Raw genomic sequence first — 57,260 nt, forward strand, 5'->3', positions numbered from 1 at the left:
CTGACGACCTCGGGGCTCGCCGTCAGCGAGTGACCCGGCGGCACCCGCCACCGTCGAACACGGCCTGGCCGAGGACTCAGTCCTCGTCCAGGCCGTGTTCGATCACGTAGCGGGTCAGTTCCACGCGGTTGCCGAGCTGGAGCTTGCGGAGGGTGGCCTGGACGTGGTTCTCGACGGTCCGGTGACTCAGGTCGAGGCGCCGCGCGATCTGCTTGGCGCTCAGTCCTTTTGCAACCAGACGCAGCACCTCGGTCTCACGCTCGGTGAGCGCGGGCGCGGCCGGTGCGGCGTCGGGTTGCTGGGACATGCGCCGGTACTCGCCCAGCACCAGCCCCGCGAGACCCGGGGTGAAGACCGCCTGGCCGTCGGCGGTCGCCCGGACCGCGTCCACCAGTTCTTCGCGTGACGACGATTTGACGAGATAGCCACTGGCCCCGGCCTTCACGGCCTCGAGAACGTCGTCGCGCTCACCCGATGCGGACAGCACGAGGATGCGGGTCTTCGGCGAGACCTCCAGGACCGCCGTCGTCGCCTCCGTACCGGTCCCGTCGGTCAGCTGCATGTCCATCAGGACCACATCGGGGGTGACGGCGGCCGCACGTCGACCGGCACTGCCCACGCCGTCCGCGGTGGCGACGACGTCGAATCCCTCGTCGGCGAGATCGCGGGCCACCGCCTCTCGCCAGATCGGGTGGTCGTCGACGACCATGATCCGCAGCGGCGCCCGCCCCTCGTCACTCCGGCCTGCACTCATACTTGATGCTCCCCTTCGCCGTTCAGCTCTCGTCCCGAGGGACGGTGAACTCCCATTCCGTACCCGCACCCGGTTCGGTGTCGACGCGCGCGGTGCCGCCGAGGGATTCGATCCGCCCGACGATGGACTTCGACACCCCGACGCGTCCCTGCGCAACCGCCTCGGCGAGCCGGCCGTCCGGGATGCCGATCCCGTCGTCCCGCACACTCACCACGACATCCCGCCCCAGATCCTCCACCAGGATGTACGCGCGCGCACCGGGACCGGCGTGGTTCACGACGTTGTCGAGCGCGTTGACCACCGCCGCGCGGATCTCCGCGCCCTTTTGCGCCGACACCATGACCGGGTCCGCGGGAGCACTCACCGACACCCGCGCGTCGGCGAAGACGCGCAGGGCGGCGGCGAGATCAACGCTGCAGTGCGCATCGGGATCGGCGGCGACGGGTTCGTCCGTGTCGGAGATCAGCCGACGCAGCGTACGCTCCTGCTCCGCCGCGAGGGTGGCGAGTTCACCTGTCGGGCCGCCGATCTCGCGTCCGCGACGCGCGATCAGCGCGAGCACCTGGAGTACCCCGTCGTGCACCTCACGGGAGAGCCGTTCGCGTTCCTCGGCAGCCGCGGCGATCCGCGCCGCCCGGGACAGCTGGTCCTGGACCCGACGCGCGTTCGCAGCCGCGAGCCCGACCGCCATGCCGGTCGCCACGATGACGATGATGGTGGCATTCCTACCGAAGTCGAGGTTCAGTTCGCCTTTCACGAAGGTGCTGGTGCCGCCGATGATCAGCCCCGACACGATCCCCCCGACCGGGCCGGTGAGGATCGCAACCGAGATGACCGCGTTGGTGGCCCACAGCGTCGTCGGCCAGGTCTGGTTGTTCCACGCCCACTCCGCGCCGGCGACATACGACGTCGACCACATCAGCGCGCAGACGACGAGCACCTCGGCACCGACCCACACCCGGTTGCGCGCGAACCCGACGAAGTAGCCGATCCCGCTGACCAGCGTCCACGCGGAGAGCAGGCCGAAGAGCACCCAGGCGACGCCGCCGCGGTCGAGGTCGGGGTTGACGGCGATGTGGAAGCCGAGTGCGTACAGATAGGACAGCAGCCGGAAGATCTGGGCGCCCCGCCACAGCGGACCGACCGGGTCGTCGTCGACGACACGTGCCAGACGATCCGGATCGGCGTTCCGGTCCGGCGGGCCGACCTCGAGCCCCGGCCACCGGCGCGTCACGTTCCCGCGCCCCGGCCGTCCCCGTCCCGGTCACTGCCACCGCGGTCGGTCTCGACCTCGCCCCGGCGACCATCCGCCGGGCGTTCGGATCCTGGGTTCCCGGCCTTCGAGGGGGTGCCAGGGGCCTCGTGTGCGAGCGTCTCGGCCGCGGCGTCGGGGTCGTCGGTGTCCCACGCCGGTGAATCCGGCTCGGCGACGACCCCCGGGCGCCCGTCCACGGGCTCGGTCGAGTCCCCCTTCAGGCGTCGGATCGCGGTGTTGAAGAACGCGATCAGGGGCACCGCGAGCAGACCACCGATGATGCCGGCCGACACCAGGCCGGCCGCGATCCCGAGCACCACCGCAACCGGATGCAGGCGCACCGACCGACCGAGCAGGAACGGTTGCAGCACATGGCTTTCGAGCTGCATGACACCGACGACGATGGCGAGGGCGACGACCGCGGCGATCCAGCCCTGGGTCACCAGGGCGACGAGCACCGCCAGCGTGCCGGTGACCAGGGCACCGACGATCGGGATGAAGGCGCCCAGGAAGACCAGCGAGGCCAGCGGAAGCGCCAGGGGCACTTGCAGGATGGCGAGTCCGATCCCGATACCGCAGGCGTCGACGAAGGCCACCGCGACGGTCGCCCGGACGTACCCGACGAGTGTGCCGAAACCGGCGATACCCGCCTCCCACACCCGATTCCGATTGGTTTCTGGGATGAGCTTGACCGAGAACTGCCAGATCTGACCACCGCCGTAGAGGAAGAAGATCAACAGGAACAACGTCAGCAGGGCGCCGGTGATGATCTCGCTGGCCGTGGTGGCGGTGGCCAGCGCACCGCTGGTGACACGGTCCTGGTTGTGCTGGATGAAGTCGAGGGTGTCGGTGCCGAAGTTGCGCACCTGGTCGCGATCGAGCCCGAGCGGCCCGTTGATGAGCCATTCCCTGGTCTTCTCGACGGTCACGGTGACCTGCTCGGCGAGTTCGGGAACACCGTCGATGAACTCGCGGACCACGAAGGTCATGACGGCGGCGAGCAACCCGATCGCGACGACGAGGTTGACGATCACCGCCAGCGAACGCGGCAGACCGCGCCGGTCGAGTGCGTCGACCCCGGGAACCAGCATCGCCGAGATCAGGATGGCGAGGGCGACCGGCACGAGGACTTCCTCGAACTCCCGGAACAGCCTGGTCGCGACGTAAGCGGCCGCGACCAGGAGCAGTAGCCGCCACGCCCACTCCGCCGCCGCGCGTACCTGCGGATGAACCTTCGCCCGGTCGATGGACGCGAGGTCCCGGACGTCGCGCGGCCGGTCGGCTCGTTCGGCTTCGGTCACGAGAGTCACACTAGTGCTGCGCCTCGGTGACAGGACGCCGTACACACCCCCGATTGCGCAGGTCGCCGACGGGGGTGGTCACCGACACCGGCCCCCCTACCCTAGGGTGGCACGTATGTCGTCGGAGGATGTTGGCTCGCCGGGGGGCGCGGCAGCCCCGGTGACCCGTCCTCGGTTCTGGTGGGTCCGGTGGGTCCTGCTCACCGTCGTCCTGGTCATCCTCGCCGTCGAAGTCGTTCTCATCTGGCCCGAACTGCGAGGCGCCTGGCTGCGCATCGGCGAGATCGAGTGGCACTGGGTCGCGGCGTGTCTCGTCGCCGCGATGCTGTCGATGGACAGTTTCGCCCAGGTCCAGCGTGCACTGTTGCGCTCGGCGGGCCTGCGGGTCACGCAGTGGAAGTCCCTGTCGGTCATCCTCGCGGCCAACTCGCTGAGCCAGACGATGCCGGGCGGCCAGGTCCTCGCCCCCGCGTTCACCTATCGGGAAACCCGCAAGTGGGGTGCGACACCGGTCATCGCGTCGTGGCAGGTCGTCATGTCGGGCCTGCTCGCCGGCATCGGTCTCGCGGTGCTCGGGTTCGGCGGCGCCCTCCTGGCCGGCGCGAAGACCAGCCCGTTCTCGGTCGTCTTCTCCGTTGCCGGGTTCCTCGCGGTCGCGGTGGTCCTGCAGTACCTGGCCAGTCATCCGGAATCGTTGAAGAGCACCGGGATTCGAGTCCTGGGTTGGGTGAACCAACTCCGGAACAAGCCGGAGGACCACGGCACCGAGAAGTTGTTCGAGACCCTCGAACAGCTCCGGGCGGTGCAACTCACCAAGCGCGACACCTCGGTCGCATTCGGCTGGAGCCTGTTCAACTGGGTCGCCGACGTCGGGTGCCTGATGTTCGCCTGCTGGGCGGTCGACGCCCACCCGAGCATCTCCGGACTGATGGTTGCCTACGCGGCTGGCAAGGCCGTCGGCTCGGCGATCCCCCTGCTGCCGGGCGGCATCGGCGTCGTCGACGCGGTGCTCGTCCCCGCGCTGACCAGCGCCGGGATGCCCGCCGCCGACGCCATCACCGCGGTCCTCATCTACCGGCTGATCAGCTATGTGATCGTGTCGGGCATCGGCTGGGTGGTCATCGGTCTCATGTTCCGTAACCGCATCAAGCGCGACGACACGTTCATCGACGAGGTCGAGCGGGACGCCGACGCCCTCGAACGCTCGGCCGACGACCCGTCGCCCACGACGCCCGACGGGCCGGCGCTCCCCATCCCGCCGCCGGATGGTGTCGAACCGCCGCACCCGGGGGTCCCGCCCGCGGACGGACCCGACAACCCGCATCGAGGGGACTCCGCACGAATGTCCGACACCGATCCGCCGTCGGACCCGGTACGGTAATCCACCATGTTGAGCTCGAAGACGGACCGGGGCTCCGACGCGACGGCGGAGACGGGTTCCTCGCCGGCGCGCGGAACGGCGACGGGTCCCGTCGCCGCCCTGTTCGACGCGGTGGCGATCACGGTCTTCGTCCTCATCGGCCGGGCCAGTCACGAAGAGGGCTATGCGCTGACGTCGGTGCTGCACACGCTGTGGCCGTTCCTGGCCGGCTGTGCGGCCGGGTGGTCGGTCACCTACGTCTACGCGCATGTGCGGTCGAGCGACTTCTTCGGTCACGACTTCCGGCCGGACCGGGTCGTCCCGGTCGGTCTCGTCATCTGGTTCTGCACGGTGACCGTCGCGATGATCCTGCGCTTCATCCTGAGCCAGGGAGTGGCGGTGAGCTTCGTGATCGTCGCAGCCGTGGTGCTCGCGCTCTTCCTGCTCGGCTGGCGAGCCGTCTTCGCCTACCTCGGTCGTCGCGCCGCCGCCTGACGACGAGAGTCGCGAGCGTTCGAGGACCTACTTGATCGTGAAGTACTTCTGCGCGACCTGGAGTGCGGCGGTCCCCGACTTGGGCCCCTCGGTGTAGATGACGACGACCTGACCGCCCTGGAGCCCCACGAACCAGCCGGGCCCCTCGGGGCCGTTGGTGCCGACGAGGGCACGCAGTCCCGGCGCGCGGGTGAGGTCACTGGCGTCGCCGGTGGCGGCAGTGGCGGTCATCGCCTGCAGCACCGGCCGGACGACGGCCGGATCGAGCCCGCCGAGCTCACCGCCCGCGATCTTCGTCGGCACGTTTTTCAGCACGAACGGCGGCACCGACGAGGCCTGCCCGGAGGCGCTGCGCGCCATGGCGACACCGAAGGCGGCCATGTTGGTCATCGACATCATGCTCGAGCCGGGACGGTAGTCGATGGTCGCGATCCCGGGACGGTCAGCGGTCGGAACGCTCGCACCGGGCACCGTGAACTGGACGCCGAGTCCGAGCCGGTCGAGCAGTTCGTCGCCACGCTGCTGCTCCGACCCGACGGCTCGCCCGATCGCGTCGAAGACGGGATTGAGGGTGGTGCCGACCGGATAGGGCTGGTCGAGGTCGACGCCGCTCTCGATCGCGTACGAGTTCTGCGCCATCCCGGTGATCGCACCGGTCTGCGCGTCGAGGGTCATGATCGTCGCGGGTTGACCGACCTCGACGGCCGCGTCGCCCAGGGACAGCTGGACGCCCTGGTCCATCGTGGTCGGGACGTCGGGTCCGGGAGGACCCTGCTCGCCGGCCAGCTTGCGGGGCGCGGCACCCGGACCGAGCATCTCGACCTGCCACCCGGCGGTGGCGTCGCGGATGGCCTGCCAGTAATTGGTCAGCCCGTCCTCGAGGGGGGAGGACAGGCGCCGGTCCGCCATCACCAATTGATCGGATCGGTTGACCACGACACCGGGGACCCGACGCGGGTCGCCGGCGAGCACCTCCATGTCGGAGTCACGCAGACCGACCGCGGTGATGGCCCGGCCCGGCGTGGCGTCGAGCTTCTCTCGGATGACCTGCCCGGTGATCAGCGGCGCGATGGGCGCGATCACCCGGGCCAGCGCCCGCACCGAGGCGTTGAGGTCCGGGGTTCGGGTGGGATCGAGCACGATCTCGTTGACCGGCTGGGCGTACATGAAGACCCGGCCGGTTCGGCTGCGGACGGTCGGGGCCGGCTTCGCGTCGGTGCGGATCTCGCGCAGGGTGCCGCCGGCGGTGAGGCCGGCGTGCAGGATCGCGGGGTCCCAGGTCACCTTCCAACCCGACGACAGCTTGCGCGCGGTACCGCCGCTGGTCGACTCGTACACGCGGCCCTTGTCCCAGTTCCAGGTGGTGGTGACCGAGAAGGTCGCCGTCCCGTCGCTGTATTCGACGGGGTTGTCGACGTCGACGTCGACGCGTTGGGCACCCATCTGTCTCAGAGTGGTGGTGAGACTGTCACCGGCTTGTCCCGGTGCGGTGGTGAACGTGGCGGCCCCGCCGGCGTCCTGGCGGCTGAGGGCGTCGGCGAATGCGTCGATGGCGGCAGCGGCGCCCGTGTCGGTCGAACCGGCGAACCCGCAGGAACTCACCATGACCGCGCACGTGACCGCGGCACAAGCGGCTGTCGTCGCGCGCTTGACCCAGATCTTCATGACGACAATTTTCACTCGTGTAACACTCGAAATCGACGCCGCCAGCTTCCATTCGGGGATCAAGCCGGTCACGAACTCATCTCGCCCACGGGACTTTTGACACTCCGCGGCGTGCGCGATCGCCGTCCGGGGACCGACGTCGACAGATCCCGGACCCGGCCGTCCCCGACCGCCCTCACCTTGCCGCACTGCGACAATGGGCGCATGGTTTTCACCGTCTTCCGTGGCGACGATCGTCCGGTCACCGCCACCGACTGGCTGACCTCACGGCACTGCTTCTCCTTCGGCGACCACTACGACCCGTCGAACACGCACTTCGGCGCGCTGCTCGCCGTCAACGATGAGGTCGTCGCACCCGGCGCGGGCTTCGATCTCCACACCCATCAGGAGAGCGAGATCGTGACATGGGTGGTCGCGGGGACGCTGGTCCACCGCGACTCGGCCGGGCACTCCGGTGTCCTCTACCCCGGCCTGGTACAGCGGATGAGCGCGGGCACCGGCGTCGAACACTCCGAGCGCAACGACTCATGGCCCGACCTGCCCGACGCCGGCACCGAGCCCGTCCGCTACGTCCAGATGTGGCTCATGCCCGACCGCCACGGCCTCGCGCCGTCGTACGCGCAGGCCGATGTCCGCGACCGACTCGCCGCGGGCGGACTCGTACCGATCGCGTCGGGCGTCGCCGATGTCGACGCCGCGGTCTCCGTCGCCAACTCGGGCGCCACCCTGTTCGCGGCGCGACTCCGCCCCGGCGAGACCGTCGAGGTACCCGCTTCCCGGTTCACCCACCTGTTCGTCGTGGACGGACAGGTCGAGGTCGACGGGGTCGGCGTCCGGGAGATCGGCGTTCTGGGCCCGGGTGACGCCCTCCGAGGCATCGACTCCGCGTCGTACCAGATCCGCGCCGGCGACGACTCCGACGCCGAGGTGCTGGTGTGGTCGATGGCCGCCGGGCTGGGTGGGTAGAGCTCTGGCCGCCACCGATCACCGTCGGCGCGTGGCCCAACCGTGCGGCGAGGCGTCGGCGCCGTCAGGGGTTGATGCTCTTGGCCGCGATGGCCACACCTATCCAGCGGTGCAGGAATTCCCGCAATTCAACCGGGGTGCGTGTGAGTTCGCGCGGATCCACGAGCAGTGACTGGACGAACCGCAACATCACCTCGACGAGCTCGTCCATGTCGTCCTCGACCCACCCGTGGGCAGCCCAGTCGACATCGAGATGTTCGACGATCACCCGACCCATCGCGATCGCCTGGGGTGACGTGACCTCGGCAGTGAAACGGCCGTGCTCTGCCTCGGCGAAGAGCAGGCCGAATCGCCGGTGTTGTCGCAGCCGTTCGAAGGTCAGGGCGATGGCTTCGACGATCGCATCCGCCGGGTCGGTCAACCCCTGTAGCGACCGAGCCAGATCCGCCAGGAATTCGTCGGTCGCGTGCTGCGCCGTCGCCGACAGCAGGGCTTTCGTGTCCGGGAAGTAGCGATAGACGGTCTGACGGGCCACCCCGAGCCGCTGAGCGACCTGACGGATGTTGACGCCACCGGCTCCGGCGTCCATCAGCTCGCCGGCCGCAACGACTATGCGCTTGCTCGCTTCGTCATCGTCGGTGGGAGGGGTGGCCCCGGCCCAGCCGTGGGTGCGCATCCACACATTGTGTCGTGCTGCGGGGATCCCCGCAGCCCCTCCCCTCGGGCCGGACGTCGCAACACGGCTGGACATAGAACGTGTTTCATGTATTGTCAGGCCCCAGCCGACTGAACGGACCCGAAAGGACAGCCCCCGTGACGATCGACATCCCCGAAACCACTCCCTCGACCGGCTCGTACGGTGCCGATCTCACTCGTCGAGCACTGGATCTCGCGATGTCCAGCAGCACCGACATGGCCGAGTCGACTCTCCGCGTACCGCTGGACTACTACCGCGACGACAAACTCGCCGAACTCGAACAGACTCGACTGCTGCGCGAGACGCCGCTGGCGCTGCTGGCCTCGGCGCAGATCCCGAACAACGATGACTACGTCGTACGGACGGTGCTCGACGACTCGTTGCTCATCACCCGTGATCGAGACGGGCAGACCCACGTCTTCCTGAACTACTGCCGTCATCGCGGTGCGATGCCGGCCTGTGGCGCGGGCAACGCCCGACGCTTCACGTGTCCGTATCACGCGTGGGTCTATGACAACACCGGCAAACTCCGCGGGGTCCCCGGCAAAGCCGGATTCGACGATCTCGACCGCTCCGACTACGGACTGGTCGAACTGCCGAGCGAGGAACGGCACGGATTCATCTGGGCCGTCCTCACCGCCGATGCGCCGCTCGACCTGGACGCCCACCTGGGCAGTTTCGACGACGAGCTCGCCCGTTGGAGGTATCAGGACTTCCAGTACCACGACGAGCGACATCTCGAATCGACGGTGAGCTGGAAAGGCGCCCTGGAGGCTTTCGCCGAGGGTTACCACTTCCCGTTCGTCCACGGCAACAGCGTGATCGGTCAGAACACGATCGCGAACACGCACGTCTACGACGAGTACGGGCCACACCATCGGATCGGGTTCCCGTTCAACTGGATTCGCGACCTCGCGGACAAAGAGCCCGACGCCACCTGGGACGATCCGAGCGCCTACATGGGCCTCATCTATTGGATCTACCCGAATCTCATCCTCGCCAACAGTCCGGTGGGGGTCGAGGTCATCGACATCCTCCCTGCCGGTTCGGCGACCCGCTGCACCGTGCGCCACAGCTGGATGGCCAAGTACCCGGCCGACACTCCGGAACAGACCGAGATGTATGCCGGCATCTTCGCCCAGGTACACGCGGCGGTCCGCGACGAGGATTTCGCGATGCTGCCACAGTGCGGCGAAGGTGTGCGACGCGGCCAGCACGAACACATGGTCATCGGGCGCAACGAGATCGGGGTGCAGCACATGGTCCGGGTGATGGCCGGACATCTCGGCATCGCGCTCGGATGACCCGACGGACCGTCGACCACGCGCACCGGCGACGCTCGAGATCCCGGTGATGGCGTACACCGGCGCCCGCGCCGAGATCTGGGACCGCTGATGGACATCGACTGGTGCTCACTCGAAGATCACCTGATCCGCTGCATCGAACTCGCGGTCGCCGAAGCCGCCGAGCAGCATCCGGCGAACACCGTCTACGCTGCCGCCCTGATCGATGTCCACGCTCGGGACATGCTCTTCCTGTGGCCGTCGATCCGGGTGGCGTGGCAGCCCCAGGGCTCCCCGGCCACCGAGCGCGGCGACCTCCGCAAGCGGGACGTCGACGACTGGGACCGGCTCGTCGACGCGCCCCCGACCGGGGATCTGTGGGCAGAGCGGCTCACCGCGTCCGTGGGTCGGCACGGCCATCCGTGGAATGTCGTTGCCGCGCAATTTCATCGGAGTCTCGGCAACGCCTGCCGTCGCGCGACGGCGACGCTTCCCGGGTCGGCCCACCTCGACGACGACTTCGTCGTACTCGTCCACGATCCCGAGTGCCGAGAGGCCGCGATCCGGGCATCGGTCGACGACGAGGTTCTGCGACGGCTCTTTCCCGAGCTCCACCGGACCTCGGCCATCGAAGCCCGCCTCGACCGTCTGTCCGAGCCCGACCGAATCGATGCGCTGGTCGAGATCCTGACCTCCGACACCGACACCGACGGCGAACTGCGCCCGGTCGCTCGCCGACTCCTGGCCGCGCAGGGCCCGATTGCCGCGCAGCGCGTGGTGGACGAGCTGCGCAGCACCCCGCTCGATCCATCGAACTCGCATCGGGTCGACCGCCTGTATGACGTCCTCATCGACACCGGGATCACCGATTCCCAGGTCGCGGACCGGTTGGCGGACACCGTCGAACGGGCAGGCAATCGGCCCGTCGACGTGGCGAAGGCGGCCACAGTACTGTGCATGCTCGGCCACGTCCATCGAGCCACGCACCTCGTGGCGGGCCTCCCCGACGACATGGCCGCCCAGGCCCTCAGCGCTCCTTTCCTGGCCGAGCACCGGCGAACGCCGCTCGACTATCGACTGCTGGCCGAGATCCTCGCCGCCCGTCCGGTTCTCGACGACCTCATGCTCGCCTCGTTGACGCCCACACGCATACACGACATCGCCCACGAGGACCTGCGCACCGCTTCCGACGCCCTGGCGTCCCCGTGGCAGTTCATCCGGCGCCACGCCGCGATCGTGCTGCTCTCCTCCCACCTGTGACCCGGCGCGCGACGCCAGCCGGTCACGCCGGCAACCCGGGAACTACACCGCAGGTCGACGCCGATCAGACCCGGCGTCGAGCTGACGTGCCATCTGCGCGTACCCCTCCCACACCGAGGCGTAGCGTGGTCGCCAGTCGGTGGCTGACCGAAACCGCCTGTTGGACACCCGAAGCGAACGTGTCAGCGACGTGGTGCGTTCGCCGAGCAGGAGGGCGGCCCGGTCACGTACGGGTGCTTGCCGACCGCACCCGCCAGGGCGGCCGTGTGGTGCATCTTGGTGACCGGTAGGTCGTCGACGATGTTGTAGGTGCCGGAACCGATTTCGAGTGCGGACACCACGGCGCCGGCGGCATCGGCGAGGTGGATCGAGGAGACGTAGGCGCCGGGTCGGCCGGCCCGGAAACCGATCCGTCGTCGGGCGAGCGCCATGAGCTGCTCGCTGTGGGCGGCGCCGACGCCGTAGAACAACCCGAACCGGAGCACCACGCCGACCCCACCCGAATCGGTGAACCGGCGGGCCGAGGCCTCGGCCGCGTGGTTGCCCACCGCGATCGGATAGTGGTCGACCGGCGACTCCTCGTCGATCCACCGGTCACCGGCGTCGGTGTACACCATGGCGACCGATTCCTGCACCACCCGCGGCACGCCGGTGGCGAGTGCGGCGTCGACCACCGCGGCCGAGCCCTCCCGCCGTATGCGCTGGCAGTCCGCCCAGGCCGACTTTCGGACGAACGATGCGGTCCCCGGAAGGGAGGACGCGAGATTGACGACCGCGCCGCAGCCGTCGAAGTGTTCGGCGAGTCCGTGTCGATCGAACAGCGACACCCGAATCGGGGCGGCGCCGTGGGCACGCAGCGCGGAAGCGGCGGCATCCGAGCGCGCCAGCGCACGCACGTCGTGTCCCGCGGCGACCATTGCGGGCACCGCGTATCCCCCGATGGCCCCCGTACCGCCGGTGACGAATACCCGCATGCGGGCGAGTATTCCGGATCGCGTTGCGGTTTGTCCCGATTACCGGGACGAACCGCACCGTCATGTGGTTCGCCGGTCAGTCCCCGGCTGCGACAGCGCGTGCAGATCCTTTGCGGTGGGTGACTTCTCGACCGTGTCGGGATCGGGATAGGTGTGCAGCAACCGGTCCGCGGTGCCCGCGGTGGTGACCGCGAACCAATAGTGCTCGTTGCGGTAGTGATGGAATCGATGGTTGCGCCACAGCCGGCGATAGTAGGCGCGGCGCGGCCGGTAGTCGGAGTGGATCAGATAGTGCGTCCATTCATAGACCAGTCCGATCGCCGCGAGCGTCGCCATGAACGTGAGACCGCGCTCGGCACTGGCGAAGACGAGGAGCCCCACCGCGACGGCCGCGAGGACGACCGTGACCAGCACCTGCCACGGGATGAACACCAGGGGGATGTTCCGCGGGTCCGAGTGGTGCTCGCGATGCTTACGCGCCACCAGCGGATCGATGGTGACCGGTCCCAGGCGCTTCGGCCGCCAGTGCAACACGACGACGTGGATCAGCCATTCGGCCAGCGGGAAGCTCGCGATCATCACGACCGGGACGACCAGATCGGCGATCCCCCACCCGCCCAGCCAAATTCGCGCCGCCGACGAGGTCACCAGGAACGCGGCGATCATCCAGGGCGACGGGTGCCGGAGGAACTCGGCGAATGCGGCACGCAGGGTCGTCGACCGCCGTGATCGCATTCGCCGTTCCTCCGCCGCCACCTGCCGGCGCGCTCTGTGGTCGATGTGGTCGGCGTCGATGCTCTCGGCAGACATTCAGTTCCCCTCTCCGATGTCAGACTCCGCACCCTCGAGTGCCTGACAGAGTTCGAGCAATGCCGCGGTCGCGGGCGCGAGCAGTTCACGGGCAGCGGCCTCGGCGCGGCCGGGTTCGCGAGACGTGATCGCGTCGACGAGCGCGCGATAGCCGTCGATGTTGCCGACCTCCGGCTCCAGCATCGACGCGAGCGCGGGAAGCGCCGGTTCGTACGCGGCGCGGAGCGAGTTGTACATGAGACGGAATGCGATCGAGTCGGCCGCGTCGACGATCGCGCTCCAGAACTCGAGTGCCGCGACCTGCTGTCCGACCGGGTCCGGTTCGGCGGCGAGATCGGCGAGCAGCGCTGTCAGCCTGGCGATCTGGTCGTCGGTCACCCGCCTCGCCGCCAGCCCGGCGACGCCCGGGCCGATCGCGGCACGTGCCTCGACGATCGAGCGAGCGACACTGGGCACGAGCGCGCCGCCCCGGATCAGGAGTCGCGGCAACAGATCGAGACCACCCGTCCGCGCTATGTCCTGGACCCGTGCGCCGTCGCCCTGCCGAATGGAGACCAGACCGGCCGCCGCCACCCGCTTCAACGCTTCCCGCACGGTGGGCCGCGAGACGCCGAGGATGCGGGTCAATTCCCGTTCGCTTGGAAGGGCCTCGCCGGCCGGTAGGTCACCCGACAGCACGCCCTCGACGATCTGGTCGAACACGATCTCGGGGGCGCTCTGCTGGGACACGGGCTCGAACGGCATGCACCGACCGTAGAACCCGGAGGACTGGTGGTCAAGTGGTCAGACCACTCGCGGCCTGAGGAATGTTCGGTGGGCGCTCGGGTTGTACCCACCATGAGTGACATCGCCGCGCCTTCGTCCGACACCTTGACCGCCGACGATCTGGACTTTCTCAGCCGCCCACTCCTCGGCTTCTTCTCGACGGCGACCGGCCCGACGCCGCCGCAGCCTCGGCCGGTGTGGTTCGAGGCGACCGCGGACGGCGAGATCCAGCTCTTCACCGGTCCCGATTCGCTGAAGGTGCGTCGTCTGGCCGCCGATCCGCGCGCCTCGATCGTGGTCGCCACCCCGGTCGAGGAACGCGAGCGCTGGATCTCCGTTTCCGGCCCCACGCGCATCGAGACCGACGGTCCAGCCGCACGCGAACTCGCAGCACGACTCGCCGACCGCTACTGGGACCTCGACGACCCCACCCGCGCACAGGATCTCGCGGAGATCCTCGCCGACGACTGGGTGCGGATCGTCATCCGGCCGGACAAGATCCGGCGACTGAGCTTCTGAGCGGGGCCTTCGACTCGGCCGCGGCTCATCGCAGCTGATCGAGCAACCGCAACCACACCTCGCTGATGGTCGGATACGACGGAACCGCATGCCACAGCCGCGAGAGCGGGACCTCGCCGACGATGGCCACCGTCGCCGAATGGACGAGTTCCGCGGTCTGCGGCCCCACGAAGGTCGCACCGACGAGGATGTCGCGGCTCGCATCGACGACGAGACAGGCGTGACCCGAGTACTCGGGATCGGTCAGGTAGGACCCCGCCACGGAGATGTCCCCGTCGGCGATCCGTACGTCGATGCCTGCGTCCTTCGCCTGCTTCGCGGTCAGCCCGACAGATGCGATCTCGGGCCGGGTGAACACCACCTGCGGTACGGCACCGTGGTCGGAGCTCGCGACGTACCGCGGACCGTCGAGGTCCCGGTTCTCGGCACGTGCGGCGATCACGTCCCCGGCCACCCGCGCCTGATACTTACCCATGTGTGTCAACGCATTACGGCCGTTGACATCTCCCACCGCGTACAGCCACGGGTGGTCGGCCACCGTCAGATGGTCATCGGCGCGCAACGGGCCGCCCGCCTCGAGTCCCACCGACTCCAGACCGAGATCCCGCGTCGCGGGCGAGCGTCCCGCCGCCACCAGGATCTCGTCGACGACGAGCTCGCCTGCGCCGTCACCGTCGAGCCGGATGGTGGCGGGGCCGCCGTGGATGCGTCCGTAGCCGGTGTCGGCGGCGCCGGGCCGGTCGACCGACTCGATCGTCGTCCCGAACCGGATGTCCACGCCGCGGGCAGTCAGCGAGTCCGCGATCCGCTCTGAGACGAACGACTCCATCTTAGGCAGCAACCGGTCACCGCGGATGGCCATGACGACCTCCGCACCGAGGTCGAGCAACCAGGTCACCGCTTCGCACGCCACGACGCCACCGCCGACGACGAGGATCCGATCCGGCACCTCGACGAGATTCGTCGCGTCCCGGGAGGTCCACGGGTGCGCCTCGGCCAGACCGGGTGTCGGCGGGATCGACGCCGTGCTCCCCGTCGCCACCACGACCGCCTCACGCGCCGTCACCACCGTGTCGCCGACGGTCACCTGCCGCTCACCCGACAACCGCCCATGCCCGCGGATCACCGTCATCCCGGCACCTTCGGCCCATTTCACCTGCCCGGAGTCGTCGTGGGTCGCCCCGGGCCCGTCCCGTCGGTCGTTCACTGTGTCGCGCCACGCCAGGAGGGCGTCGGCGTCCGGACGATCGCCGCTCACCCGTTCACGCGCACCCGCCAGGGCACGGGCTTCCTCGAGCGCGGACCCCGGACCCAACAACGCCTTGCTCGGCATGCATGCCCAGTACGAGCACTCACCCCCCATGAGCTCGTGCTCGATGACGACAGCAGTTCGATCGCTGCCCCGTATCGCATAGTCGGCGACATTCTCGCCCACCGGACCGCCACCGATCACGACGACGTCGAAGGTTGCATCCATGGGTTCAGCGTAGGTGGGTTTCGGCTCCGCGGTCGGCGAGTGCGCACGTTCCGAGGAGAGCAGTGTGCGACTCCTGGGAGTCGCTCTGTCGACGCTGCCGTTCACGAGCCCGCGCTCACCCCCCCCCCGCTGGTTGAGCCGGCACCGAGCGAAGCGAGGCGCCGAGTCGAAGCCCCCTGGTGACCCGACCACGCTGAACGACCCCGACAGACGAAGCGCCCCAGCCATTCACGACCCCCGCTGGTTGAGCCGGCACCGAGCGAAGCGAGGCGCCGAGTCGAAGCCACCTGGTGACCCGACGCCGAGTGACCCCGACGGACGAAGCGCCCCAGCCATTCACGAACCGGCGCTCGCCCCCCGCTGGTTGAGCCGGCACCGAGCGAAGCCGCCGGGCCGAGCAAGCGACGAAGGAGCGCGTCGAGGTCGAGGCGCCGAGTCGAAGCCACTCGGTAACCCCGACGCCGCTGAATGACCCCGACGGACGCAGCACCCCAGGCACGGCGTGTTGCGGATGCGGCCCGGGAGAGTCCTCAGACCCCCGCTCCATCGAGGACACAACACATTTGCCCCCCGAACGGGCACGAATACGACTGGAGTGCACCTCGGTCGACGGGGGGTTGCACAGTCAACGCCAATGGACGCACAGTCGACGAAAAACACTGCACAGTCGATGAATTCGTGTTTCGGGCCTGTTGAGACTCCTCGTAATCGAACGCATGTTCCGGTACCTTGGAGTCATGCCAGAGCTTGCCACCCTCCTCGATCGACTCATCGAGACCACCCCACCCGCCGACGACCGAACAGGCAGAGAAACTCTCGACGCCCTCGACACGTTGCGCCTGATCCGCAACACCGTCGACCACCAGATCGTCGCGCACGCAGCACAACTCGACGACCTCGGCGTCGCGCAGAAAGCCGGCAGCACCACCAAGAAGTTACTGATCGAGTCAGGCCACGCCCCGGCCGCCGCCCAACGCACCATGCGAAGTGTCGATGCCCTGCCGGGGTTGCCGGCGCTGTCTCGTCATGCCGCCGACGGGCGACTGTCCAGCGAAATCGTCGACGCCATTGTTCGCGGCATGAACCAGATCGAGAAGTGCTGCGCCGATGGTGGTTCCGACGACGACCGCTCACGGTACGAGATCGAACTCATCGCCCAAGCACTGTCCGGTGCGACGCCGTCGCAAGTGCTCAAGCATGCTCGCGCGATCGCCAACAACCTTGCCTATGCCTCCGACACCGGTGTCCCCTCGGCTGACGACCCATCGCTGAACTCGGTCAACGCGCACACCACCGACGACGGCCGCGTCGAGGTGCGCGCCGACCTCACCCAGGTGGTCGGTGAGAAGTTCATGGCGATGATCGACGAACGGTCCTGTCCGCGGCCCGAACCCGACGGCACCGAGGACCGGCGCACCGCCGAGCAACGCCGCGCCGACGCCTTCGAACTGATCCTCGATCAAGCAGCGATCGGCGCCACCCTCGACACCGTCGGAAGCCCACGCACGCAACTGATGCTGACGATCCCCGCGACCGAAGACCTGGCGACGCTGCCGTGGACCGGATCGGTCAGCCATGCCGCCGCGAAACAGGTGTCGTGCGACGGCTCGCTCACGGAGATAATCCTCGATAGTGAGGGCGTACCACTACAGATGGGTCACACCCGCCGGTTGTATCCGTCACACTTACGCAAGGCGGTAATCGTCCGCGACGCCTGCTGCATCAAATGTGGTGCGCCGCCGTCCCATACGCAGGTGCATCACATCAAGTCGTGGGCCGACGGCGGACCCACCGACCTCGACAACGGGTGTCTGCTGTGCCAGCGCTGCCACACCCAGGTCCACCACCACGGTTGGGACATCGTCATGGGTTTCGACCGACACCCCTGGCTCGTCCCACCCGCGACCATCGACCCACTGCGTCGACCGTTACCCGCCTACAACCGCCGCACCATGCGACTCGACGAGGCCGCCTGAACAGCCACCTGACCACCACCCCGACCGCACTCTTTCGCGCAGCACCTTCCGCACCCGACTCATGTCCGGGACTACATGTGTTCCTTGACAACTCCACAGTGATTCCACTCGCCACTGCCGTCCCGGGGTGACCGGGCAACGCATGTTCGGGAGCAGGGAGCACCCCTGCTCCCTGCTCTGAAAGAGCCAGAGGGCGCTGGGCCGGCGACCGGCAGACTTCAACTCGACCGGCAGACTTCGATCGAAGTCTGGGAGTCGAGTTGAAGTCTGTCGGTCACAATCGGGGCGCCGCGAGCTTGCAGAGCGCACGACCACCCCCCTCCCCCAGGAGCGGCCCGGAGCTCGCAGAGGCGCGTCACCCCCGCTCCCTGAGGACCGCCCGGAGCTTGCGGAGGGCGCGTCAGCCCCCGCTCCCTGAGGAGCGCCCGGAGCTTGCGGAGGGCGCGTCACGAAGGGTCAGCCCACGCATCTCACCAGGACCCTTCGTGACGCTCGCAAGCTCGCTCCTCAGGGAGCAGGGGTCGGGCTCGCAAGCTCGCTCCTCAGGGAGCAGGGGTCGGGCTCGCAAGCTCGCTCCTCAGGGGGCGGAGTGAGACGCTCGCAAGCTCGCTCCTCAGGGAGCGGGGGCGACGCTCGCAAGCTCGCACCTCAGGGGCGGGATGAGACGCTCGAGGCCGCCACGAAGCTCTCGCCCGGCAACGACCAGGGACTCTCCGATTTCGCCCACGGCGGAGGCGGCTGACGAATAGACGATCCGGTGACAGGATGGAGCGCGTGACTGCATCGAATACCGACCTCAGCTCCGGACTCGACCTCGAGTGGGTCGACGATTCCGTCCGCGTTCAGGACGACCTGTTCGCTCACGTCAACGGCAAGTGGCTCGAGTCGCACGTCATCCCCGACGACCGTTCCGTCGACGGCGCCTTCCACGTGCTGCGCGACAACTCCGAGGAGAACGTGCGCGACATCATCACCGACTGCGCCTCGTCGAACCCGGAAAGCGGTTCCGACGAGCAGAAGATCGGTGACCTGTACGCGTCGTTCATGGACACCGACCACATCGAGGCCCTCGGGATCGGCCCGATCACCGGGGAACTGGAGAAAATCGCGGCCATCGACTCGCTCGAGGCGCTGGCCCGGCGGGTCGGACGGCTGCAGCGCCATGGCACCGGCGGTCTGTTCGGCTACTACGTGGACACGGATGCGAAGCAGTCCGACCGATACCTCGTGCACCTGACGCAGTCGGGTCTCGGACTGCCCGACGAGTCCTACTACCGGGAGGACAAGCACGCCGAGACCAGGACTGCGTACGTCGCGCACGTCGAGCGCATGTTCGCTCTCGCCGGATTCGACGACGCCGCCGCCCGGGCCGCGACGGTCCTCGACCTCGAGACGGCCATCGCCGCTCAGCACTGGGATGTGGTCCGGCGCCGCGATGCCGAGCTCACGTACAACCTCATGTCGCTCGACGAGTTGAGCACCACCGCAGACGGTTTCCCATTTTCGGAGTGGTTCGGCGGCCTGGGCACCAGCGGTGACGCGACCTTCGCCGAGGTCGTCGTCGCGCAGCCGTCGTTCCTGTCGGGCGTCGCCGGCCTCCTCACGGATCGCCCCCTCGACGAGTGGAAGACCTGGCTGACCTGGCGGCTCGTGCATTCGGCCGCGTCGTACCTGTCCGCACCGTTCGTCGACGAGAACTTCGACTTCTACGGCCGCATCCTGACCGGCGCGGAGGCCAACCGCGACCGGTGGAAGCGGGGCGTCGGGTTCGTCGAGGCCGCGATGGGATTCGCGGTCGGCAAACTCTATGTGGCCAAGCACTTCCCGCCCGAGGCCAAGGCACGGATGGACGAGCTGATCGCCAACCTGGTCGAGGCCTACCGCCGCAACATCTCCGACCTGCCGTGGATGACCCCGGAGACCCGGGAGAAGGCGCTGGTCAAGCTCGGCAAGTTCACCCCCAAGATCGGCTATCCGGCCAAGTGGCGCGACTACAGTTCGTTGAGCGTCGATCGCGGCGACCTCATCGGGAACGTCGCCCGGTCCGCGTCGTTCGAGCAGGACCGCGAGTTCGCCAAGATCGGCTCACCGGTCGACCACGACGAATGGTTCATGACGCCGCAGACGGTCAACGCCTACTACAACCCCGGCATGAACGAGATCGTGTTCCCGGCGGCGATCCTGCAGCCGCCGTTCTTCGACCCCGACGCCGACGACGCGGTCAACTATGGCGGCATCGGCGCGGTCATCGGTCACGAGATCGGGCACGGATTCGACGATCAGGGCGCGAAGTACGACGGCGACGGCAACCTCGTCGACTGGTGGACCGACACCGACCGGACCGAGTTCTCCTCGCGGACACGCAAACTCATCGACCAATACGGTGAGTTCACCCCGACCGGACTCGATCCCGAGCACAAGGTCAACGGCGACTTCACCATCGGTGAGAACATCGGTGACCTCGGCGGGTTGTCGATCGGACTCGTCGCGTACCAGATCGCGAACGAGGCGAGCGGGGCCCAACCGCCGATCATCGACGGCCTGACCGGAACACAGCGCGTGTTCTACAGCTGGGCGCAGATCTGGCGGACCAAGACCCGGGATGCCGAAGCCATCCGACGCCTCTCGATCGACCCGCATTCGCCGCCGGAGTTCCGGTGCAACGGCGTCGTCCGCAACATGGACGCGTTCCACGAGGCCTTCGACGTCAAGCCCGGGGACTCGCTGTACCTGGACCCCGCCGAACGCGTGCGGATCTGGTGAACGACGTGCCCGGCGGACCCGGTCCGCGCGACGAGGGTCCGCCGGGTACGGCCGCATCACTGGGTCTGGTCCGGGGACGCGAACTCACGGTCGCCCTGCTGCGACCGATCGGAGCCGCCGTCGTCCTGCTCGCCGGATACTTCCTGCTGCCCATCGACAAAGAGAGCGACCTGAACTATCTCGGCCTCGTCGTCGGGGCCGCGCTGCTGATCGCGTTCTGTGTCTGGGAGGTCCGCAAGTTCGCCGGCTCCGACCGGCCCGTCGCGACCGCGATGGAGATGCTGGTGGCGCTGGCCGGGTTCTACATCGTCGCGTTCGCGACGACGTACTTCCTGTTCTCCGAATACGATCCCGGCAGTTTCAACGCGTCGCTCACCCGGATCGACGCCCTGTACTTCTGCCTCACCGTGTTCACCACGACGGGTTTCGGCGACATCGCGCCGGATTCGCAGGGTGCGCGCGTCGCGGTGTCGATCCAGATGGCGAGCACCCTGCTGCTCCTCGGTCTGGGCGTGCGCTTCCTCAACCTGCTGGTGAACCAGCGACGCCAGGCCACCGGACGGTGACCTGGCGTCGCTGATCGGTCAGGCTCAGTAGTCGTCGTCGCCGTAGACGATCATGCCGCGGATGTTGTTGCCCGCCAGCATGTCGTCGTAGGCCTCGTTGATCTGGTCGAGTCGGTAGGTGTTGGTCACCAGGTCGTCGAGGTTGAGCTTGCCGGCCCGGTACTCGTTCAGGAGCGCCGGAACCTGGGTGCGGGGGCTCGCACCGCCGAAGATGGCGCCCTGCACACGCTTCTGCATGAGGGTGAGATCGAAGAGGTTCATCTGGGCGTCCATCGAGGCGAAGTTGCCCATGCCCACCACGACGACCTGCCCCGCCTTGCCGGTGAGCGCCAGAGCCGGGGCGATCATCGACCCGTCGATCTCACCCACCGTGAGGATGGTCGTATTGGCCATCTTGCCCCAGGTGATGTCACCGATCGCCTCGAGCGCCGCCTCCATCGACGGGAACGTGTGTGTCGCACCCAGCTTTTCGGCCATCTGCAACTTGAACGGCACCGGATCGACGGCGATGACGTTGCGCGCACCGGCCGCCGCGGCACCCTGCACCGAGTTGATACCGACACCACCGATGCCCACGACCACCACGGTGTCACCGGCGTGGGTGCCGCCGATCTCGACGGCCGAACCCCAGCCGGTCGCCACACCGCAACCGAGCAGCGCAGCCGTCTGAAGGGGGATGTCGTCTTCGATCTTGACCAGCGACGCCTGGTTGACCGTGATGTACGGGGCGAAGGTGCCGAGCATGCACATCTGCACCAGGGGCACCCCGTCGTGGGTGTACGCGCGGTTCGTGTCGTCGGCGATGGACAGACCGGTCAGAAGGCGCGCGCCCTCGTCGCAGATGTTCTGCTGACCGCGTGAGCACGGCTCGCACGTGCCGCACGCGGGGATGAAGGCGGTGACGACGTGGTCACCCTCCTTGAGGCGGGTGACACCCGGGCCCACCTTGGTGACGATGCCGGCGCCCTCGTGACCACCGAGCACCGGCATGGGTGCCGGGCTGTCGCCGGTCCGCAGGTGGTGATCCGAGTGGCACAGACCCGAGCTGACGAGTTTGACCTGGACTTCACCCGCGACCGGATCGCCGAGCTCGAACTCCTCGATCTTCCACTCTTCGCCCGGATTGCGCAGAACTGCACCTTTGGTCTTCATTCGTGCTCCTCGCTCGTGCCACCCCGAATCGGGGCGTCAGATATCGCCGTCTGCTTATGCGACGTAGATCACATGGTGGTCCACCGGTGACACCTTCGCAGGCGTTTCACGCAATCCATGGCACAGGATTGGGGGTGACGTTCCAGCCGAGGATTTCGTGGCGGGCGCGACCGCTGTCCCGGCGGCCAGGAACCGCTGCACAGTCGACGGCAAAGGCGCACAGTCGACGAACGAGGCCGCACGGTCGACGACGACGGGTCCGAAGCGTCGAGGGCGCCGGTCGGTCCGCGCCACACCGCAAAGCACCTCGGCGACAACAGAGTTGGCCGATCTCATGTCTGCGGATCGAGGAACGGGTTAGCGTCGGGGTATTCCACTTCCGAAGTGTCTGGCTGGTGATCTCATGACTCTCATCGAACACAAAGCGGAGGGCCGGCAGGACTTCTCGTCATTGCGACAAGGCGGTCTCAACTGGGACTCGTTTCCGTTGCGGCTCTTCGTGAAAGGCAATGCACGGTTCTGGGACCCGGTCGCCATCGACTTCTCGCAGGACGCTCAGGACTGGGCGGAGCTCACCGACGAGCAGCGCCGGAGCGCCACCTATCTGGTGAGTCAGTTCATCGCCGGCGAGGAGGCGGTCACCCAGGACATCCAGCCGTTCATGAAGGCGATGGCGACCGAGGGCCGCTTCGGCGACGAGATGTACCTGTCGCAGTTCTGCTTCGAGGAGGCCAAGCACACCCAGGTGTTCCGGCGATGGATGGACGCCGTCGGCCTCACCGGCGACCTCCAGAACTTCGTCAGCGCGAATCCGTACTACCACCAGCTGTTCTACGAGGAGCTGCCGGCGTCCCTGCACATCCTCGACCACGACCCGTCGCCGCGGAACCAGATCCGCGCCAGCGTCACCTACAACCACGTGATCGAGGGCAGCCTGGCGCTCACCGGTTACCACGCGTGGCAGAAGGTCTGTACCCAGCACGGGATCTTCCCCGGGATGCAGAAGCTGATCCGGTTCATCGGCGACGACGAGCGCCGGCACATGGCGTGGGGAACCTTCACATGCCGCCGGCACGTGGCGGCCGATGACTCGCTCTGGGACGCCGTGGGCGAACGCATGAACGAGCTGCTGCCGCTCGCCCTGGGCATGATCGAGTGGGTCAACCAGCAGTTCGAGGTCCAACCCTTCGGCCTCGACAACGACGAGTTCCTGGCCTATGCCGCCGACCGCGCCCAGCGCCGGCTGTCGGCCATCGAGTCCGCCCGGGGCCGCCCGGTCGCCGAGATCGACCTCGACTACTCCCCCGAGGTCCTCGAAGACCAGTTCGGCGAGGACGACGCCATCCGCCTGCAGATGTGATCAGCGCCGATCGAGGTCGACGACATCCCGGCTGCGCGACTCCACCAGCCGCCGGTCGTGGCTCACCAGCAGCAGACCGACCCCGTCGGCGACGAGGTCGTCGAGCAGCGAGGCCACGGCGCGGGACGCGACCGGATCGAGCATCGCGGTCGGTTCGTCGCACAGCACGACCCGCGGTTGCTGCACCACGAGCCGCGCGAGGCACGCGCGCTGCAGTTGACCGTCACTGACCTGTGCGGGATAGCGGTCGAGCAGCGCCGGATCGAGTCCGACGCGCATCGCGGCACTCTCGACGTCACAGTCGCGTCGCGCGATCGTCGCGGGTTCGGCGACGATCCGGCGCAGCGTCCACCGCGGGTTGGTCACCAACCGCGGATGCTGGGCGAGCAGGCCGACATCCCCGGGACGCCGCCGGTCGCCGCACCACTCGACCGATCCCTCGGCCGGTGCGCTCAGCCCGGCGAGGATGCGCAGCAGCGTCGTCTTGCCACTCCCCGATCGCCCGACCACGCCGGTCACCGACCCGGCCGCCACGCCGACGTCGAGCGCGTCGAACACCACCGCGTCCCCGAAGCGCGCCGTGAGTCCCGTCCCGACGAGGAGGTCTCCCGTGGTCACGGCACCCTCTCGAAGAACCCGGCGACATAGGCGTCGTCGGAGTCGGCGATCTGATCGAGACGGCTGTGGTCGACGACCCGCCCCGCCCGCATGACGGCCACCGAATCGCACCCGCGGCGCATCGTCTCGACGTCATGCGTGATCACGAGGACCGCGGCGCCGCGCCGTGCGGTGTCGGCGAGGAGTTCCCAGATGTCGGCGGCGAGTTCGGCGTCGAGTGCGGAGGTGGGCTCGTCGGCGACGATCGTGTCCGGGTCGCCGGCCAGGGCCGCGGCGATCGCGGCGCGCTGTGCCATGCCACCGGACAGCTCGTGGGGATACAACCCGAGCGCATCGGGGTCGAGTTGCACGCGCCGGCACAACTCGACGGCGTCATGCGTACCGTCCAGGATGCCGATCACCTCGTCGAGCTGGGCTCCGACGCTGCGCACCGGGGTGAAGGAGGTGGCCACCGATTGGGGCACGAAGCCGACGCGACGCCCGCGGACCTCGCGCCACCGTCGGTCGTCACCGAGCAGTTGGTGGTCGGTGAACTCCTGGCCGCCCACCCGCAGCCGTCCGGTCACCGCAGCGCCCGGCGGGAGCAGACCGGACAGCACTGCCGCGACCATCGACTTACCGCAGCCGGATTGGCCCACGAGAGCGGTCAGCGTCCCGGCGGGCAACGGCAACGTGACGTCGTCGAGGACCCGGACCGCCGACCGGTTCCATCCGCTTCGGGTCACGATGTCGACCGTCACCCCGTCGAGTCCAGCACTCATCGCCACACCTCACCGGCCGGCGGCAACGTGGCTCGGCGCAGCGACGACGCCGCAGCCGCACACGCCAGTGCCGTGACCATCAGGGCGACGCCCGGCACCACCAGCGTCCACCACGCACCGGTGAGGATGTCACCGCGCGCCTGACCGAGCAGCGTGCCGAGACTTGCGGCATCCGGGGACAGCCCGACGCCCAGGAACGACAGCGTCGTCTCATGCCAGACCGCATGGGGCAACAGCACGGTCATCGCGACCAGCACCTGGCCGCTCACCGCGGGCGCCAGGTGACGGACGGCGATGAAGGTGCGGGATGCGCCGGCCAGCCGGGCCGATTCCACCCACCCCGACGACATCGCCTCCAGCAGTTCGGCGCGCACCACCCGCGCCACGGCAGGCCAGTGGGTCAGGGCTATCGACGCGATGATCGCGACCGGCTCGCCTCGCCACATCGCGGCGATGACGACCCCGACGACCAGGTGGGGCAGGGCATTGACGCCGTCGACGACGCGCATGATCACGGCGTCGAACCACCCGCCGACCGTCACCGCGCCCAGGCCGACGATGACGCCCAGGGCCGTTGCCAGGACCGCGCACGCGGCGGCGATCAGCAGCGAGATCCGCAGTCCTTCGGCGGTTCTGACGCCGAGGTCGTACCCGGAATGATCGGTCCCGAGCGCCGCCTCAGCACCCGGCGGCAGCAGTGAACGAGCGAAATCGGCGGTCTGGTCGCCTGCGACCACGGGCCACCCGACCGCCGTCACGACCAGAACTGCCAGCATCACCCACGGCGCGACGAGGGCCAGGCGGTAACCGACCGTCGCCCGAGGGCTCGTCAGCTGCATCGTCGACGCGCCACCGATCGTCGTCACGCGGTCAGTCCGATCCGCGGATCGATCGCCACCGCCGCCGCGTCGGACAGCGCCGACCCGAGGAGGACGAGCACGGCCGAACCGATGGCGAGTGCAGCGAGCAACGAGAAGTCCAGGGCGACGGCCGAATCGACCAGGGCTTCGGCGAGACCCGGCCATCCGAACACGGTCTCGACGATGGCCGCGCCGGCGATGAGTTCGGGCAGCCGGGTCCCGAGGAGTGCGAGTGTTGGCAGCACCGACACCGGAACCACGTGTCCTCGCAGCAGCGTCCACCCGTTCACGCCACGGGCACGGGCGGCCCGCACCGCGTCCGAACCGGTGGCCTCGACGACGGCCGTGCGCATGGTCAGGAGCAACCACGGAACCATCGACACCGTCAGGGCCAGGTACGGCAACACGGCATGGGTGACCAGCCCGTCGAGCGAGTAGTCGTCGCCGGGGCGTCGGGCGCCGGAGGTCGGGAACCAGCCGAGCGCGACCGCGAAGGTGCTGACCAGCACGAGCGACACCACGAACGGTGGGGTCGCGGCCAGCATGGCCGCCAGCGCCGTACACGCCCGATCCGACAGCCCTCCCCGCCGCATGCCGATGACGGCACCGCCGACGACGGCGATCAGCGCGGCGGAGACCAGCGCGGCCGCCGACATCCCGAGGGTGAACGGAAGTCGTTGCGCGATCACATCTCCCACCGCCTGGCCCTGGGTCGACGACCAGCCCAGGTCGCCATGGAAGAGCGCGACCCACCAGTTCCACCAGGCGCTCAGCCAGTGCTGGTCCAGGTCGTAGGCGGCCGCGATAGCCTCCCGCTGGGCGGGGGTCGCCGACTGGTAGTCGTCACCGAGATGAGCGGTGAGCGGATCGAAGGGCGACGCCGCGGCGACGGCGAAGATCCCCAGCGACACCAGGATCGTCGTGGGGATCATCAGTAGGACGCGCCGGAGCAGGAGCCGGCCGCCGCGGCGCGCCCGCGAGTCGCGTCCTCGCGATCGCTCACGCCGAGGCCGTTCGAGCCGGGAGCGATCGTCCGCGTCGACGTCGCGTGCAGACCCTACCGACGAGGTGAGCGCTGTCACGAAACCGGCTGCCAGGACGGGATGTTCCACCACGGACCCCAGGTCACCCCGTGCGAATGGGGCTCCAGAATCGGTGCGTCGTGCCGCCAGCCCTCGCCGCGGACGGCATAGGTGTGGTGGAGAAAGGCCAGGAAGACGTAGGACGGCTGGGCCACATAGACCTGCTGGATGCGTTGGTAGCGCAGGTCGTTGTCCGGCCCGGGCGCGCTCGCGCGGGCCTCGTCGAGCAGCGCGTCCAGCCCGGGGGCGGTGAGGTCACCGGGGTTGGAGTACGGCGACGAGTCCGGAAACCGGGTGTGCAGCGTGTCGTAGATCTGCGAGTCGATGCTGTAGGGCGTCGCTCCCCCACCCAGAACCACTGCTGCCGTCGACAATTCGGAGTCGATGTCGTCCCAGCTGGTACCGCGGGTGAGCACCTCGACGCCGATCGGTTTCATCGCCGCCGCGAACGCGACCGCGAGGTCGCGGCGAAGGGTGTCCTGCGCGTTGTAGAGAAGCGGGAACGATGCGCGATCGGCGCCGCGGACACGTACGCCGTCGGCGCCCGTCCGCCACCCCGCCGCGTCGAGTGCCGCCCTCGCACCGTCGGCGTCGAACTCGAACTGCGCGCCCTCGTCGTAGACGCTCGCCCCGTATACCGGAGCGACCGGGGTGCTCGCGGGTTCGCCGTCACCGGTGAGCACATCGTCGACGACTGCCTGCCGGTCGACCCCCAGGTTCATGGCGAGGCGCGCCGCCGGATCGGCGGTGAAGGGGTTCGCGCTCGGCAGCGAGATGCCGCGCCAGTCAGCGGATTTCACCGAGATCACGTCGATGCCGTCACGGCCCTCGAGGCCTTCGGCGAGTCTCGGCGGCAGATTCGCGCCGTCGATCTCGCCGGCCGCGATCCGCTGTGCGCGGGTGTTGTCGTCGGGCACGTGGGTGTAGACGAGGCGCTGCACCGCGGGCCGATTGCCCCAATGATCCTCACGCGCAACGAAAACGGACTGGTCGGGTTCGAGCGATTCCAGCCGGTAGGCCCCAGTGCCCACCGGTTCGGTGTTCAGCGCCCACTCCGCGGCCGGCGCGTCCTCCACCCGTTCCGACGGTACGACGCCCACCAGGAGGTAGGGCGACGGATCGGCGTCGGTGTTCATCCGGACCGTCACCGCCCGCGGCCCGTCGGCCTCGACCGCGACGATCGGCGCGAAGTCGGTGGAGATCGACGACGCCACCCGCGAATCGACGACCGCCCGGTACGTCGCGACGACGTCGGCGGCGTCGAAATCGGTGCCGTCGGAGAACGAGATGCCACTCTTGAGCGGCACCCGCCACGTCCGCGGCGCGACGCGCTCGGGCCGGGACTCGGCCAGGGCCGGGACGAGGTCGGGAACACGGTCATCGCCGTCCGCGGCCGGGACGAGCAAGCCATCGTAGACGGGTGAGACACCGAGCTGCGCGTAGCCCAGCATCGGGTTGAAGTCGCCGAGCGCCTGGCCCTCCCCGAGCACGATCTGATCGGCCACCGTGGGCTGATCCGACGCCGAGCAGCCGGCGAGTGCGACAGTCGCGAGCAGCACAGCAGCTCCGGCCGTGGCGACTCCGCGAACGACCGACGACGCTCCCCCTACATCTGTGTGCACGGACATATGTTCCCCCAGACACACATTTGCCGCCACCGGGGGCGGCGGTGAACGATGGGCGGTATACCTGCAGCAACACCGAGAGGACGAGGAGAGCCGGTGACCGACTTCGACCCGAACTCGTTTGACGCGGACTCCTGGGCTGCACGGTTCATGCTGCTCAGCGACCCGAACCGGCTCCGGCTCGTCGCGGAGATGCATGCCCACCCGGGGTCGACCGTGGCCGAGCTCGCCACCCGCATCGGCATCACCGAGAACGCCGCGTCGCAGTCGATCCGCAAACTGCGCGACCAGGGGTGGGTCCGTTCGGAGAAGGCCGGCCGGATGGTCCACTACGAGGTGGTCGGCGACGCGATCGTGCACCGCATCCTGCACGACATCATCGGGGTCGGACATCTGACCGCAGCGGATCGGCCGGATCACGCCCACCCGGTGACAACGGATTAGAACACGTTCTAGTCTGGTCGACGTGGATGTCACCTTCGATGCGACCAAACGGGAACTGACGACCGACCAGGGCACGCTGCGCTATCACGAGGCCGGTGACGCCGACGCGCCGCCGTTGATCCTCTTGCACGGGTCGGGCCCCGGCGTGACCGGCTGGCGCAACTACCGCGGGAACCTCGGTCACTTCGCACAGACGCACCATTGTTTCGTTCTCGAGTTCCCCGGCTTCGGCGTCAGCGACGCCGTCGAAGGCCACCCGGTGCTGACCGCCGGCGGTTCGGTCATCCGGTTCATGGACGCGCTAGGCATCGACAAGGCCGCGATGATCGGCAACTCGATGGGCGGCGTCGTCGGCGTCAACCTGGCGATCAAGAAGCCCGAGCGCGTCGAGAAGCTCGTGACCATCGGCGGCGTCGGCCCGAATGTGTTCAGCCCCAGCCCCAGTGAGGGCCTCCGACTCCTGCAGGAGTTCACCGACGCCCCGGACAAGGACAAGCTCGTCCGCTGGCTCACCTCGATGGTCTTCGACCGCGCCCTGGTCACCGAGGAACTGATCGCCGAGCGCTGGGAGGCCGCCATCAATCCCGACGCGCAGAAGACGGCGCAGATGATGTACGGCTCGGCGGCATTCGAGATGCAGCAGCAGTTCATGGCCGCGTCCGACAACCCGCCGTACTGGGCGTCGATGCACAAAGTCGCCTGCCCGACGCTGCTGACCTGGGGCCGCGACGACCGTGTCAGCCCACCTGACATGGCACTGGTCCCGATGCGCCTGATCCCCGACGCCGAGTTGCACATCTTCCCGAGGTGCGGGCACTGGGTGATGATCGAGGCCAAGGCTGCGTTCGAGGCGACGGTGGGGGCCTTCCTCGCCCGGTGACATCGATGTGGGAGAGGTTCTCCCGGTCAAGCCCCCCGCGACCACAACAGGTACCCCACCGCGAGCGCGAACACACCGGGACCCAGACACACCAGGTGGTCGCGGGTCACCGCCTCGTCGAGGTCGGCGTCGGAGAGTCCGGCGCGCACCGCGTGCTCGCGCAGGATGAGGCCGGAACGATCAGTGGGTATCGGGATCACGCGCACTTGGACGTGCGACGACCCCCTACGGTTCCATCCCCGCCCCCGGCCCGAAAGAATGACCGACTTATCCTGCTCCCTGATCCGAAAGAACGACACAACCGCTGGTCTGTTGGGGTGCAAGCGATGTCCTCCCTCTGCGCCCTGAGGTGCGAGGAGCGCCAGCGACGAGCCTCGAAGGGTTTGGCGCCGCATCTCACCGGGACCCTTCGTGACGGCCTCCGCAAGCTCCGGCCTCCTCAGGGAGCGATAGTTGGGCTCGCTCCGACCACAACGAGTTCTTCCGCAGTCCACGACGGCCACCAGGCCGCGGATACTGAGGACCAACCGATCCCGCTGTGGCAGCGACCGATCGAATCCGCCCACCCCCCGCTCCCTGAGGAGCGCCCGGAGCTTGCGGAGGGCGCGTCACGAAGGGTCACCCCCGCCACTCGCCGTTATTCCGTTGCGCCCCAGTGTACGACGCTGGCATAGTTCCCGTTCGGCACGAGACCAGCAGACCGGAGCGGGGTACCGCGAAGTGTTTCTGCGCGTCGGAATCCTCGTCCGCCTTCAGATGGCAAGGGATACATCCCGAACAGGTTCGAGTCCTGACACGGCACCGCTCCCGGGAGCACGGGCCGGCCGGTCCTGTGGTCGTCGTCCGAGTCGTCCTCGACTCCGCGGCGCACCCCACCGGCTCGCCCACCCACGAGCGGTGTCGCCATCCGAACCCATGCCCGACCCGACAAGCATTGCGACGCAACGGAAGGAGGATCGTCATGCTGTTCCACAACCGAATCACCGTCTCGCCGGGTCACACCGTGCTGGCCTACCGGGGTACCGCCGTCCAGGCACTGCCCGCCGGCCGCCACCGTGTGCGCAAGCCTGACGCCACGTTCGACGTCGACCTGCGCGAGCGACTGATCCCCGTCGCGCCGCAGGAGGTACTCACCGCCGACTCCATGTCGGTCCGTGTCTCGATGACGTTGCGCGCCTGCGTGATCGACGCGGTGGCCTTCGTCGAGCGGTCTGCCGACCCGATCGGCGCGGTCTACCTGGCCGCGCAGGTCGCGCTGCGCGAGGTCTGCGCCGGCGTGGGTTCGGACGACCTCGTCCGTCGCGGCGAGGCCGTCGACGTCACGCCGATCCGCGCCGCGGCTGCCGAGGTAGCCGGCACCGTCGGTCTGGAGGTTCTCGAGGTCGTCATTCGCGACGTCATCGTCCCGGCCGAGGTCCGCACCGCGGCCCTCGAGGTGATCACGGCGAAGACCCGCGGTCAGGCCAAGCTCGAGGCGGCACGCGCGGAGACCGCCGCGCTGCGCGCGCTGGCCAACGCGGGCCGGTTGCTCGATGCCCACCCGGCACTGGCCCAGCTGCGCCTCGTCGAGGCGGTGCCCTACGGCGCCCGCGTCGTCCTCAGCGTCGGCGGCGCCGAGGTGGCGACCGAGGACTGAGCCTTCCCGCGGTCCCGTTTCCGTCCCGCTGATCAGATCAGATCATCGGCATGGAAATGGCGACGCGGGAACGGTTCTGGCACAGCAAAGCCCCGGCCGGAACGAATCCGGCCGGGGCCCTTGTTGTCTGCTGGTCACCCAGCGAGATCGTCAATTCGCAGTGAGGTTCTCGTTGGTCAGCTTGGTGACACCCTGGTCAGCCTTCTCGACGAGCGAGGCCGGCGGCTCGAAGTGCTTGCCGTACTTGCCGGCAAGTTCCTTGGCACGCGCGACGAAACCGGGCACGCCACCCTCGTAGCCGTTGATGTACTGGATGACACCACCGGTCCAGGCCGGGAAGCCGATGCCGAAGATCGAACCGATGTTGGCGTCCTCGACGGAGGTGAGCACACCCTCGTCGAAGCACTTGACGGTCTCGAGGGCTTCGGCAAAGAGCATGCGCTCCTTCATGTCCTCGAGCGGGATCTCCGTGGTACCCGACTTGAACTGCTCACGCAGACCCGGCCAGAGCTGGGTGCGCTTGCCGTTCTCGTCGTAGTCGTAGAAGCCCTTGCCGTCCTTCTTGGCGGTACGGCCGTTCTCGACCATCCAGTCGACGACGGCGTTCGAGCCGTGCTGCGGAACTTCCTTGCCCTCTGCCTTGAGCGCCGCCTCGGTCTCCTTGCGGATCTTCTGCGGCAGGGTCAGGGTCAGCTCGTCCATGAGCTGGAGCGGCGCGGCCGGGTAACCGGCCTGGGTGCCCGCATGCTCGATGAACGCCGGTTCGACGCCCTCACCGACGGCCGCGATGGCCTCGTTGATGAAGGTGCCGATGACGCGGCTGGTGAAGAAGCCACGGCTGTCGTTGACGACGATCGGGGTCTTGCGGATCTGTAGGGTGTAGTCGATGACCTTGGCCAGCACGGCATCCGAGGTCTTCTCACCCTTGATGATCTCGACCAGCGGCATCTTGTCGACCGGCGAGAAGAAGTGGATACCGATGAAGTCCTCGGACCGCTTCACGCTCTCGGCGAGGATGGTGATCGGCAGGGTCGAGGTGTTGGAACCCAGGACGGCGTCGGGCTCGACGATGTCCTCGATCTCCTGGAACACCTTGCGCTTGACCTCGACCGACTCGAAGGCGGCCTCGATGACGAGGTCGACGCCCTTGAAGTCCTGGGGATCGACGGTCGGGTGGATGCGGGCGAGGAGTGCGTCGCTCTTCTCCTGGGTGGTCTTGCCCTTGGCGAGAGCCTTCTCCTCGAGCTTCTCCGAGTACCCCTTGCCGCGCTTGGCAGCGTCGAGGTCGATGTCCTTGAGGACGACCTCGATGCCGGCCTTCGCCGACACGTAAGCGATTGCCGCGCCCATCATTCCGGCGCCGATGACGCCGACCTTCTTGGCGGTGAACTTGTCATAGCCCTCGGGGCGCGAGCCGCCGCCGTTGATGTGCTGCAGGTCGAAGAAGAACGCCTTGATCATGTTCTGCGCGACCTGGCCGGTGACCAGCGAGACGAAGTAGCGGGTCTCGATGATGTCGGCGGTGTCGACATCGACGTAGGCGCCTTCGACGGCAGCGGCCAGGATGGCGCGCGGCGCCGGCATGTTGGCGCCCTTGATCTGCTTGCGCAGCAGGGCCGGAAGAGCCGGGAGGTTCGCGGCGAACGCCGGGTTGGTGGGAGCACCGCCCGGGATCTTGTAGCCCTTGACGTCGAACGGCTGCTGGGCCTCGGGATTCTCCTTGATCCAGGCCTTGGCGGCGGGGACCAGTTCTTCGATGGACCCGACGACCTCGTTGACCAGACCGGTCTCCTTGGCCTTGGTCGGGTTGAAACGCTGGCCCTGGAGCAGGACGCCCATCAGGGCGTTCTGGATACCGAGCAGACGGACGGTACGGACGACGCCGCCGCCGCCGGGCAGCAGGCCGAGGGTGGCCTCGGGCAGACCGATCTGAACACCCTTGACGTCCGCGGCGATGCGGTAGTGGGTGTGCAGCGCGATCTCCAGGCCGCCGCCGAGCGCGGCACCGTTGATGGCCGCGACGACCGGCTTGCCCAGGGTCTCGAGACGACGCAGCACCTTCTTCATGGCGTTGGTGGTCTCGGTGATCTGCGTGGCGATCTCCTCCTTGGAGACACCGCTGCGATCGCTCGTCATGTCCTTGAGGTCGCCGCCGGCGAAGAAGGTCTTCTTCGCGGAGGTGAGGACGACACCGGTGATGTCGTCCTTCTCGGCCTCCAGGCGATCGACGGTCGCGGCCATCGACTCCTGGTAGAGCGCGTTCATCGTGTTGGCGCCCTGGTTGGGGTCGTCCATGGTCAGGATGACGACGCCGTCGGCGTCCTTCTCCCAGTTGATCATGTTGTCACTCATGGTGATTCGCAGAGTTCTTTCTCGTGAAGTGGTCATCGCTGCCCCCTGAGGAGCGAGCGAAGCGACGCGCCCCGCCGCCCCCTGAGGAGCGAGCGAAGCGAGCCTCGAAGGGTCAGAGACGCTCGATGACGGTCGCGACGCCCATGCCGCCACCGATGCAGAGGGTGATCAGGCCGTAGCGGCCGCCGGTGCGCTCGAGCTCGTCGAGGCAGGTGCCGTAGATCATCGCGCCGGTTGCACCGAGCGGGTGCCCCATGGCGATCGCGCCACCGTTCACGTTGACCTTCTCGTGCGGGATCTTCAGATCCTTCATCCACTTCATGACGACCGAGGCGAAGGCCTCGTTCAGCTCGAACACGTCGATATCGTCAACCGTCAGGCCGGCCTTCTTCAGAGCCAGCTCGGTGGCCGGAGTCGGGCCGGTGAGCATGATGGTGGGCTCGCTGCCGATCTCGGCGAAGGACACGACGCGGGCGCGCGGGGTCAGGCCGTTGCGCTTGCCCGCCTCCTCGCTGCCGACGAGCACGAGGCCCGAACCGTCGACGATGCCGGAGCTGTTGCCGCCGGTGTGGACGTGGTTGATCTTCTCGACGCTCGGGTACTTCTGCAGTGCCACGTCGTCGAAGCCGGCCATGTCGGCCAGGGCGGCGAAGGCGGCCTTCAGCTTGCCGAGGCTCTCGACGGTGCTGCCGGGACGACGGTGCTCGTCGTGATCGAGGACGGTGACGCCGTTGATGTCCTTGACCGGAACCACGGACTTGGTGAAGTAGCCGCTGTTCCATGCCTTTTCGGCACGAGCCTGCGACTCGGCCGCGTAGGCGTCGACATCCTCGCGCGAGAAGCCCTCGATGGTGGCGATCAGGTCGGCACCGATGCCTTGCGGGACGATGTAGTGGTCGTATGCGGTGGCCGGGTCGGTGAACAGCGCACCGCCGTCGCTGCCCATCGGGACGCGCGACATCGACTCGACGCCACCGGCGAGAACCAGGTCGTCGAAGCCGGAGGCGACCTTGGCCGACGCCAGGTTGACGGCCTCCAGACCCGAGGCGCAGAAGCGGTTGATCTGGGTTCCCGGGACGGTCTCGGGGAGACCGCTGTTGAGGGCGGCGGTGCGCGAGATGACCGCGCCCTGCTCGCCGACCGGGGAGACGACACCGAGGATGACGTCGTTGACGTCGGCCGGATCGAGGCCGCCGTGACGCGACAGGACCTCGTTGATGAGACCGGAGACCAGGTCGACCGGCTTCACGCTGTGCAGCGAACCGCCGCGCTGCTTGCCACGAGGCGTACGGATCGCCTCGTAGATGAATGCTTGATCAGGCACGAAAGTGTTCCTTTCACACGAACCACTGGTTGGTTACCCACCGAGGCTAACGCGGAATAACTAGTTTGGCTATACCCGGTGGTCAAGAGGTCTGGCGTTCTGTCGAATGTGCGCTATGGTCTGTTCACCATGCCTGACCGCAAACCCGCCACCCGCACCAGGGGCGCCGACCGCAAACGACAGCTCGTCGACTCCGCGGCCGCGCTCTTCCTCCAGCGTGGGTATGCGCAGGTCTCGCTGGCCGACATCGCGCGCTCGGCGGGGGTCACCGCGCCGTCGGTGTACCGGCATTTCGACGACAAGCAGTCGCTGCTGGCCGCGGCGGTCCTGGCCGGCGTCGACGATCTCGAGTCCTGCACCGACCGGGCGCTCGCCGACGGCGTCGACGCGAACTCGCTGATCTCGACGGTCTGCGACCTGGCCGTCCAGCGTCCCCAAGCGGCATCGCTGTGGCGATGGACCAGCAACTACCTCACCACCGAACAGAACAAACTGGTGGCAGTCCGCACCCGCGAGGTGATCGGCCACTGGGCGTCGGCGCTCGCCGCCCGGCGCACGGATCTGACCGACCGTGAGGCCGTGCAGTTGGCGTGGGCGGTATTGAGCGTCAGCGGCAGCCTCACCGTGCACCACACCCGCATGTCCGGGGCGCGGGCACGAGACGAGATCGAGAAGCTCATCCGCCGGATTCTCGCCCTGAGCCCCGCTGCGGCACCGCCGTTCGCGACGTCGCCGACGGTCACCTCTGTGCCCGGTTCGCGGCGTGACGAGATCCTCGACGCCGCCGCCGAGTTGTTCGCCGACCGCGGCTACACCGATGTCGGCGTCGACGAGATCGGCGGCGCCGTCGGCATCGCGGGTCCCAGTGTCTACAAACATTTCCCGTCGAAGCTGGCCATCCTCGTCGCCATCGGACAGCGCAGCGGCGCGCGCCTGGAGGCGGGGGTGATGGCGGCCTACGGCGCCACCTCGGACCCCGCGAAATTGCTTGCCTCGCTCGTCGATTCGTATGTCGACGTGATCACCAGCACCCCGGATCTGTCGGTGAGCTTCAACAACTCCCCCGCGCTCGCCGGACAAGCGAGCGCCACCGATCTCGTCGACGTGCAGCGACGTTATGTGGCGCGCTGGGTGGATCTGCTCATGCAAGTCGATCCGGAGATCAAGCGCGATCAAGGCGCGGTCGCCGTGCACGCGGCGCTCTCGATCGTCAACGACGCCGTGCGCATGCGACGCGGCTCGGAGAGTCCGCAGTTCGCCGCGCGGATGGCGTACCTCATGAAGGGCGTGCTCGCGCTCTGATCCGCGCCGACGCGGAGTGCGCTGATTCGTGCCGCGGCTCAGATGAACCCGACGCTGTCCACGTTGTAACGTCCGGCACGAGAGAGGGGGCACGATGTCGGTAGCTGTGGATGACGGTTCCGGATCCAAGCGCGCGCAGATTTTGACCGTCGCGACAGAACACTTCGGCACAGTCGGTTACGAACACACGAAGTGGGCATCGATCGCCGACGAGGTCGGCATCGGACAGACCGCGCTCTACCACTATTTCGAGTCGAAGGCACACTGTCTTCTGACCATCATGCGCATCCAGCTCGCCGATTCGATCGAGCGATTCCGAGCGGGGACCGCCGGTATTCCTGACCCGGTTGAAGCCTTCGGCTCAGCAGTTGCGTCATCGCTGCGCGGGGAAACCGTCGACGTGCTGCAGCGACGAATAGTCCAGAACCAGATTGTCATCCTGGGCACTCCTCGCCGGTCGGACGGAGAAGAGGCCGAACGCGTCCGGTCGCGCGAACTGGTCGCCGAGATCGAGAGCAACTGGGCACACCTGATCAAGCGTGGAATGGACGCCGGCGATTTCGTCGACGGGGACGCCATGCTCCAGGCGCGTCTCGTACTGGGCGTCCTGGGGAGTGTGTGGCGCTGGTACCGCCCGGGTGGCCCGTTGTCTCTCAACGACGTGATCCGCACGGTATCGGACGCGACGATGCGGATGCTCTCCGCGCGTTAGACCGACCCTGCCGGACCGGCCTGCCCGCTATGCTGAGCCGACGCCGGAGATGGGACTCGGATCGGATGAACGACGCCTCGGAAGCGCGGGACCGCCCCCGCTACACTCGCGACGAACTGGTCGCCGAACTCGGACTGTCCGCTGATTTCGCCGAGAAGGCTTGGAATGCATTCGGTTTCGTGCGTCAACCGTCCTCGGACAAGGTTTTCTCCGATCGCGACCTCGCCGCGCTCCGGATGTTCGCATCCTCTTCGGCGGCGATGCCGGAGACCAGCCAGATCGCGATGGCCCGGGCCATCGGACAGACGATGTCCCGACTCGCGGAGTGGGAGGCCGACCTGCTGCGTGACATCGTCGACGACCCCGCGGTGCCGTGGGACTTCGACCAGATGAGTCTCGCGCTCGGCCAGATCCAGCAACTCATCTGGCGTCGGCACATGGCGCAGGCGATCGAGCGTCACACCGATCACTCCGACGACGAGGAGATCGACCTGATCGTCGGCTTCGCCGACATCGTTGGTTACACAAGCCTTTCCCGGCGTATCGATCTGAATGACCTGGAGTCCCTACTCGGTTCGTTCGAGGACGACACCTTCGACGTGGTCGTGGATCATGGTGGTCGCGTCATCAAGACGCTCGGCGACGCGGTGATGTTCACCTTCGACGACGCACCCGCCGCCGCGAGTGCCGCGCTCGAGATCCATCAGCTCTCCACGGACGACAGTCTTCCGCCGTTGCGTGTCGGCATGGCGCGCGGCTCCGTCCTCGCCCGGCTCGGAGACGTCTTCGGCGAGCCGGTGAACATCGCCTCACGCCTCGCCGGATCCGCCCGTCCCGGAACCACACTCATCGACGACGCGATCGCCGACCAGCTCGGCGGTGACGACCGCTTCTACCTCAAATCGATACCGACACTGCGCGTCCGGGGGTACAAACACCTCAAGGCCCGTGTCCTCGAAGCACACCGCAACGGTCCGCTGAGCGACTGACCCACTGGCGAACCTCATTTCGACCGATGGACTTCGATCGAAGTCCATCGGTTGAGTTGAGGTTCGCCGGTCACAGCGACTCGTGGCTGTGGACGGTGGCGAGCTGTTTGCGCCCTGCCCGGCTATCGTCATCGTCGAACATTTATGGTGGTTCGCGAAGTCAAAGGGGGAATTTTGTCGGACATGATCGTCGATCCAGCGGCTGTCGGGGCGTCAGCGACGGAGATCTCAAGATGCGCATCCCGTCTGATGGCGTTGGAGCTCACCTCCAATGCCGGACTGGACGGTACGACAGCGACCTTCAGCCAGCTCGCCGGACAGTTCCGCGGGGCTTCGAGCGATATGTCCGCGGTGGCGGCGGGTGCGGACGAACGGATCGCATCCGCGCTGGCCAATGTGTCCGGCACGGTTTCCTCGTTCTCCGAACTGGTGCTCGGTGCCAAAGACACCACCGTCGAGACCGATCAGGCGAGTGCGAGCACGATCAAGGACGCCACGGCGTATCCCGCACGGCAAGGACAGCAGACCGACCACGTGGTCCCGCTCAGCGTTCTGCTGTCGGTCCAATAGGTCGTGCCGCCCAGCTATGACGACGTCATGTCCTGGAACCCCGAGGTCATGACGTCGATCGCGAATGGGATCACTCGACTGCAGGCACATCTGGAGGTCGAGGCACCAAAGGCCGGAGAACCCGTTCTCAACCTGACGCGTGCTCAGTGGACCGGGATGGCTCGAGGTCCTGCCGATGATCGCGCCGAGGGCCTCACCCGGTGGATTCGCGGTGTGGCCGATGAGTTCGGTGATCTGGCTTCCGTACTCACGAACGGGCAGGTCGGCATTCGCGATGCGATGAAGGCTCTCGAGACCCGAACCAGCCTTGCCGACTCCGACGGCTACGTCCTCGACCGCGGAAGCCGCGAGTACACCGTCAACTTCGACGCCGGTCGCGCACCCGAGGGTGCCGAGTACGACGCGGGACGAGCCTACGAACACCACGCCGCGCTGATCGGTCTCGGCACCGCGGCCGATAACGCGGTCACCGCGACCCGAGACGCGATCAATTCCGCAGTCGGTGAACTCGGCGGCATGACACCCGCTGCGAACGCGGTCAACCGCGGGATCGTCGACGCGACTCTCGCCGCGAGCGACGCCGCCGCTGTGCGCAATGGCACCGCAACTCCCGAGCAGCGTGGGCGATTCCTTCGCGCGATGAACCTGACCCCGGAGCAGTTGGAAAAGCTGAAGGCCGGGGAACCCTCCGACCTGGAACCATCACGACTCCAGTACTTCCTCAACGCGTTGGGACTTGCGGGCATGGACCCGAGGAGCGCGGCCGTCACTGGAGCATTTTCTGCGCTCCAAAGGCGAGGCAATGACATTGAACGTGCTTACAGCCGCCCCCGTCGTGCCGTTGGTCAGGCCGGGATGGGTGCCGACGATATTGCTCGATTGAACTCCGCCGGCAAGAATTTGGCTCGCGGCTCCTTCTGGGCCGGGGTTGCGGTCACCGCTTATGACGAATGGAGCAAGTTTGATCGGGGTGAACAAGACGGCGGTGATGCGATAGCTGGCGGCGCTGGCGCCTTGGGGGGCGGCGCGTTAGGAGGACTCGCTGCAGGAGCAGCCGTCGGGTCCTTTGCCGGCCCCGTCGGTACGGCCATCGGGGCGGGAATCGGTGCCGCTATCGGAAGCAGCGTCGGTGCGAACATCGGCAAGTCGGTGAAAGGTTGGTTTGATTGATGAACACGAGAAGGAACAAGCACGTAGGCGCCCATCACGCAGAGTCGTTTCCGAAAGGCCGTTCCTACTACCTATCCGATGCAACCCATCAGCTCAAGAACATGCTCGTCTGCCTCCCCTCAGGCCTGGCATTCGCCCTCGGGCTCCTAGCCGGAGGAGCTCTCGCGTGACACGAGCAAGCACGTGATCGCGGCAATCGAGTACGCGATCGTGAATCTCGGCAGCACGGCGACGCTTCGCGCTTCGACGCCGACGCTGGATTTTCTGCCGGCACCCGCCTGGTACGCCATGGATGCCGACGCCGCACACGAGGCCGACGCGAGTCGAGTACTCCTCCGTTCGGAAAGTCCGGTTCCAGAGTTCGTCTCGAACGTGGTTGTCCAGTACTTCGACCTGGGCCCCGTCGACGTACTTCGATTGAGCACACTCGACACCACCCTGGACATCACAGCACTGCAAGACGCTACGGTACTGAACCACAGTGCGCACCGAGACGGCTATCTATGTGTGGACGACGGAAGCTACAGAGCCGAAGGCCGCGAATTGCGCCTTCGCCGATCACAGTTGGCCTACCGCGGATCGGACGGGCACTCGATGCTGTCCCTTTTCACGGGTACCGTCCCGATCGCCGATTGGGATCGGGTGAATAGCGAAATCACCGAGATGGAGGACCGTTGGCTGCGGACGACGACAACAAGTGGCGGAAATTGAGAACCTACTTCAGTGGGAGGTTCTCGATGTTCGTCACCTACCCGATCCTGTGTTTCGTGCTCGGGCTAGTGCTGGCCTACTTCACCAGCACGTCCTGACCACGGCGCCGAGAGCTACCGGTGAACCTCACGCCGACTCTTCGACTTCGATCGCAGTCCAGCGGTCGAGCCCTATGTCGGAGTTCGTGTTCGGCGCGACGATGACGCGGCGCGCATCGTCAAGTCGCAGGGAGCAGTATGGAATCGAATCACGACGTCAGAAGCCAACGTCCCTCGCCCGGAACCCTGATGGACGGACAGTCCGATCGATGAGTCGTCAGTATGTCGGACGGCATAGGCACGCCGAAGGTCACGAGCCGGCGGAAGCGTTCTCAGCACGCTTCTCACGGTCGGTGTCGGACACGACCAGCTACCTCATCAACACTGCGATCTGCCTGCCGTCGGGGATCGCATTCATCGCCGGCCTGTTCTGCGGCCACGCGATAGCCGGTTGAGGGGGGCGAGCTCCAACCCCCAGACCTCAACTCGACCGGCAGACCTCGATCGAAGTCTGCCGGTCGAATCGAAGTCTGGCGGTCAGGGCGAGCCGGGACCGATGCCGCTGATCCGCACCTCACTCGCCTTCACCACCAGATACACGGCGAGTCCCGCGACGAGTCCCAGGTCGGCGACCGCCGCCCAGGTGACCTCGGATGCGACAACCTGATCGCCCACCTCGGCGGTGACGACGGCGTGGTCTCCTCGTGGCGCCACGTCTCGCACGGTGGCAGCGACAGTCGTGCGCGGACTACCGTGCGGCGCCTCGAGATAGACCGCAACCGCGCGCGGCGAAAAGGTTGCCGCCGCGGCCCGATCCGGAGGCGGCCCGTCGTCCCCGACGCTTCCGACGACACGATTGCCGAACAGGTCGACGACGGTGCCGCCTCCCTCCAGGCGCCCCACGAACAGGTTGAGCCCGGACAACGACGCCGCGAACCGACTGGTCGGTCGAGTCAGAACATCACGCGCGGAACCGGATTCGACGACGCGACCATCCTCGAGGACCATGATGTCGTCGGCCAGCCCGAGAGCGTCCACCGGATCGTGGGTGACCATGATCGTCGTACGGTCCCGATCGGCGAGAAGGCCGCACAGCAGCGCCCGCAATCGGCTCGCGACGTCGACGTCCAGGGCCCGAAACGGTTCATCCAGCAGCAGGATTCGTGGCTGTGCGGCGAGCGCCCGGGCGATCGCGACCCGCTGTGCCTGGCCGCCGGAGAGCTGGTGCGGTTTACGGTCGGCGAGGGCGGTGACCTCCGTTGCCGTCAGCCAGCGTTCCACTCGTGCCCTGATCTCCGGCCTCGAGAGACGCTGCGCCGAGGGCGCGAACGCCACGTTGTCGGCGACCGTCAGATGCGGGAACAGCCGCGCGTCCTGCGACAGTAATGCGATTCCGCGCCGACTGGGCGGCATGAAGGTCGTCGCGTCACAAAACACCCTGTCGCCGAGCACTATCCGGGACCGATCGTCGCCGCGCACCAGTCCGGCGATCGCGCGCAGCATCGTCGACTTGCCGGCGCCGTTGGGCCCGACGACCGCGGTGGTCGCGCCCGCGGCGAACCGGTGCTCGACCCGCAACGCGGGCACCTCGAGGTCGATGAACACCTCCAGATCCGCGCCGGTCACAAACCACCCCCGACACGCGAACGGCGGCTGTGCACTCCGACGACCACGATCAGGGATACGACAACCAGGATGAGCGACAACGGGATCGCGGCCTGTGGGTCGTCGATGGCCGACACATAGATCGCCAGGGGCGCGGTCTGGGTCACCCCGGGCGCGTTGCCGGCGAACGTGATCGTCGCACCGAACTCGCCCAGCGCCCGCGCGAACGCGAGCACGAGACCCGCGAACAGAGACGGTAGGACCAACGGGAGCGTGACCCGCCAGAGCGTCCGAGTCGGCCCCGCACCCAGGGTCGCGGCGACCTCCTCGTATCGCGTCCCGACGACGCGCACCGCGCCCTCGACGCTGATCACGAGGAAGGGCAGTGCGACGAAACTCTGGGCCAGTACCACCGCCGTTGTCGTGAAGGCGATGTCGATGCCGGCCGCGTGCAGATGTTCACCGACGATCCCGAGCCGGCCGAAGGTGTACAACAGGGCAAGACCACCGACCACGGGCGGTAAGACCAGGGGCAACAACACGAGCGCGCGGAGCACCCGGATCACCGGACCGTCGTGTCGCGCGAACACCAGTGCCATCGGCACCCCGACCATCAGGCAGATGACGGTGCTGCACGCGGCGGTGATCAGTGACAACCGCAGCGCGTCGAGCGACGAGGGCGACGAGATCTGATCGACGAAGGTGCCCCACGGCGAACGGAAGAGCAGCGCCAACGGAGGTAGCACGATCAACACGACGCCGATCAGTGCCAAGCCGTACGTCCAACCGGGCAACCCCGCCGGGTCCCGTCGGGAACGAAGGACCGTGCTCAAGGCGCCCCGAACCCGGCCTCGCGCAGGATGCGCTGACCGTCCGCGCCCAGGACGAGGTCGACGAACTGCGTGGCGAGTTCGCCATCCCCGGCGCCGGCGAGCGCCGCGATCGGATAGGAGTTGACCACGGCGGCGAATGCCGGATCGGTCACGGTGGCCACCTTGTCCCCGGCTCCGCGCGCGTCGGTCACATACACCACGCCCGCATCCGCTTGGCCGGTCGTCACCTTGGTCAGCACCGCGCTCACCGACTGTTCCTCCGAGGCGGCGTCGATGGTGACACCGGTGTTGCGCTCGACGGTCTCGGTCGCGGCGCCGCACGGTTGAGCCGACTGGCAGATGACCGTTGTGACGTCAGGCTTGTTCAGATCGGCGAACGACCGGATCCCGCGGGGATTGCCCGGCGCCGTGACGATCACGAGTGTGTTGGTGGCGAAGACCGCCGGGTCGACGGCGAGATCACCCAGCTTGCGCATGTTCTTCTCGTCGGCGCTCGCGAACACATCGGCCGGCGCCCCCTGCTGGATCTGGTTGGCCAGCGTCGACGATCCGTCGAACGAGAGTCGTACCGTGACGCCGTTGTACTGTGCCTCGAACTCATCGGCGATCGCCGTGAACGTCGTCTTCAGCGACGCCGCCGCCGAGATGTCGAGGGTCGAGGCCGCAGACCCGCCGGCATCTGAGCCACCGGACGAGCACCCTGCCACGATCAGCAGTCCGGCCGCGGCGACCGCGACGATGGACCTCCTCATCTGGCCTCCCTGTTGGTCTCGACGATCACCGTCGTCGCCTTGACGACGGCCGTGGCCACGACGCCGGGTCGTAGATCGAGTTCGTGAACTGCGTCCGCACTCATCAACGACGTCACCTCGAACGGACCGCATTGCAGGGTCACCTGAGCCATCACCGCGTCCGTGCGGACATCGGTGACGAGACCGGTGAACCGATTGCGCGCCGAGCGTCCGACGGACGTCCCGTCGTCAGGTGCCACCGCGCGCTCGCGGGCCAGCGCGGCGAGCCGTGCGCCATCAACGGTGGCGACCGGTCCGCCATCGGACTGTTCCAAGACGCCGGTGGCCACCCATCGTCGAACCGTGTCGTCACTGACGCCGAGCAGGGTGGCTGCGTCTTTGATCCGAATAGCGGTCACGACGACATCCTATCCGCAGATGCGGAGATATCGGACTCCAGCATCCGCAGGCACGGATCTCAAAAAGGTTGACTTCAACTCAACTTGAAGTCTTACGCTCGGTTTCGGTCCGACCGTCGGATTCGCAGCCCCGCAACCGATGAATTCGGTGCGGGCAGACGGTCTGACTTCGAGTACGAGATCGCCACACCCCGAACATGCCCTGAATTGTTCCCTGACGTCACCCGCGCGCCACGTAATTCGGTCGCGGCTGTCACACCCCCTCTATACCGTGGAGAAACATGAGCTCAGTCACAGTTCCCACCACCGCACCGGGAGAAGTCGCGACGGCCGATGTCGCCATCGAGGCCATCGACCTGGTGAAACGCTTCGGCGATTTCACGGCGGTCGACGGCGTCAGTTTCACCGTGCCGCGGGGTTCCGTGCTCGGCCTGCTGGGCCCCAACGGCGCCGGCAAGACCACCACCGTCCGAATGATGACCACCCTGTCGCCGCCCACGAGCGGGACAGCCCGCATCGCCGGCTACGACGTGCGGGAACAGCCCGGGATGGTCCGCCAGAACATGGGCCTCACCGGCCAGGCGGCCACGGTCGACGAGATCCTGACCGGCCGCGAGAACCTCCGCATGATCGGCGGTCTGTACGGCATCGGACGCAAGACCCTCGCGCGTCGATCGGAGGAACTCCTCGAGCAGTTCTCCCTCTCAGAGGCCGGTGACAAACAGGTCAAGTCCTACTCCGGCGGAATGCGCCGCCGACTCGACCTCGCGGTCAGCCTGCTGGCCACGCCACCGGTGCTGTTCCTCGACGAGCCGACCACCGGCCTCGACCCGCGCAGCCGTTCCGAACTCTGGGACGTCCTGCGCGATCTGGTCGCCGACGGAACCACGTTGCTGCTCACCACGCAGTATCTCGAGGAGGCCGACCAACTCGCCGACGACATCGTCGTCATCGACAAGGGCACCATCATCGCGCACGGCACGTCACTGCAGCTCAAGGAGCAGGCCGGTTCGGCCAGCCTGGTGCTGACCGTCTCGCACGCCGACGACCTGACGGCCGCCGAGTCGCTGTTGCGCAAGAACGGGGCGGAGGTGTTCGTCGACGTGGCGGCCCGCCGGCTCACGACAGCCGCGGCCGGCCTGGGCGACCTGCCCCGCGTCGCCGCCTGGTTCGACGAGAGTGGCATCTCCGTCGACGACTTCGGACTCTCCCGGCCGAGCCTCGACGACGTCTTCCTCTCCCTCACCGGCCACCGCGCCGAGGAGTCGAGCAACACCGACGACACCGACAACACCACCGACGAGGAGCGTTCCTGATGACCACCACGGCACAGACCCACGCTGTGGTCGCGGACAAGCCGCGGATCCACCCCACCACGATCTGGCAACAGGCCTGGATCATGGTGAAGCGCAACATGATCCACACCAAACGGATGCCGGAGATGCTCTCCGACGTGACCATTCAGCCGATCATGTTCGTGCTGCTGTTCGCGTACGTGTTCGGCGCGTCGATCCAGACCGACTCGGCGTCGTACAAGGAGTTCCTGCTCCCGGGCATCATGGGTCAGACGATCGTGTTCACCGCGTTCATCGTGTCCACGGGTATCACCGCCGACCTCGAGAAGGGCATCATCGACCGGTTCCGGTCACTGCCCATCCAACGATCGTCGGTGCTGATCGGCCGCAGTATCGCCAGCCTGCTCCACAGTTCGATCGGCATCGTCGTCATGGCCGTGACCGGCCTGGCCATCGGCTGGCGGATCCGGGGCTCGTTCGGTGAGGCGGTCCTCGCATTCGCGCTGCTCCTGCTCTTCGGCTTCGCGATGATCTGGTTCGGCATCCTCATCGGTTCGTGGCTGCGGACGGTCGAGGCCGTCAACGGCTTCATGTTCTCGGTCCTCTTCCCGATCACGTTCCTGTCGAACGCGTTCGTCCCGACCGAGCCGATGCCCACCTGGCTCCGGACGATCGCCGAATGGAACCCGATGTCGTCACTGGTCCAGGCATTGCGTGTGCTGTGGGGTAACGGCCCGGCATTCGGTCCGGATGCGGCTCTCCCGCTGCAATATCCGGTCCTCGCCACCCTGATCTGGACGGTCGCGCTGACGCTCATCTTCGCGCCGTTCGCGCTGCGCGCCTACAACAAGCGAACCTCGGATTAGACCACCACCCGACCGAGGTTCGTCGACGCGACCCGCTCAGGCAGTCAACGTGATTGCTTGCAGCGGGTCGCTGTATATCGCGTCGAGAGACACCGCGCCGGCGGCCTGCTGCTGCACGGTCGCTCCCGAATGTGACACGCGCACATCCCGTTTGCTCACGATCGAGGTCTCGCGCACGGCCTTCGCGACCGTCGGCAGGCCGGCCGCGTAATCGGTGAACGCCTGTCCGCCGAGGATGATGTGATCGGGATTGAAGATGTCGGCGATCAGTCCGACCGTACGTCCGAGCACCTCCGCCCGCTCCTCGAGCAGACGACGTGCCGTCACGTCACCGTTGCGGGCCAGCGCATGGACATCCTCGACGTCGGTTACCGAGAGGCCAAGAGCTCGAGCCGCTTCCACGACCCCGGTGTCGCTGACCGCGGGCTCCAGGCGCCCCGTCCGGTTCGGGTCGAGCAAAGTGGTCGATCCGGTCGGGAAGTGACCGATCACCGGCGGTCCCGCGGTCGGCGTGTGCACGGTCCCGCCGACGCTGAACGCGATGCCGAGCATCTCGCGCGCGTAGAAGTACAGGAAGCTCGACTGCTGGTCGTCGGGGTTGAGCACGAGCTCGGCGGCCGCCATGGCCTCGACGTGGGACGCAACCGACACCGGCAGTCCGACGGCCTCGGCGATCGTCCGGCCGACCGGCGCGCCCTCCCAGCCGAGTCGGGGGTGGTCGACGATGCCGCCCTCGGCCACACGGCCACCGAGCGCGACACCGACCCACAGCACCCGCCGGCCCGTCCAGCGCTCGGCGAAACGCCGTGCGCTGACACCGATGGCGGTGAGTGCTTCTTCCGGTGAAACGGCATGCGGGGTAGGGATCTGGATGGCCCCGACGACACGATGCAGCAGGTCATGGGTGGTGATCGCGGTGACCTTGTATCCGATGTGGATACCGAGGGTGAGGAACTCGGAGATGTTGACCTCGAAAGGCAACCGCGGCCGCCCGATGGCGCCCGAGGGCGCAAGGTCGGCCCGTTCGCGGATCAATCCCGCCTTCAACAGCGCACTGACCTGGCGATTGACCGTGGAGATGCTGAGCCCGGTGCGCTCGGCCGCATCGTCGCGGAACAGCGGGCCGGACAACCGGGCGGCCCGGAGGACGAGCGCCGCGGGTTTGGTCGACAACTCCAGGCGCGGCGTTGCGACGTGCACCCGCTGGTCCCCCTTCACTGGTCCGCGTCGGTCGGCGACCGGACCCGGGGTCCGAGTCGGCGGTACGGAAGTCAACGGTACGGGCTGGCGCGTGCCCTGAGGAGCACGACGCACCGCGCGGGTGACCGGCTGACGCCGGACAGGAGAGGCGGGGGCGTTGCGCAGGGTACGGGTGGAGAGTTCGGGCAGTGTGGCGGTCATGATCGTCCTCGTCGAAAGACCCCGCGGATCGCGGGGCGGAAGCCGGAAGCTGGTGCTCTGAGAAGAGACTCGAGAAGCGACGCCCCGGGGAGGAGATTGACTCGGCGGGGTCGGTCAGCGCATTCGACGACAACAACAGAGAACGCGTGCAAGCGGCAGACGACAGCCCAGCGCGGTGGTCACGTAGGTGACCTCCGTGAGCCTGTGGTCGGCACTTGTCATGCGGATCAAGCTAGCAACGCGGCCCCGTACCGGCAAGCCCGTCCGACCCCTGGTCACGGGCACCGACGACCGGTCGCACACGCGTCCACCGGCGAGAATAGGCCCGTGGCGCGACGCGGACACGGGTTGCACTCACCCTGATCCGAACTCGTTCGACGTCCGGTCGCTCGACCTGCGACCCGATGGAGAAGCGGACCGTGGTCGGCTTGGCCACTCGGGTCGAGGCTGTCGGTGCACCCCGGTAGATTGTGAGCATGACCACAACCAGCCCCGCGGCTGAGTCCAGCGCCGCGACCGACGCCGAGTTCCTCGAGGTCAGCGAGCCTTTTCGACGTGAGATCATCGCGCACTGCTACCGGATGACGGGGTCCCACCACGACGCCGAGGATCTCGCCCAGGAGACCTTTCTCCGCGCATGGAAGGGCTACGGGAAGTTCGACCATCGGGCGTCCGTGCGCACGTGGTTGCACAAGATCGCGACCAACACGTGCCTGACCGCTCTGCAGAGCTTGCAACGCCGACCCCTCCCCTCCGGCCTCGGTGGCGACGCCTTCGACCCGACCGACGACCTGCTGCAGAACCACGAGGTGCCCTGGCTCGAGCCGTATGCCGGCACGGCCGACGACATCGCGCCCGGTGACGACGCGGACCCCGCGTACGTGGTCGGCGCGCGCGAGTCGGTACGACTGGCGTTCATCGCGGCACTGCAGCATCTACCCGAACGGCAACGCGCAGTCCTCATCCTGCGCGACGTGCTGCAGTGGCGCGCCGCCGAGGTCGCCGACACCATCGGTGTCACCACCGCCACCGTGAACAGTTTGCTGCAGCGGGCCCGCGAGCAGGTCAAGACCGCACGCCCGCAGCAGGATTCCGTCGGAGTCGATGCCGCGACGACACTCGACGACGCCGCGAAACGGGAGCTGCTGGCCCGCTACATGTCGGCCTTCGAACGCTACGACGTCGACGCGATGGTGGAGCTCTTCACCGACAAGGCGATCTGGGAGATGCCGCCCTTCACCGGCTGGTACCAGGGCGCAGAGAACATCGGAACCCTCATCCGTCGCAACTGTCCGGCCGAGAAGGCGGGAGATCAGATCATGCTGCCCACCACAGCCAACGGGCAGCCGGCCTACGGGCTGTACATGCGCGAACCGGACGGTGTCCACCGACCGTTCCAGCTCCAGGTGCTCGAGATCGACCCGCAGACAGCCAAGGTCAGCCATGTCGTCGCCTTCTTCAGCGACGACATGGAGAGCGATTTCGCACGCTTCGGTCTGCCGGCGACCCCGTACGACGCACCGGAACGCACGACGCCGAGCCCCTGGCACTGAGACCGTCCGGTTCGCGCGGCGCCGATCAGTCGTCCGCGGTCTGCGGGATCTGCGAAGGGTCCATCCACACGATCTCCCAGGCATGACCGTCCGGGTCGCAGAAACTGCGGCAGTACATGAAGCCCAGGTCCTCCGCTGCGCGGAGTTCCCGGCCGCCGCAACCGAGTGCCGCTTCGGCGAGCCGGTCGGCGTGTGCGCGGCTGTCCGCGGAAATGGCCAGCAACGACTCGCGGCCCTGCAGTGGGTCGGCGACTGCGGTGGCCGCGTAGCCGGCGAATCGTCGTCGCTGCATGAGCACGACCATCGCCGAGTCGTTGATCATCATGCACGCGCTCCCGACGTCGCAGAAGATCTCGTCGAAGTGGAAGCCGAGCGATCCGAAGAACCGACGAGACCGCGCGACGTCTACGACGGGCAGGTTGACGAACAGCATCGGCGTCACGGGCGCACTCCAGACATCTCGGGGTCGCTGATACTGACCGGCCCGACGCCTCGAACTCATCGAAGCCGACATAGGGTGCAGGAATGGGTGTGATCTATCTGGTTCGTCATGGTCAGGCGAACGCATTGGCGTATGGCATCGCCGACGCCACCGACGATCTGAGCAACGGACCCGGCGGTCTCACCACGGCCGGGGCCACACAGGCCGCGCTGTCCGGTGGATTCCTGGCCGGGCAGATCGGCACCTTCACCGCAGCCGCCAGTGGCGACCTCCCGCGCCAGCAACAGACGCTGAGCGGCGTGCTGGGGGCTTTCGACACCGATCAACCTCAGCCGCACGTCGACCCGGGGTGGAACGAGTACTCACTGCCCGCACTGGTCGGCGAGGCCACGCCGGAGATGTATCGCGACGGCCGCAGCTACCAGGAACAGCTCGACAAGGGGCTCGCGGCCTGGATAGCGGCCGGCGAGCACGACGCAGCTCCCGGCCTCGACGGCGGCCCCGCCGAGAGCTACCCCCAGTTCAAGGCGCGCGTCTCCGACGCGGCCGCCCGCGCCACCGAGCTCGCCGGGTCGGGTCAGACGGTGCTCGTGGTGTCCTCGGCCGGCACCATCACCCAGTGGATCGCCCAGTTGTGGGGCATCCCCGACGAGACCTGGCCGGCGATGGCCCGCACGATGGTCAACGCGTCGATCAGCAAACTGATCGTCGGCCGCAGCGGCGTCTCGGTGGTGTCGTTCAACGAGCACGGTCACCTCTCCGACCGCGACGGCGGGATCGCGACTTTCCGGTAGCCCTTCGAGGCTCGCTTCGCTCGCACCTCAGTATCCGCGGCCTGGCGGCCGTGGTGGATCACGAAAGAACACTCCGCAGCATCCACATCTCTGCTCCCTGAGGTGCGAGCGAAGCGAGCCACGAAGGGCTTCGCAACGTGTCTCACCAGGCCCTTCGTGGCTCGTCGCTAACGCTCCTCGCAACTCAGGGATCAGGGGTTTGAGGATCTTTCGGATTAGGGAGCAGGGGCAGGTCCGAGCCTAGGCCCGGTGCAGGTTCTCGCCAGGACGGGTGATGACGACATTCGGAAGAACCGCGTACCGCGACAACTGGGTGATCGAGTGGGCGATCACCGCGATGTCGTCGGCCGTGATCATCTCGTCGGCGGGAATGCGGTCTTTGAGCCAGTCGGTCATGTCGGTGTTGACGTAGCCCGGCGCGATCGTCGTCGCGCTGACACCGCTGCGTGACTCCTCGAGATTGAACGTCTCGCACAACGAGATGAGCGCCGCCTTGGTGGCACCGTAGGCGGACAGCTCCGGCTCCGGATAGACGCCGGTGATCGACGCCACGGCAATGACTTTCGCGGCCCCATGGGCCTCTGCGGTGGCGCGCAGGGCGGGCAGCGCGGACTGAAGGAGGATGTAGGGAGCGCGGGCATTCACTTCATACAGCCGGTCGAATCGCTTCACCGGGAGGTCGGCGATCGCACCCTTCGAGCCCATCCCGGCGTTGACGATCAGCGCGTCGAACCGCCCGAATGCCTCCGCATGAGCCGTACCGAGCGCGCTGATGGCGTCGGCGTCGGTCATGTCGGCGGGGACGACCTCCACCCGCCCGGCGCCACGCTCGAGAAGCTCGGCCGCCTTTTTCTCCAACGCTTCTCGACCACGGGCACTGATGGTGAGGTCCCAGCCGTCGGCGGCGAACCGGTCGGCGATGGCCGCACCGATCCCCCTCGACGCCCCGGTCACCAGCGCAGAACGGTTGTTGCCCGATTCAGTCATTGCCTACCCTCTGTGGATGCGCGCACCGCGCGACTGTGTTCTGTTGACGCCGTTGCTCGATCAGCTGATGTGGCGTAGGCCGTCGGCGATGAACGCCGCCGTCGCCTCGGCAGCCTTCTCCGCGCCGTCTCCCGAGGACGCCCCCGAGAGTGCGCGGTAGGTGATCCCCTCGGCGATCACGCCGAGCTTCAGGTTCGCCAACCCCAGGTAGAAGTCCCAGTCACCCAGGTCGACACCCGTTGCGGTCGAATACGTCTGAGCGATCTCGTCGACCGACGCATAACGGTCACTGGTCCAGGCCGCGGAGAAGCCGAGAACCTGGTCGAAGGCGCCGGTGCGGTAAACGCACATCAGCGCGACATCGGTGAGCGGATCTCCGAGGGTCGACATCTCCCAGTCGACGACCGCCGCGATCCGGGCCGGATCGTCGGCGTCGATGATCGTGTTGTCGACCCGGAAGTCACCGTGCACCACCGACTCTCGCGCCTGCTCCGGAACCCGCGCGGCGAGCGCGTCGACGAGACGCTCGACGTCGGGGAGTTCACGCGTCTTCACGTGCCCCCACTGCCGCGCCCACAGTTTCACCTGGCGGGCGGCGAAACCCGCGGGCCGACCGAACTCGCCGAGCCCGACCTCGCGATAGTCCACCGCGTGCAGGTCGGCCAACGTCTGCACCAAGGCATCGAGATTGCGGGCGACCTCGTCGTCTGAGTAGGCGTCGAGGTCTTCCGCGGTCCGGACGACGCGGCCGTCCACGAACTCCACCACGGTGCACGGCGCACCGATGACCGAGCCGTCGGCGTCGAAAGCGACGGTCCGCGCAACCGGGACCGACGTCGACTGCAGCGCACTGGTGACCGCCCATTCACGGCCCATGTCGTGAGCCGACGGCGTCAGTCCGCCGGTCGGCGGTCGGCGCGCCACCCATGTGGAGACGCCGTCGGTGACCGTGTAGGTGAGATTGGACTTGCCGCCGCTGATGAGGTCGATGGTCAGCTCACCTGCGGGCTCGACCCCGTTGTCGATCAGCAACCGGCGCAGGCGATCCTGGTCGAGCGCTGCATCCGTGGCGGTCATCGGGCACCCGCCTCGAGCGCCTGCTGGGCCTTCTTCGCACGCCCGACGGCGCGACGGGCGATCGCCCACCGGTGGACCTCGGACGGGCCGTCGTAGATGCGGAACGGCCGGAGTTCCTGCGACAGGCGGGCCAGCGGGAGGTCGGCGGACACACCGAGCCCGCCACACATCTGGATGCTGCGATCGGCGATCCGCGAATACGCCTCGGCAGCAAAGGTCTTCGCGATCGAAGTCTCGTCCGACGCGTGGTTGCCCAGATCGAGCTCGTGGCAGGCCTTCAGCAGCAACGCGCGAGTCGCGGCGAGGTCGATCTCGTTGTCGGCGACGAGTTGTTGGATCATGCCCAGATCTCCGAGGCGGCCACCGAATCCCTCACGGCGCGAGACATAGTCGACGGCGACGTCCTGGCAGCGCTTCGCCGAGCCGAGCCAGCGCATCACGTGGGTCATCCGAGCCGGCCCGAGCCGGACCTGCGCGTAGCGATAACCCTCGTTCACCTCGCCGAGGATGTCCTCGTCGGGAACGAAGAGGTCGGTGAAGGTCACCTCACAGTGACCGCCGATCATCGACCTGTCGATAGTGTTGATGTGGCGCCCGACGGTCAACCCGGGCGCATCGGCGGGCGCGAGGAACATGGTGGCCCCGCCGCGGTCACCGGGCGCGCCCGAGGTCCGCGCCATGATGATGAAGAAGCCCGCACCGTCGGCGCCGGTGATGAAGTGCTTGTCGCCGTTGATCTTCCAGCCGCCGTCCACACGGACGGCCTCCGTGCGCAGCGCGTTGGGATCCGAACCGGCGCCCGGAGCCGGTTCGGTCATCGCGAACGCCGAACGGACATCTCCGGCGGCCAACGGGGCGAGGTACTTCTGCCGCTGATCCTCACTCGCGATGTGCGCGAGCATGTGCACGTTGCCCTCGTCCGGCGCACCGATGTGCAGCGCGATCGGACCGAACGTCGAATACCCGGCCGCCTCGAACACCGGCGCGCGGTCGGACATGTTGAGACCGAGTCCGCCGTACTCGACCGGGGCATGCGGGCCGAAGACCCCTGCCTCCTTGGCCTTGGCGTTCATCTCGCGACGGATGTCGTCACCACCGGCCGCCGCGATGTCACCGGCCGCCTCGTCCTCGATGGGCAGGACGTAGTCGCGGACGAAGGCCTCGGTCTTCGCGACGACGTCGAGCACGTCGTCGTCGTGCCGCAGGTCTATGGGCATGGTGACTCCTTAACGCATGAGCAGGGTGGGGATCCCCGAACACCGACCGATCGATCGCTCGGCGTTGCATACCTTGCCAGGCGATACCCGCCGGGTCAAGCGGCCCAGCAGACGGCGCCCTGCGCGACGGCCGTCAGGGTGTGCGATACCCGACCAGCGCGCGGGCCATCTGGAGATTGCGCGCGATGAGTTCGTCCGGACCCAGCAGACCGTCGAGCTTGAACCAGGTGGACACCCCGACGCACATGGTGGCCACGGCACGCGCCGCATCTTTCGGATACTCGGTGGTGAACTCACCCGTTTCGACGCCGGCGAAGACGATCACGTCGACCATCCGCTGCTGGCGGTCCCGGTGTCCGATGTAGGTGGGCCGGTAGTTGTCGTCGAGGCTGCGGATCTCGGTGGAACCGACGAACGCCTGCTCGCGGCGATACATGTGGAACCGCAGAAGCGACTCGACGACGGCGTCGAACTGCCGGATCGGCTCGGGACCCGCCTCGACGATCGCGGCCTCCGAGCGTGCCAGGAGGTCGGTCATCGTGCGTTCGAGGAGCCCCTGCAGCAACGACTGCTTCGACGGGTAGTGGTGATAGAGCCCTGGCACCGACAGATTGGCCCGCGCGGCGATCTCCCGGACCGAGGTCCCGTGGTAGCCCTGTTCGGCGAACGCCGCCAGCGCCGCCGCCAACGGGACCGGCAGTTCGGGCTCGCCGTAATCCCGCCAGCCGCCCAGTGGCCGCGTCGCCGGACGGATGTCTGCTTCGCCGGTTCCGCCACTCATGCCATCAAACATATCCCGACATGCGGACCTACTCCGCATCGCCGGTGCGACGCGAGAGACTCTTCTCGAGCATCTCGGCGGGTGAGACGAGCAGCGCGATGCTCAGATCCACCACGTCGGCCTTGCCGAGTTCGACCTCACCCTCGAGCCACGCCGCGAGCAACCGGCTGAGTCCGCCGACCTGGTAGTGCGCAACGCCGACCGCTGCCGCCGGCCCGACGTGGACGTCGAGAATCGCCGACGTGCTCTGCAGGGTGAGGCCGGCGAACAACGTCGTCGACTCCATGCGCTTGGCCGCGATCACCGGACTCAACAGCGCCTGCGAGAAGAGCAGCCTGCCTTTGCGGCGGTCCGCGTCGATGACGTCGACGATCGCCGACACCGCACCGGCGACCTTCGCACGCATGCTGGCCCCCTCCGAGAAGGCTGCCAGACTGGCCTGCGCGATCTCTTCGATGACCTCGTCGTACATGACGCCGACCAGCTGATCGACGGATTCGAAGCTCTCGTAGAAGTAACGGGCGGTGAGTCCGGCCTGCCGGCACACGCCGCGCACGGTCACCGCGCCCACGTCATCGGCGCCGAGCAGATCCAACCCTGCATCGATGAGGGCTGATCGACGCCGCGCGACCCGGGTGTCGCCGCCCTCGCCGCCATAAGCCCGAAGTGTGCCGGTGGCGTCCGACGCCGAACCGGATCGGCTGTCCGGGGTCGATGGTGCTCGTCCCATGATTCCTATCTTGACACCCCGGTAAGTTACGTGTGTCATACAACGGGAAACAGACGTTTCCAGAATTCGAGCAGGAGGGGTGTTCGATGGCAACGGAGCCTATCACCAGTGGAAGTTCGGCACTGTCAGCACAACCGGTGACGGATGTGACCGCCGAAGTGCAGGAGTTCCTCACGGCGGAGCGCCCCGACACCGAGTTCCTCCCCTCCTCCGCCCGCATGTCCCGAGCGGAGCTCGACGCGCTGCCCACCAGCGACCTCGATCCGCTCGGCATCGGCGTGATCGCCGGCGCCGCAAACGTGATCATGCAGCTCAGCCTCCCCGCAGTCGGTTACGGCGTGTACGAGAGCCGCGTCGACTCGGGCAACCTGTTCAAGCATCCGATGAAGCGCGGTCGCACCACGCTGAGTTACCTCGCCGTCGCCGGACTCGGTAGCGCAAAGGACAGGAAGGCCTACCGCAAGGCCATCGGCAAGGCCCACGCGCAGGTCCGTTCGACCGCCGACAGCCCGGTGAAGTACAACGCCTTCGATCCGAAGCTGCAGTTGTGGGTCGCCGCGTGTCTGTACCGAGGCACCGAGGACGTCCATCGCATCTTCGGCGGGGTCACCGAGGTGACCGACGAGCGTTATCAGGCCGGCGCCGTTCTGGGCACGACGCTGCAGGTCCCCCGCGAGATGTGGCCCGCCACCCGCGAGGACTTCGAGACCTACTGGAACGACACGGTCGAGACGCTCGAGATCGACGACACCATCCGCGAGTACCTGATGTCGATCGCGCGCGCCGAGTTCCTCGGCCCGGTGATCTCGCGGCTCTTCGGCTGGCATTTCGAGATCATGGCCATCGGCTTCCTGCCGGAGAACTTCCGCCGCAAGATGCGCGTCCAGCTCTCGCCGTGGCAGGAGCTGTACTTCGACAAGCACAACGCGGTCCTGCGCGCGATCATCACGCGGGCCCCGAAGTGGGTGCGCGCATTCCCGTTCAACGTCCTGCTCGCCGACGTCCGCTGGCGCATGCGCACCGGGCGGCCCCTGGTCTGACCCTTCGAGGCTCGTCGCTCCGCTCCTCGCACCTCAGGGAGCAGGAGTTATTGGCTTCTTTCGATTAGGGAGCAGTGGGTCGCTTCTCTCGGATCAGACGGCCTACAGCCGGCGCAGCGCCTCGCGGTCGAGGTCGGCGACGTCGGTGTGCCCGGACAGTCCGAGCGTGAGGTCCAGTTCGGCGATGATGTCGGCGACCGCGTCGCGGGCACCGTCGGCTCCCGCGAGCGCCAGGCCGTACATATGCGGTCGTCCGATGCAGGCGGCGTCGGCCCCGAGGGCGAGCGCCTTGAACACGTCGGAACCGGTGTAGATCCCGGAGTCGACGAGGACCTTGATGCGACCGTCGACGACCGGCGCGATGGCGTCGAGGGCGTCGATCGTGCTGATCGCGCCGTCGACCTGCCGACCGCCGTGGTTGGAGACGATGATGCCGTCCACCCCGGCGTCCACGGCACGACGCGCATCGTCGGGGTGCAGCACGCCCTTCAGCACGATCGGAAGAGCGGTGCGGGCGCGCAGGCCGGCAAGATCGTCCCAGTTCAGCGACGGTCGCGAGTAGATGTCGAGGAAGGTCTGCACCGCGGCACGCGGTTGCGGCGACCGCAGGTTCTGCAGGAACCGGCCCGGGGCGTTGCGGGTGATGGAGAAGAGGGTGGCGATCGCGCCGAGGGAGATCTCCGGACGTTCGTCAGCAGCGCCACGTAGCCGTTCGGCGACGATGTCGACGAACCTGCGGTCGGACGTGTACTGGGCGATGCCCTCACCCTGCGCGAACGGCAGCGAACCCAGGTTCAGGTCCTGCGGCCGCCACCCGAGCATCGTCGTGTCCAGGGTGACGACGACGGCCTCGGCGCGGATGGCCGCCGCGCGCTTTAGGAGACTGTCGACGAGGTCGTCGTCGGTGGACCAGTACAGCTGGAACCAGCGCGGCGCCCCGGCGCTCGTGTCGTCCATCGCGGCCGCGACGTCTTCCATCGAGACGCTCGCCTGATTCGACAAGATGTAGGGGACACC

53 protein-coding genes and 3 pseudogenes (2 of these 56 cut by a window edge) are annotated in these 57,260 nt (G+C 67.6%); 26 read left to right on the forward strand and 30 right to left on the reverse strand.

Going from position 1 to position 57,260, the window contains the following annotated elements; translation table 11 throughout:
* Positions 1-33, forward strand: a pseudogene (locus JW364_RS06340) (MFS transporter); its annotated part reaches 516 nt to the left of the window's first position; the annotation flags it as partial.
* A 43-nt stretch (positions 34-76) separates the two neighbouring features.
* Here the strand turns inward: JW364_RS06340 and JW364_RS06345 are convergent.
* Genes JW364_RS06345 through JW364_RS06355 form a run of 3 tightly spaced genes read right to left on the reverse strand, consistent with a single transcriptional unit; the run spans position 77 to position 3,310 of the window.
* Positions 77-754: a response regulator transcription factor gene (locus tag JW364_RS06345; protein ID WP_058252243.1), complete on the reverse strand. Its 678-nt coding sequence runs from the start codon at positions 752-754 to the stop codon at positions 77-79.
* Between the two features lie 22 nt (positions 755-776).
* Positions 777-1,988 carry a MacS family sensor histidine kinase gene (gene macS / locus JW364_RS06350; RefSeq protein WP_205333638.1) on the reverse strand — a complete coding sequence of 404 codons (1,212 nt, stop codon included), beginning with the start codon at positions 1,986-1,988 and terminating at the stop codon, positions 777-779.
* Complete coding sequence (locus JW364_RS06355) at positions 1,985-3,310, reverse strand: AI-2E family transporter (RefSeq protein WP_165629439.1); 1,326 nt, start codon at positions 3,308-3,310, stop codon at positions 1,985-1,987. The genes macS and JW364_RS06355 overlap by 4 nt, the downstream gene beginning before the upstream one ends.
* Positions 3,311-3,425: 115 nt before the next feature.
* On the opposite strand from JW364_RS06355, the gene JW364_RS06360 reads away from it, so the two are divergent.
* Both JW364_RS06360 and JW364_RS06365 read left to right on the forward strand, forming a co-directional pair.
* Positions 3,426-4,691 (forward strand): YbhN family protein, encoded by a 1,266-nt coding sequence (locus tag JW364_RS06360; protein WP_240198749.1) that lies wholly within the window; start codon positions 3,426-3,428, stop codon positions 4,689-4,691.
* Positions 4,692-4,697: 6 nt separating this feature from the next.
* On the forward strand, positions 4,698-5,165 hold the full coding sequence (locus JW364_RS06365; RefSeq protein ID WP_205333639.1) for a DUF3054 domain-containing protein: 468 nt from the start codon (positions 4,698-4,700) through the stop codon (positions 5,163-5,165).
* A 27-nt stretch (positions 5,166-5,192) separates the two neighbouring features.
* Here JW364_RS06365 and JW364_RS06370 read toward each other — a convergent pair whose 3' ends face one another.
* Positions 5,193-6,830, reverse strand: coding sequence for an NTF2-like N-terminal transpeptidase domain-containing protein (locus JW364_RS06370; RefSeq protein WP_205333640.1), 1,638 nt, complete (start codon positions 6,828-6,830; stop codon positions 5,193-5,195).
* A gap of 204 nt (positions 6,831-7,034) precedes the next feature.
* On the opposite strand from JW364_RS06370, the gene JW364_RS06375 reads away from it, so the two are divergent.
* Positions 7,035-7,796, forward strand: a complete 762-nt coding sequence (locus JW364_RS06375; protein WP_205333641.1) for a pirin-like bicupin family protein — start codon at positions 7,035-7,037, stop codon at positions 7,794-7,796.
* A gap of 64 nt (positions 7,797-7,860) precedes the next feature.
* Here the strand turns inward: JW364_RS06375 and JW364_RS06380 are convergent, their stop codons facing one another.
* The gene (locus tag JW364_RS06380; protein WP_205333642.1) at positions 7,861-8,472 is read right to left on the reverse strand and encodes a TetR/AcrR family transcriptional regulator; all 612 of its coding nucleotides are present in this window, start codon (positions 8,470-8,472) and stop codon (positions 7,861-7,863) included.
* A gap of 143 nt (positions 8,473-8,615) precedes the next feature.
* On the opposite strand from JW364_RS06380, the gene JW364_RS06385 reads away from it, so the two are divergent.
* Both JW364_RS06385 and JW364_RS06390 read left to right on the forward strand, forming a co-directional pair.
* A complete protein-coding gene (locus JW364_RS06385) occupies positions 8,616-9,797 on the forward strand; it encodes an aromatic ring-hydroxylating dioxygenase subunit alpha (protein ID WP_280361836.1) in 1,182 nt (393 codons plus the stop codon).
* Between the two features lie 90 nt (positions 9,798-9,887).
* Complete coding sequence (locus JW364_RS06390) at positions 9,888-11,036, forward strand: hypothetical protein (protein ID WP_205333643.1); 1,149 nt, start codon at positions 9,888-9,890, stop codon at positions 11,034-11,036.
* A gap of 42 nt (positions 11,037-11,078) precedes the next feature.
* On the opposite strand, the pseudogene JW364_RS06395 reads toward JW364_RS06390, so the two are convergent.
* The 3 genes and pseudogenes from JW364_RS06395 to JW364_RS06405 all read right to left on the reverse strand — a co-directional run bounded on the left by JW364_RS06395 (position 11,079) and on the right by JW364_RS06405 (position 13,564).
* Positions 11,079-12,010: pseudogene (locus JW364_RS06395) on the reverse strand (NAD-dependent epimerase/dehydratase family protein).
* Between the two features lie 60 nt (positions 12,011-12,070).
* A complete protein-coding gene (locus JW364_RS06400; protein WP_205333664.1) occupies positions 12,071-12,805 on the reverse strand; it encodes a sterol desaturase family protein in 735 nt (244 codons plus the stop codon).
* 15 nt (positions 12,806-12,820) lie between these two features.
* Positions 12,821-13,564: a FadR/GntR family transcriptional regulator gene (locus JW364_RS06405; RefSeq protein ID WP_065630325.1), complete on the reverse strand. Its 744-nt coding sequence runs from the start codon at positions 13,562-13,564 to the stop codon at positions 12,821-12,823.
* Positions 13,565-13,657: 93 nt separating this feature from the next.
* Here JW364_RS06405 and JW364_RS06410 point away from each other — a divergent pair, with 93 nt between their 5' ends.
* Positions 13,658-14,104: a pyridoxamine 5'-phosphate oxidase family protein gene (locus JW364_RS06410; protein WP_205333644.1), complete on the forward strand. Its 447-nt coding sequence runs from the start codon at positions 13,658-13,660 to the stop codon at positions 14,102-14,104.
* Positions 14,105-14,129: 25 nt separating this feature from the next.
* On the opposite strand, the gene JW364_RS06415 is transcribed toward JW364_RS06410, so the two are convergent.
* Positions 14,130-15,581 carry an NAD(P)/FAD-dependent oxidoreductase gene (locus JW364_RS06415; protein ID WP_205333645.1) on the reverse strand — a complete coding sequence of 484 codons (1,452 nt, stop codon included), beginning with the start codon at positions 15,579-15,581 and terminating at the stop codon, positions 14,130-14,132.
* A 716-nt stretch (positions 15,582-16,297) separates the two neighbouring features.
* Here JW364_RS06415 and JW364_RS06420 point away from each other — a divergent pair.
* From JW364_RS06420 to JW364_RS06430, 3 genes are all read left to right on the forward strand, one after another.
* A complete protein-coding gene (locus JW364_RS06420) occupies positions 16,298-17,557 on the forward strand; it encodes an HNH endonuclease signature motif containing protein (RefSeq protein ID WP_205333646.1) in 1,260 nt (419 codons plus the stop codon).
* Positions 17,558-18,322: 765 nt separating this feature from the next.
* On the forward strand, positions 18,323-20,320 hold the full coding sequence (locus JW364_RS06425; RefSeq protein WP_205333647.1) for a M13 family metallopeptidase: 1,998 nt from the start codon (positions 18,323-18,325) through the stop codon (positions 20,318-20,320).
* Positions 20,317-20,886, forward strand: a complete 570-nt coding sequence (locus JW364_RS06430) for a potassium channel family protein (RefSeq protein WP_205333648.1) — start codon at positions 20,317-20,319, stop codon at positions 20,884-20,886. Before JW364_RS06425 ends, JW364_RS06430 begins: the two co-directional genes overlap by 4 nt.
* Before the next feature lie 24 nt (positions 20,887-20,910).
* Here the strand turns inward: JW364_RS06430 and JW364_RS06435 are convergent, their stop codons facing one another.
* Positions 20,911-22,038, reverse strand: coding sequence for an NDMA-dependent alcohol dehydrogenase (locus tag JW364_RS06435; RefSeq protein WP_065630320.1), 1,128 nt, complete (start codon positions 22,036-22,038; stop codon positions 20,911-20,913).
* A 403-nt stretch (positions 22,039-22,441) separates the two neighbouring features.
* Here JW364_RS06435 and JW364_RS06440 point away from each other — a divergent pair, with 403 nt between their 5' ends.
* Complete coding sequence (locus JW364_RS06440; protein WP_068971393.1) at positions 22,442-23,398, forward strand: R2-like ligand-binding oxidase; 957 nt, start codon at positions 22,442-22,444, stop codon at positions 23,396-23,398.
* Here JW364_RS06440 and JW364_RS06445 read toward each other — a convergent pair whose 3' ends face one another.
* From JW364_RS06445 to JW364_RS06465, 5 genes are read right to left on the reverse strand one after another with little or no spacing between them, the layout of a single operon-like run.
* On the reverse strand, positions 23,399-24,016 hold the full coding sequence (locus tag JW364_RS06445; protein ID WP_205333649.1) for an ABC transporter ATP-binding protein: 618 nt from the start codon (positions 24,014-24,016) through the stop codon (positions 23,399-23,401). It abuts the gene before it with no gap.
* Positions 24,013-24,777 (reverse strand): ATP-binding cassette domain-containing protein, encoded by a 765-nt coding sequence (locus tag JW364_RS06450; protein ID WP_205333650.1) that lies wholly within the window; start codon positions 24,775-24,777, stop codon positions 24,013-24,015. Before JW364_RS06450 ends, JW364_RS06445 begins: the two co-directional genes overlap by 4 nt.
* Complete coding sequence (locus JW364_RS06455) at positions 24,774-25,616, reverse strand: ABC transporter permease (RefSeq protein WP_205333665.1); 843 nt, start codon at positions 25,614-25,616, stop codon at positions 24,774-24,776. The genes JW364_RS06450 and JW364_RS06455 overlap by 4 nt, the downstream gene beginning before the upstream one ends.
* 23 nt (positions 25,617-25,639) lie before the next feature.
* A complete protein-coding gene (locus JW364_RS06460; protein ID WP_068971398.1) occupies positions 25,640-26,734 on the reverse strand; it encodes an ABC transporter permease in 1,095 nt (364 codons plus the stop codon).
* A complete protein-coding gene (locus JW364_RS06465) occupies positions 26,716-28,347 on the reverse strand; it encodes an ABC transporter substrate-binding protein (protein WP_205333651.1) in 1,632 nt (543 codons plus the stop codon). Before JW364_RS06465 ends, JW364_RS06460 begins: the two co-directional genes overlap by 19 nt.
* Before the next feature lie 147 nt (positions 28,348-28,494).
* On the opposite strand from JW364_RS06465, the gene JW364_RS06470 reads away from it, so the two are divergent.
* A complete protein-coding gene (locus JW364_RS06470) occupies positions 28,495-28,788 on the forward strand; it encodes a helix-turn-helix transcriptional regulator (protein ID WP_068971395.1) in 294 nt (97 codons plus the stop codon).
* A gap of 22 nt (positions 28,789-28,810) precedes the next feature.
* On the forward strand, positions 28,811-29,668 hold the full coding sequence (locus JW364_RS06475) for an alpha/beta fold hydrolase (protein WP_068971390.1): 858 nt from the start codon (positions 28,811-28,813) through the stop codon (positions 29,666-29,668).
* A gap of 26 nt (positions 29,669-29,694) precedes the next feature.
* Here JW364_RS06475 and JW364_RS06480 read toward each other — a convergent pair whose 3' ends face one another.
* Positions 29,695-29,868 (reverse strand): hypothetical protein, encoded by a 174-nt coding sequence (locus tag JW364_RS06480; protein WP_240198779.1) that lies wholly within the window; start codon positions 29,866-29,868, stop codon positions 29,695-29,697.
* Positions 29,869-30,629: 761 nt separating this feature from the next.
* Between JW364_RS06480 and JW364_RS06485 the strand changes: the two genes are divergently transcribed.
* Positions 30,630-31,304, forward strand: coding sequence for a slipin family protein (locus JW364_RS06485; protein WP_205333653.1), 675 nt, complete (start codon positions 30,630-30,632; stop codon positions 31,302-31,304).
* Positions 31,305-31,454: 150 nt separating this feature from the next.
* On the opposite strand, the gene JW364_RS06490 is transcribed toward JW364_RS06485, so the two are convergent.
* On the reverse strand, positions 31,455-33,656 hold the full coding sequence (locus JW364_RS06490; protein ID WP_205333654.1) for a 3-hydroxyacyl-CoA dehydrogenase NAD-binding domain-containing protein: 2,202 nt from the start codon (positions 33,654-33,656) through the stop codon (positions 31,455-31,457).
* A gap of 112 nt (positions 33,657-33,768) precedes the next feature.
* Positions 33,769-34,980 carry an acetyl-CoA C-acetyltransferase gene (locus JW364_RS06495; protein ID WP_058252264.1) on the reverse strand — a complete coding sequence of 404 codons (1,212 nt, stop codon included), beginning with the start codon at positions 34,978-34,980 and terminating at the stop codon, positions 33,769-33,771.
* 129 nt (positions 34,981-35,109) lie between these two features.
* Between JW364_RS06495 and JW364_RS06500 the strand changes: the two genes are divergently transcribed.
* From JW364_RS06500 to JW364_RS06530, 7 genes are all read left to right on the forward strand, one after another.
* Positions 35,110-36,282 (forward strand): TetR/AcrR family transcriptional regulator, encoded by a 1,173-nt coding sequence (locus JW364_RS06500; protein ID WP_058252320.1) that lies wholly within the window; start codon positions 35,110-35,112, stop codon positions 36,280-36,282.
* 94 nt (positions 36,283-36,376) lie between these two features.
* The gene (locus tag JW364_RS06505; protein WP_058252265.1) at positions 36,377-36,994 is read left to right on the forward strand and encodes a TetR/AcrR family transcriptional regulator; all 618 of its coding nucleotides are present in this window, start codon (positions 36,377-36,379) and stop codon (positions 36,992-36,994) included.
* 65 nt (positions 36,995-37,059) lie between these two features.
* Complete coding sequence (locus tag JW364_RS06510) at positions 37,060-37,983, forward strand: adenylate/guanylate cyclase domain-containing protein (RefSeq protein ID WP_068971386.1); 924 nt, start codon at positions 37,060-37,062, stop codon at positions 37,981-37,983.
* A gap of 144 nt (positions 37,984-38,127) precedes the next feature.
* A complete protein-coding gene (locus tag JW364_RS06515) occupies positions 38,128-38,553 on the forward strand; it encodes a hypothetical protein (protein WP_189340106.1) in 426 nt (141 codons plus the stop codon).
* Between the two features lie 27 nt (positions 38,554-38,580).
* On the forward strand, positions 38,581-39,723 hold the full coding sequence (locus tag JW364_RS06520) for a hypothetical protein (protein WP_223258952.1): 1,143 nt from the start codon (positions 38,581-38,583) through the stop codon (positions 39,721-39,723).
* Between the two features lie 183 nt (positions 39,724-39,906).
* Positions 39,907-40,434: an acetyltransferase gene (locus JW364_RS06525; RefSeq protein WP_068971422.1), complete on the forward strand. Its 528-nt coding sequence runs from the start codon at positions 39,907-39,909 to the stop codon at positions 40,432-40,434.
* A 307-nt stretch (positions 40,435-40,741) separates the two neighbouring features.
* The gene (locus JW364_RS06530) at positions 40,742-40,927 is read left to right on the forward strand and encodes a hypothetical protein (RefSeq protein ID WP_139115536.1); all 186 of its coding nucleotides are present in this window, start codon (positions 40,742-40,744) and stop codon (positions 40,925-40,927) included.
* Positions 40,928-41,009: 82 nt separating this feature from the next.
* On the opposite strand, the gene JW364_RS06535 is transcribed toward JW364_RS06530, so the two are convergent.
* The 4 genes from JW364_RS06535 to JW364_RS06550 are packed head-to-tail and all read right to left on the reverse strand — an operon-like array spanning position 41,010 to position 44,060.
* Positions 41,010-42,098 carry a sulfate/molybdate ABC transporter ATP-binding protein gene (locus JW364_RS06535; RefSeq protein ID WP_068971421.1) on the reverse strand — a complete coding sequence of 363 codons (1,089 nt, stop codon included), beginning with the start codon at positions 42,096-42,098 and terminating at the stop codon, positions 41,010-41,012.
* Positions 42,095-42,871, reverse strand: a complete 777-nt coding sequence (locus JW364_RS06540) for an ABC transporter permease (protein WP_068971420.1) — start codon at positions 42,869-42,871, stop codon at positions 42,095-42,097. The genes JW364_RS06535 and JW364_RS06540 overlap by 4 nt, the downstream gene beginning before the upstream one ends.
* A gap of 35 nt (positions 42,872-42,906) precedes the next feature.
* Positions 42,907-43,662 (reverse strand): molybdate ABC transporter substrate-binding protein, encoded by a 756-nt coding sequence (gene modA / locus JW364_RS06545; RefSeq protein WP_068971419.1) that lies wholly within the window; start codon positions 43,660-43,662, stop codon positions 42,907-42,909.
* Positions 43,659-44,060, reverse strand: a complete 402-nt coding sequence (locus tag JW364_RS06550) for a molybdopterin-binding protein (RefSeq protein WP_068971418.1) — start codon at positions 44,058-44,060, stop codon at positions 43,659-43,661. Before JW364_RS06550 ends, modA begins: the two co-directional genes overlap by 4 nt.
* A gap of 281 nt (positions 44,061-44,341) precedes the next feature.
* Here JW364_RS06550 and JW364_RS06555 point away from each other — a divergent pair, with 281 nt between their 5' ends.
* Together JW364_RS06555 and JW364_RS06560 are read left to right on the forward strand one after the other, a co-directional pair.
* The gene (locus JW364_RS06555) at positions 44,342-45,376 is read left to right on the forward strand and encodes an ATP-binding cassette domain-containing protein (RefSeq protein WP_065630304.1); all 1,035 of its coding nucleotides are present in this window, start codon (positions 44,342-44,344) and stop codon (positions 45,374-45,376) included.
* Entirely contained in the window at positions 45,376-46,221 is an 846-nt protein-coding gene (locus tag JW364_RS06560) for an ABC transporter permease (RefSeq protein WP_058252273.1), read from the forward strand. Before JW364_RS06555 ends, JW364_RS06560 begins: the two co-directional genes overlap by 1 nt.
* 36 nt (positions 46,222-46,257) lie before the next feature.
* Here the strand turns inward: JW364_RS06560 and JW364_RS06565 are convergent, their stop codons facing one another.
* Positions 46,258-47,421, reverse strand: a complete 1,164-nt coding sequence (locus tag JW364_RS06565) for an ROK family protein (RefSeq protein WP_068971425.1) — start codon at positions 47,419-47,421, stop codon at positions 46,258-46,260.
* Positions 47,422-48,098: 677 nt separating this feature from the next.
* On the opposite strand from JW364_RS06565, the gene JW364_RS06570 reads away from it, so the two are divergent.
* Positions 48,099-49,175, forward strand: a complete 1,077-nt coding sequence (locus tag JW364_RS06570) for a sigma-70 family RNA polymerase sigma factor (protein ID WP_068971417.1) — start codon at positions 48,099-48,101, stop codon at positions 49,173-49,175.
* Positions 49,176-49,200: 25 nt separating this feature from the next.
* Here JW364_RS06570 and JW364_RS06575 read toward each other — a convergent pair whose 3' ends face one another.
* Complete coding sequence (locus JW364_RS06575) at positions 49,201-49,617, reverse strand: VOC family protein (RefSeq protein ID WP_068971416.1); 417 nt, start codon at positions 49,615-49,617, stop codon at positions 49,201-49,203.
* A gap of 83 nt (positions 49,618-49,700) precedes the next feature.
* On the opposite strand from JW364_RS06575, the gene JW364_RS06580 reads away from it, so the two are divergent.
* Entirely contained in the window at positions 49,701-50,411 is a 711-nt protein-coding gene (locus JW364_RS06580; RefSeq protein ID WP_068971415.1) for a histidine phosphatase family protein, read from the forward strand.
* 240 nt (positions 50,412-50,651) lie between these two features.
* On the opposite strand, the gene JW364_RS06585 is transcribed toward JW364_RS06580, so the two are convergent.
* From JW364_RS06585 to JW364_RS06605, 5 genes are all read right to left on the reverse strand, one after another.
* Entirely contained in the window at positions 50,652-51,398 is a 747-nt protein-coding gene (locus tag JW364_RS06585) for an SDR family oxidoreductase (RefSeq protein ID WP_165629429.1), read from the reverse strand.
* A 60-nt stretch (positions 51,399-51,458) separates the two neighbouring features.
* Positions 51,459-52,475: a phosphotransferase family protein gene (locus tag JW364_RS06590; RefSeq protein WP_165629428.1), complete on the reverse strand. Its 1,017-nt coding sequence runs from the start codon at positions 52,473-52,475 to the stop codon at positions 51,459-51,461.
* Positions 52,472-53,692 carry an acyl-CoA dehydrogenase family protein gene (locus tag JW364_RS06595; protein WP_205333655.1) on the reverse strand — a complete coding sequence of 407 codons (1,221 nt, stop codon included), beginning with the start codon at positions 53,690-53,692 and terminating at the stop codon, positions 52,472-52,474. The genes JW364_RS06590 and JW364_RS06595 overlap by 4 nt, the downstream gene beginning before the upstream one ends.
* A gap of 133 nt (positions 53,693-53,825) precedes the next feature.
* The gene (locus tag JW364_RS06600; protein ID WP_171011686.1) at positions 53,826-54,473 is read right to left on the reverse strand and encodes a TetR/AcrR family transcriptional regulator; all 648 of its coding nucleotides are present in this window, start codon (positions 54,471-54,473) and stop codon (positions 53,826-53,828) included.
* Positions 54,474-54,501: 28 nt separating this feature from the next.
* Positions 54,502-55,203, reverse strand: a complete 702-nt coding sequence (locus tag JW364_RS06605; protein ID WP_205333656.1) for a TetR/AcrR family transcriptional regulator — start codon at positions 55,201-55,203, stop codon at positions 54,502-54,504.
* 86 nt (positions 55,204-55,289) lie between these two features.
* On the opposite strand from JW364_RS06605, the gene JW364_RS06610 reads away from it, so the two are divergent.
* Complete coding sequence (locus tag JW364_RS06610; RefSeq protein WP_078113284.1) at positions 55,290-56,243, forward strand: oxygenase MpaB family protein; 954 nt, start codon at positions 55,290-55,292, stop codon at positions 56,241-56,243.
* Between the two features lie 102 nt (positions 56,244-56,345).
* Here JW364_RS06610 and JW364_RS06615 read toward each other — a convergent pair.
* Positions 56,346-57,260: pseudogene (locus JW364_RS06615) on the reverse strand (alpha-hydroxy-acid oxidizing protein) (it continues 366 nt past the right edge of the window).

Source organism: Gordonia sp. BP-119 (genome assembly GCF_016924115.1).
In the GTDB taxonomy this organism is placed as follows: domain Bacteria; phylum Actinomycetota; class Actinomycetes; order Mycobacteriales; family Mycobacteriaceae; genus Gordonia; species Gordonia hongkongensis.

Excerpts from the sequence above, each read along its gene's own strand:
- JW364_RS06345 (WP_058252243.1), bottom strand. The coding sequence starts at position 754 with ATGAGTGCAGGCCGGAGTGACGAGGGGCGGGCGCCGCTGCGGATCATG.
- JW364_RS06360 (WP_240198749.1), top strand. The coding sequence starts at position 3,426 with ATGTCGTCGGAGGATGTTGGCTCGCCGGGGGGCGCGGCAGCCCCGGTG.
- JW364_RS06365 (WP_205333639.1), top strand. The coding sequence starts at position 4,698 with ATGTTGAGCTCGAAGACGGACCGGGGCTCCGACGCGACGGCGGAGACG.
- JW364_RS06370 (WP_205333640.1), bottom strand. The coding sequence starts at position 6,830 with ATGAAGATCTGGGTCAAGCGCGCGACGACAGCCGCTTGTGCCGCGGTC.
- JW364_RS06375 (WP_205333641.1), top strand. The coding sequence starts at position 7,035 with ATGGTTTTCACCGTCTTCCGTGGCGACGATCGTCCGGTCACCGCCACC.
- JW364_RS06380 (WP_205333642.1), bottom strand. The coding sequence starts at position 8,472 with ATGCGCACCCACGGCTGGGCCGGGGCCACCCCTCCCACCGACGATGAC.
- JW364_RS06390 (WP_205333643.1), top strand. The coding sequence starts at position 9,888 with ATGGACATCGACTGGTGCTCACTCGAAGATCACCTGATCCGCTGCATC.
- JW364_RS06405 (WP_065630325.1), bottom strand. The coding sequence starts at position 13,564 with ATGCCGTTCGAGCCCGTGTCCCAGCAGAGCGCCCCCGAGATCGTGTTC.
- JW364_RS06410 (WP_205333644.1), top strand. The coding sequence starts at position 13,658 with ATGAGTGACATCGCCGCGCCTTCGTCCGACACCTTGACCGCCGACGAT.
- JW364_RS06415 (WP_205333645.1), bottom strand. The coding sequence starts at position 15,581 with ATGGATGCAACCTTCGACGTCGTCGTGATCGGTGGCGGTCCGGTGGGC.
- JW364_RS06420 (WP_205333646.1), top strand. The coding sequence starts at position 16,298 with ATGTTCCGGTACCTTGGAGTCATGCCAGAGCTTGCCACCCTCCTCGAT.
- JW364_RS06425 (WP_205333647.1), top strand. The coding sequence starts at position 18,323 with ATGGAGCGCGTGACTGCATCGAATACCGACCTCAGCTCCGGACTCGAC.
- JW364_RS06435 (WP_065630320.1), bottom strand. The coding sequence starts at position 22,038 with ATGAAGACCAAAGGTGCAGTTCTGCGCAATCCGGGCGAAGAGTGGAAG.
- JW364_RS06440 (WP_068971393.1), top strand. The coding sequence starts at position 22,442 with ATGACTCTCATCGAACACAAAGCGGAGGGCCGGCAGGACTTCTCGTCA.
- JW364_RS06450 (WP_205333650.1), bottom strand. The coding sequence starts at position 24,777 with ATGAGTGCTGGACTCGACGGGGTGACGGTCGACATCGTGACCCGAAGC.
- JW364_RS06455 (WP_205333665.1), bottom strand. The coding sequence starts at position 25,616 with ATGCAGCTGACGAGCCCTCGGGCGACGGTCGGTTACCGCCTGGCCCTC.
- JW364_RS06465 (WP_205333651.1), bottom strand. The coding sequence starts at position 28,347 with ATGTCCGTGCACACAGATGTAGGGGGAGCGTCGTCGGTCGTTCGCGGA.
- JW364_RS06470 (WP_068971395.1), top strand. The coding sequence starts at position 28,495 with ATGCTGCTCAGCGACCCGAACCGGCTCCGGCTCGTCGCGGAGATGCAT.
- JW364_RS06485 (WP_205333653.1), top strand. The coding sequence starts at position 30,630 with ATGCTGTTCCACAACCGAATCACCGTCTCGCCGGGTCACACCGTGCTG.
- JW364_RS06490 (WP_205333654.1), bottom strand. The coding sequence starts at position 33,656 with ATGAGTGACAACATGATCAACTGGGAGAAGGACGCCGACGGCGTCGTC.
- JW364_RS06500 (WP_058252320.1), top strand. The coding sequence starts at position 35,110 with ATGCCTGACCGCAAACCCGCCACCCGCACCAGGGGCGCCGACCGCAAA.
- JW364_RS06505 (WP_058252265.1), top strand. The coding sequence starts at position 36,377 with ATGTCGGTAGCTGTGGATGACGGTTCCGGATCCAAGCGCGCGCAGATT.
- JW364_RS06510 (WP_068971386.1), top strand. The coding sequence starts at position 37,060 with ATGAACGACGCCTCGGAAGCGCGGGACCGCCCCCGCTACACTCGCGAC.
- JW364_RS06515 (WP_189340106.1), top strand. The coding sequence starts at position 38,128 with ATGGTGGTTCGCGAAGTCAAAGGGGGAATTTTGTCGGACATGATCGTC.
- JW364_RS06520 (WP_223258952.1), top strand. The coding sequence starts at position 38,581 with ATGTCCTGGAACCCCGAGGTCATGACGTCGATCGCGAATGGGATCACT.
- JW364_RS06530 (WP_139115536.1), top strand. The coding sequence starts at position 40,742 with ATGAGTCGTCAGTATGTCGGACGGCATAGGCACGCCGAAGGTCACGAG.
- modA (WP_068971419.1), bottom strand. The coding sequence starts at position 43,662 with ATGAGGAGGTCCATCGTCGCGGTCGCCGCGGCCGGACTGCTGATCGTG.
- JW364_RS06555 (WP_065630304.1), top strand. The coding sequence starts at position 44,342 with ATGAGCTCAGTCACAGTTCCCACCACCGCACCGGGAGAAGTCGCGACG.
- JW364_RS06560 (WP_058252273.1), top strand. The coding sequence starts at position 45,376 with ATGACCACCACGGCACAGACCCACGCTGTGGTCGCGGACAAGCCGCGG.
- JW364_RS06570 (WP_068971417.1), top strand. The coding sequence starts at position 48,099 with ATGACCACAACCAGCCCCGCGGCTGAGTCCAGCGCCGCGACCGACGCC.
- JW364_RS06580 (WP_068971415.1), top strand. The coding sequence starts at position 49,701 with ATGGGTGTGATCTATCTGGTTCGTCATGGTCAGGCGAACGCATTGGCG.
- JW364_RS06585 (WP_165629429.1), bottom strand. The coding sequence starts at position 51,398 with ATGACTGAATCGGGCAACAACCGTTCTGCGCTGGTGACCGGGGCGTCG.
- JW364_RS06590 (WP_165629428.1), bottom strand. The coding sequence starts at position 52,475 with ATGACCGCCACGGATGCAGCGCTCGACCAGGATCGCCTGCGCCGGTTG.
- JW364_RS06595 (WP_205333655.1), bottom strand. The coding sequence starts at position 53,692 with ATGCCCATAGACCTGCGGCACGACGACGACGTGCTCGACGTCGTCGCG.
- JW364_RS06600 (WP_171011686.1), bottom strand. The coding sequence starts at position 54,473 with ATGAGTGGCGGAACCGGCGAAGCAGACATCCGTCCGGCGACGCGGCCA.
- JW364_RS06605 (WP_205333656.1), bottom strand. The coding sequence starts at position 55,203 with ATGGGACGAGCACCATCGACCCCGGACAGCCGATCCGGTTCGGCGTCG.
- JW364_RS06610 (WP_078113284.1), top strand. The coding sequence starts at position 55,290 with ATGGCAACGGAGCCTATCACCAGTGGAAGTTCGGCACTGTCAGCACAA.